Annotated in this window: 62 protein-coding genes (2 of these 62 only partly in view); 52 read left to right on the top strand and 10 right to left on the bottom strand. The window is 64.5% G+C overall.

Features of this window, described 5'->3' with window-relative positions; genetic code table 11:
* From rplB to CFK21_RS13090, 25 genes are all read left to right on the top strand, one after another.
* On the top strand, positions 1–753 hold the 3' portion of the coding sequence (gene rplB / locus CFK21_RS13210) for a 50S ribosomal protein L2 (protein ID WP_096367099.1). The gene continues 75 nt to the left of window position 1, outside the view; 753 of the gene's 828 nt are visible here — the last part of the coding sequence; its start codon lies off the left edge, out of view; the stop codon is at positions 751–753.
* Positions 754–771: 18 nt separating this feature from the next.
* A complete protein-coding gene (gene rpsS / locus CFK21_RS13205) occupies positions 772–1,044 on the top strand; it encodes a 30S ribosomal protein S19 (RefSeq protein ID WP_096367098.1) in 273 nt (90 codons plus the stop codon).
* A 13-nt stretch (positions 1,045–1,057) separates the two neighbouring features.
* Positions 1,058–1,387, top strand: coding sequence for a 50S ribosomal protein L22 (gene rplV / locus CFK21_RS13200; protein WP_096367097.1), 330 nt, complete (start codon positions 1,058–1,060; stop codon positions 1,385–1,387).
* 31 nt (positions 1,388–1,418) lie between these two features.
* Positions 1,419–2,099 (top strand): 30S ribosomal protein S3, encoded by a 681-nt coding sequence (rpsC, locus tag CFK21_RS13195; protein ID WP_096367096.1) that lies wholly within the window; start codon positions 1,419–1,421, stop codon positions 2,097–2,099.
* A 14-nt stretch (positions 2,100–2,113) separates the two neighbouring features.
* Positions 2,114–2,527, top strand: a complete 414-nt coding sequence (rplP, locus tag CFK21_RS13190) for a 50S ribosomal protein L16 (protein ID WP_096367095.1) — start codon at positions 2,114–2,116, stop codon at positions 2,525–2,527.
* Positions 2,527–2,730, top strand: a complete 204-nt coding sequence (gene rpmC / locus CFK21_RS13185) for a 50S ribosomal protein L29 (RefSeq protein ID WP_096367094.1) — start codon at positions 2,527–2,529, stop codon at positions 2,728–2,730. Before rplP ends, rpmC begins: the two co-directional genes overlap by 1 nt.
* Complete coding sequence (rpsQ, locus tag CFK21_RS13180; protein WP_096367093.1) at positions 2,727–2,993, top strand: 30S ribosomal protein S17; 267 nt, start codon at positions 2,727–2,729, stop codon at positions 2,991–2,993. Before rpmC ends, rpsQ begins: the two co-directional genes overlap by 4 nt.
* 39 nt (positions 2,994–3,032) lie before the next feature.
* On the top strand, positions 3,033–3,401 hold the full coding sequence (gene rplN / locus CFK21_RS13175; protein ID WP_096367092.1) for a 50S ribosomal protein L14: 369 nt from the start codon (positions 3,033–3,035) through the stop codon (positions 3,399–3,401).
* 18 nt (positions 3,402–3,419) lie between these two features.
* Positions 3,420–3,737, top strand: coding sequence for a 50S ribosomal protein L24 (gene rplX / locus CFK21_RS13170; protein ID WP_096367091.1), 318 nt, complete (start codon positions 3,420–3,422; stop codon positions 3,735–3,737).
* 23 nt (positions 3,738–3,760) lie between these two features.
* Positions 3,761–4,300: a 50S ribosomal protein L5 gene (gene rplE, locus CFK21_RS13165; protein ID WP_096367090.1), complete on the top strand. Its 540-nt coding sequence runs from the start codon at positions 3,761–3,763 to the stop codon at positions 4,298–4,300.
* Positions 4,301–4,312: 12 nt separating this feature from the next.
* Positions 4,313–4,618 (top strand): 30S ribosomal protein S14, encoded by a 306-nt coding sequence (rpsN, locus tag CFK21_RS13160; RefSeq protein ID WP_096367089.1) that lies wholly within the window; start codon positions 4,313–4,315, stop codon positions 4,616–4,618.
* A gap of 26 nt (positions 4,619–4,644) precedes the next feature.
* On the top strand, positions 4,645–5,040 hold the full coding sequence (gene rpsH / locus CFK21_RS13155; protein ID WP_096367088.1) for a 30S ribosomal protein S8: 396 nt from the start codon (positions 4,645–4,647) through the stop codon (positions 5,038–5,040).
* A 16-nt stretch (positions 5,041–5,056) separates the two neighbouring features.
* The gene (rplF, locus tag CFK21_RS13150; protein WP_096367087.1) at positions 5,057–5,590 is read left to right on the top strand and encodes a 50S ribosomal protein L6; all 534 of its coding nucleotides are present in this window, start codon (positions 5,057–5,059) and stop codon (positions 5,588–5,590) included.
* Between the two features lie 70 nt (positions 5,591–5,660).
* Positions 5,661–6,014, top strand: a complete 354-nt coding sequence (gene rplR / locus CFK21_RS13145; RefSeq protein ID WP_172844335.1) for a 50S ribosomal protein L18 — start codon at positions 5,661–5,663, stop codon at positions 6,012–6,014.
* Between the two features lie 9 nt (positions 6,015–6,023).
* Positions 6,024–6,530 (top strand): 30S ribosomal protein S5, encoded by a 507-nt coding sequence (rpsE, locus tag CFK21_RS13140; protein WP_096367085.1) that lies wholly within the window; start codon positions 6,024–6,026, stop codon positions 6,528–6,530.
* A gap of 3 nt (positions 6,531–6,533) precedes the next feature.
* The gene (gene rpmD / locus CFK21_RS13135) at positions 6,534–6,719 is read left to right on the top strand and encodes a 50S ribosomal protein L30 (protein WP_096367084.1); all 186 of its coding nucleotides are present in this window, start codon (positions 6,534–6,536) and stop codon (positions 6,717–6,719) included.
* Between the two features lies 1 nt (position 6,720).
* Positions 6,721–7,155, top strand: coding sequence for a 50S ribosomal protein L15 (gene rplO, locus CFK21_RS13130; protein WP_096367083.1), 435 nt, complete (start codon positions 6,721–6,723; stop codon positions 7,153–7,155).
* A gap of 37 nt (positions 7,156–7,192) precedes the next feature.
* Entirely contained in the window at positions 7,193–8,539 is a 1,347-nt protein-coding gene (gene secY / locus CFK21_RS13125) for a preprotein translocase subunit SecY (RefSeq protein ID WP_096367082.1), read from the top strand.
* Between the two features lie 48 nt (positions 8,540–8,587).
* Positions 8,588–8,701 carry a 50S ribosomal protein L36 gene (rpmJ, locus tag CFK21_RS13120; protein ID WP_096367081.1) on the top strand — a complete coding sequence of 38 codons (114 nt, stop codon included), beginning with the start codon at positions 8,588–8,590 and terminating at the stop codon, positions 8,699–8,701.
* 126 nt (positions 8,702–8,827) lie between these two features.
* Positions 8,828–9,184, top strand: coding sequence for a 30S ribosomal protein S13 (gene rpsM, locus CFK21_RS13115; RefSeq protein WP_096367080.1), 357 nt, complete (start codon positions 8,828–8,830; stop codon positions 9,182–9,184).
* Between the two features lie 38 nt (positions 9,185–9,222).
* Positions 9,223–9,612 (top strand): 30S ribosomal protein S11, encoded by a 390-nt coding sequence (gene rpsK / locus CFK21_RS13110; RefSeq protein ID WP_096367079.1) that lies wholly within the window; start codon positions 9,223–9,225, stop codon positions 9,610–9,612.
* Between the two features lie 13 nt (positions 9,613–9,625).
* Entirely contained in the window at positions 9,626–10,252 is a 627-nt protein-coding gene (gene rpsD / locus CFK21_RS13105; RefSeq protein ID WP_096367078.1) for a 30S ribosomal protein S4, read from the top strand.
* A 22-nt stretch (positions 10,253–10,274) separates the two neighbouring features.
* Positions 10,275–11,273 carry a DNA-directed RNA polymerase subunit alpha gene (locus CFK21_RS13100; RefSeq protein WP_096367077.1) on the top strand — a complete coding sequence of 333 codons (999 nt, stop codon included), beginning with the start codon at positions 10,275–10,277 and terminating at the stop codon, positions 11,271–11,273.
* Positions 11,274–11,346: 73 nt separating this feature from the next.
* Positions 11,347–11,742 (top strand): 50S ribosomal protein L17, encoded by a 396-nt coding sequence (rplQ, locus tag CFK21_RS13095; protein WP_096367076.1) that lies wholly within the window; start codon positions 11,347–11,349, stop codon positions 11,740–11,742.
* Between the two features lie 163 nt (positions 11,743–11,905).
* Complete coding sequence (locus tag CFK21_RS13090) at positions 11,906–12,640, top strand: SAM hydrolase/SAM-dependent halogenase family protein (protein WP_096367623.1); 735 nt, start codon at positions 11,906–11,908, stop codon at positions 12,638–12,640.
* Between the two features lie 244 nt (positions 12,641–12,884).
* On the opposite strand, the gene uvrA is transcribed toward CFK21_RS13090, so the two are convergent.
* Positions 12,885–15,728: an excinuclease ABC subunit UvrA gene (uvrA, locus tag CFK21_RS13085; RefSeq protein ID WP_096367075.1), complete on the bottom strand. Its 2,844-nt coding sequence runs from the start codon at positions 15,726–15,728 to the stop codon at positions 12,885–12,887.
* Between the two features lie 74 nt (positions 15,729–15,802).
* Between uvrA and CFK21_RS13080 the strand changes: the two genes are divergently transcribed.
* Together CFK21_RS13080 and ssb are read left to right on the top strand one after the other, a co-directional pair.
* The gene (locus CFK21_RS13080; protein ID WP_369801209.1) at positions 15,803–17,203 is read left to right on the top strand and encodes an MFS transporter; all 1,401 of its coding nucleotides are present in this window, start codon (positions 15,803–15,805) and stop codon (positions 17,201–17,203) included.
* Positions 17,204–17,306: 103 nt separating this feature from the next.
* Complete coding sequence (ssb, locus tag CFK21_RS13075; RefSeq protein ID WP_096367073.1) at positions 17,307–17,768, top strand: single-stranded DNA-binding protein; 462 nt, start codon at positions 17,307–17,309, stop codon at positions 17,766–17,768.
* A gap of 109 nt (positions 17,769–17,877) precedes the next feature.
* Here ssb and CFK21_RS13070 read toward each other — a convergent pair whose 3' ends face one another.
* Entirely contained in the window at positions 17,878–18,075 is a 198-nt protein-coding gene (locus CFK21_RS13070) for a hypothetical protein (protein WP_096367072.1), read from the bottom strand.
* Between the two features lie 381 nt (positions 18,076–18,456).
* On the opposite strand from CFK21_RS13070, the gene mraZ reads away from it, so the two are divergent.
* From mraZ to lpxC, 17 genes are all read left to right on the top strand, one after another.
* Entirely contained in the window at positions 18,457–18,909 is a 453-nt protein-coding gene (gene mraZ / locus CFK21_RS13065; protein WP_096367071.1) for a division/cell wall cluster transcriptional repressor MraZ, read from the top strand.
* On the top strand, positions 18,909–19,838 hold the full coding sequence (gene rsmH, locus CFK21_RS13060) for a 16S rRNA (cytosine(1402)-N(4))-methyltransferase RsmH (RefSeq protein WP_096367070.1): 930 nt from the start codon (positions 18,909–18,911) through the stop codon (positions 19,836–19,838). Before mraZ ends, rsmH begins: the two co-directional genes overlap by 1 nt.
* The gene (gene ftsL, locus CFK21_RS13055; RefSeq protein ID WP_096367069.1) at positions 19,835–20,095 is read left to right on the top strand and encodes a cell division protein FtsL; all 261 of its coding nucleotides are present in this window, start codon (positions 19,835–19,837) and stop codon (positions 20,093–20,095) included. Before rsmH ends, ftsL begins: the two co-directional genes overlap by 4 nt.
* A complete protein-coding gene (locus tag CFK21_RS13050) occupies positions 20,092–21,825 on the top strand; it encodes a peptidoglycan D,D-transpeptidase FtsI family protein (RefSeq protein WP_096367068.1) in 1,734 nt (577 codons plus the stop codon). Before ftsL ends, CFK21_RS13050 begins: the two co-directional genes overlap by 4 nt.
* Positions 21,822–23,357, top strand: coding sequence for a UDP-N-acetylmuramoyl-L-alanyl-D-glutamate--2,6-diaminopimelate ligase (locus tag CFK21_RS13045; RefSeq protein ID WP_096367067.1), 1,536 nt, complete (start codon positions 21,822–21,824; stop codon positions 23,355–23,357). The genes CFK21_RS13050 and CFK21_RS13045 overlap by 4 nt, the downstream gene beginning before the upstream one ends.
* Positions 23,354–24,721: a UDP-N-acetylmuramoyl-tripeptide--D-alanyl-D-alanine ligase gene (locus CFK21_RS13040; RefSeq protein WP_231971519.1), complete on the top strand. Its 1,368-nt coding sequence runs from the start codon at positions 23,354–23,356 to the stop codon at positions 24,719–24,721. The genes CFK21_RS13045 and CFK21_RS13040 overlap by 4 nt, the downstream gene beginning before the upstream one ends.
* Positions 24,721–25,803 carry a phospho-N-acetylmuramoyl-pentapeptide-transferase gene (gene mraY, locus CFK21_RS13035; protein WP_096367066.1) on the top strand — a complete coding sequence of 361 codons (1,083 nt, stop codon included), beginning with the start codon at positions 24,721–24,723 and terminating at the stop codon, positions 25,801–25,803. Before CFK21_RS13040 ends, mraY begins: the two co-directional genes overlap by 1 nt.
* A gap of 137 nt (positions 25,804–25,940) precedes the next feature.
* Positions 25,941–27,266 (top strand): UDP-N-acetylmuramoyl-L-alanine--D-glutamate ligase, encoded by a 1,326-nt coding sequence (gene murD, locus CFK21_RS13030; RefSeq protein WP_096367065.1) that lies wholly within the window; start codon positions 25,941–25,943, stop codon positions 27,264–27,266.
* Positions 27,263–28,483, top strand: a complete 1,221-nt coding sequence (gene ftsW, locus CFK21_RS13025) for a putative lipid II flippase FtsW (RefSeq protein ID WP_096367064.1) — start codon at positions 27,263–27,265, stop codon at positions 28,481–28,483. Before murD ends, ftsW begins: the two co-directional genes overlap by 4 nt.
* Entirely contained in the window at positions 28,480–29,586 is a 1,107-nt protein-coding gene (gene murG / locus CFK21_RS13020) for an undecaprenyldiphospho-muramoylpentapeptide beta-N-acetylglucosaminyltransferase (protein ID WP_096367063.1), read from the top strand. Before ftsW ends, murG begins: the two co-directional genes overlap by 4 nt.
* Entirely contained in the window at positions 29,583–31,037 is a 1,455-nt protein-coding gene (murC, locus tag CFK21_RS13015) for a UDP-N-acetylmuramate--L-alanine ligase (protein ID WP_231971518.1), read from the top strand. Before murG ends, murC begins: the two co-directional genes overlap by 4 nt.
* A 182-nt stretch (positions 31,038–31,219) precedes the next feature.
* Positions 31,220–32,134: a UDP-N-acetylmuramate dehydrogenase gene (murB, locus tag CFK21_RS13010; RefSeq protein WP_096367620.1), complete on the top strand. Its 915-nt coding sequence runs from the start codon at positions 31,220–31,222 to the stop codon at positions 32,132–32,134.
* Positions 32,131–33,078: a D-alanine--D-alanine ligase gene (locus tag CFK21_RS13005; protein ID WP_096367062.1), complete on the top strand. Its 948-nt coding sequence runs from the start codon at positions 32,131–32,133 to the stop codon at positions 33,076–33,078. Before murB ends, CFK21_RS13005 begins: the two co-directional genes overlap by 4 nt.
* A complete protein-coding gene (locus CFK21_RS13000; protein ID WP_096367061.1) occupies positions 33,075–33,860 on the top strand; it encodes a cell division protein FtsQ/DivIB in 786 nt (261 codons plus the stop codon). The genes CFK21_RS13005 and CFK21_RS13000 overlap by 4 nt, the downstream gene beginning before the upstream one ends.
* A 1-nt stretch (position 33,861) precedes the next feature.
* Positions 33,862–35,094: a cell division protein FtsA gene (gene ftsA, locus CFK21_RS12995; protein WP_096367060.1), complete on the top strand. Its 1,233-nt coding sequence runs from the start codon at positions 33,862–33,864 to the stop codon at positions 35,092–35,094.
* A 78-nt stretch (positions 35,095–35,172) separates the two neighbouring features.
* Positions 35,173–36,339: a cell division protein FtsZ gene (gene ftsZ, locus CFK21_RS12990; RefSeq protein WP_096367059.1), complete on the top strand. Its 1,167-nt coding sequence runs from the start codon at positions 35,173–35,175 to the stop codon at positions 36,337–36,339.
* A 322-nt stretch (positions 36,340–36,661) separates the two neighbouring features.
* Positions 36,662–37,576, top strand: coding sequence for a UDP-3-O-acyl-N-acetylglucosamine deacetylase (gene lpxC / locus CFK21_RS12985; RefSeq protein ID WP_096367058.1), 915 nt, complete (start codon positions 36,662–36,664; stop codon positions 37,574–37,576).
* A 63-nt stretch (positions 37,577–37,639) separates the two neighbouring features.
* Here lpxC and CFK21_RS12980 read toward each other — a convergent pair whose 3' ends face one another.
* Positions 37,640–38,107, bottom strand: a complete 468-nt coding sequence (locus CFK21_RS12980) for a DUF721 domain-containing protein (protein WP_157745684.1) — start codon at positions 38,105–38,107, stop codon at positions 37,640–37,642.
* Between the two features lie 60 nt (positions 38,108–38,167).
* Here CFK21_RS12980 and CFK21_RS12975 point away from each other — a divergent pair, with 60 nt between their 5' ends.
* The 5 genes from CFK21_RS12975 to CFK21_RS12955 all read left to right on the top strand — a co-directional run bounded on the left by CFK21_RS12975 (position 38,168) and on the right by CFK21_RS12955 (position 44,947).
* On the top strand, positions 38,168–39,091 hold the full coding sequence (locus tag CFK21_RS12975) for a M23 family metallopeptidase (RefSeq protein ID WP_096367056.1): 924 nt from the start codon (positions 38,168–38,170) through the stop codon (positions 39,089–39,091).
* 277 nt (positions 39,092–39,368) lie between these two features.
* The gene (gene secA / locus CFK21_RS12970; protein WP_096367055.1) at positions 39,369–42,101 is read left to right on the top strand and encodes a preprotein translocase subunit SecA; all 2,733 of its coding nucleotides are present in this window, start codon (positions 39,369–39,371) and stop codon (positions 42,099–42,101) included.
* A 206-nt stretch (positions 42,102–42,307) separates the two neighbouring features.
* A complete protein-coding gene (argJ, locus tag CFK21_RS12965) occupies positions 42,308–43,522 on the top strand; it encodes a bifunctional glutamate N-acetyltransferase/amino-acid acetyltransferase ArgJ (protein ID WP_096367054.1) in 1,215 nt (404 codons plus the stop codon).
* Entirely contained in the window at positions 43,491–44,459 is a 969-nt protein-coding gene (locus tag CFK21_RS12960) for a Nudix family hydrolase (RefSeq protein ID WP_096367053.1), read from the top strand. Before argJ ends, CFK21_RS12960 begins: the two co-directional genes overlap by 32 nt.
* Positions 44,456–44,947: a hypothetical protein gene (locus tag CFK21_RS12955; protein ID WP_096367052.1), complete on the top strand. Its 492-nt coding sequence runs from the start codon at positions 44,456–44,458 to the stop codon at positions 44,945–44,947. Before CFK21_RS12960 ends, CFK21_RS12955 begins: the two co-directional genes overlap by 4 nt.
* A gap of 161 nt (positions 44,948–45,108) precedes the next feature.
* Here the strand turns inward: CFK21_RS12955 and yacG are convergent, their stop codons facing one another.
* The 6 genes from yacG to pilB all read right to left on the bottom strand — a co-directional run bounded on the left by yacG (position 45,109) and on the right by pilB (position 51,216).
* Positions 45,109–45,309, bottom strand: coding sequence for a DNA gyrase inhibitor YacG (gene yacG / locus CFK21_RS12950; RefSeq protein WP_096367051.1), 201 nt, complete (start codon positions 45,307–45,309; stop codon positions 45,109–45,111).
* A gap of 56 nt (positions 45,310–45,365) precedes the next feature.
* Positions 45,366–46,136: a cell division protein ZapD gene (gene zapD / locus CFK21_RS12945; RefSeq protein WP_096367050.1), complete on the bottom strand. Its 771-nt coding sequence runs from the start codon at positions 46,134–46,136 to the stop codon at positions 45,366–45,368.
* Positions 46,137–46,455: 319 nt separating this feature from the next.
* Entirely contained in the window at positions 46,456–47,073 is a 618-nt protein-coding gene (coaE, locus tag CFK21_RS12940) for a dephospho-CoA kinase (protein ID WP_096367049.1), read from the bottom strand.
* 220 nt (positions 47,074–47,293) lie between these two features.
* A complete protein-coding gene (locus tag CFK21_RS12935; protein WP_096367048.1) occupies positions 47,294–48,169 on the bottom strand; it encodes a prepilin peptidase in 876 nt (291 codons plus the stop codon).
* 10 nt (positions 48,170–48,179) lie between these two features.
* Positions 48,180–49,400, bottom strand: coding sequence for a type II secretion system F family protein (locus CFK21_RS12930; RefSeq protein WP_096367047.1), 1,221 nt, complete (start codon positions 49,398–49,400; stop codon positions 48,180–48,182).
* A 94-nt stretch (positions 49,401–49,494) separates the two neighbouring features.
* Positions 49,495–51,216 (bottom strand): type IV-A pilus assembly ATPase PilB, encoded by a 1,722-nt coding sequence (gene pilB, locus CFK21_RS12925; protein ID WP_096367046.1) that lies wholly within the window; start codon positions 51,214–51,216, stop codon positions 49,495–49,497.
* Between the two features lie 261 nt (positions 51,217–51,477).
* On the opposite strand from pilB, the gene CFK21_RS12920 reads away from it, so the two are divergent.
* The 3 genes from CFK21_RS12920 to CFK21_RS12910 all read left to right on the top strand — a co-directional run bounded on the left by CFK21_RS12920 (position 51,478) and on the right by CFK21_RS12910 (position 54,390).
* A complete protein-coding gene (locus tag CFK21_RS12920; protein ID WP_096367045.1) occupies positions 51,478–52,386 on the top strand; it encodes a glycosyltransferase family 2 protein in 909 nt (302 codons plus the stop codon).
* 151 nt (positions 52,387–52,537) lie between these two features.
* Complete coding sequence (locus CFK21_RS12915) at positions 52,538–53,458, top strand: sulfotransferase family protein (protein ID WP_096367044.1); 921 nt, start codon at positions 52,538–52,540, stop codon at positions 53,456–53,458.
* Positions 53,459–53,508: 50 nt separating this feature from the next.
* Positions 53,509–54,390, top strand: a complete 882-nt coding sequence (locus tag CFK21_RS12910) for a lysylphosphatidylglycerol synthase domain-containing protein (RefSeq protein ID WP_096367043.1) — start codon at positions 53,509–53,511, stop codon at positions 54,388–54,390.
* Between the two features lie 164 nt (positions 54,391–54,554).
* Here CFK21_RS12910 and CFK21_RS12905 read toward each other — a convergent pair whose 3' ends face one another.
* Positions 54,555–54,716, bottom strand: the final stretch of a protein-coding gene (locus tag CFK21_RS12905) for a tetratricopeptide repeat protein (RefSeq protein WP_096367042.1). 1,875 nt of this gene lie beyond the right edge of the window; only the last 162 of its 2,037 coding nucleotides appear in the window; its start codon lies beyond the right edge, outside the window; it ends in the stop codon at positions 54,555–54,557.

Here is a 54,716-nt window from a genome sequence, read left to right as displayed (position 1 = left end):
AAGGGCGAGCCCTACGGGCCGCTGGTCGAGAAGAAGACCCGGAACGGCGGGCGCAACAACCTGGGTCGGATCACCACCCGGCATCGCGGCGGCGGGCACAAGCAGCGCTATCGTGTCATCGATTTCAAGCGCAACAAGGACGGCATTGTCGGCCGGGTCGAGCGCATTGAATACGATCCGAACCGCAGCGCCAATATCGCGCTGGTGCTGTATGCCGACGGCGAGCGCCGCTACATCCTGGCGCCCAAGGGTCTGGAAGTCGGCATGCCGGTGCAGTCCGGCAGTCATGCCCCGATCAAGCCGGGCAGTGCCATGCCGCTGCGCAACGTCCCGGTGGGCACCCTGGTGCACAACATCGAGATGAAGCCCGGCAAGGGCGGTCAGCTGGCGCGCAGCGCCGGCGCCGGTGTGCAGCTGGTGGCCCGCGAAGGCCAGTACGCCACCCTGCGCCTGCGCTCGGGCGAGATGCGCAAGGTTCACGCCGACTGCCGCGCCACCATCGGCGAGGTCGGCAATGCCGAGCACAGCCTGCGTTCGCTGGGCAAGGCCGGTGCCAAGCGCTGGCGCGGCGTGCGCCCGACGGTGCGCGGCGTGGCCATGAACCCGGTGGATCATCCGCATGGCGGCGGTGAGGGTCGTACCTCGGGCGGTCGTCATCCGGTCACTCCCTGGGGTGTTCCGACCAAGGGCTACAAGACGCGCAAGAACAAGCGCACCGATCATATGATCGTGCGCCGTCGCAAGAGCAGATAAGTTTAAGGGGATCTAAACGTGCCACGTTCAGTTCGTAAAGGGCCGTTTGTCGACGAGCACCTGAGCAAGAAGGTCGACGCCGCCGTTGCGGCCAACAGCCGCAAGCCGATCAAGACCTGGTCGCGCCGCTCCATGATCCTGCCGGACATGGTGGGGCTCACCATCGCCGTGCACAACGGGCGTCAGCACGTGCCCGTGCTGATCAACGAGAACATGATCGGCCATAAGCTCGGTGAGTTTGCCGCCACGCGTACCTTCAAGGGTCACGCGGCCGACAAGAAGTCCAGGTAAGGGAGTGAGTCAGATGCAGGTCAGTGCCAAATTGCGTTTTGCGCGAATCTCGCCCCAGAAGTGCCGTCTGGTGGCCGATCAGGTGCGCGGCATGCCGGTCGAGCGGGCGCTGCAGACCCTGATGTTCAGTCAGAAGAAGGCGGCTGGCATCGTGCGCAAGGTGCTGGAGTCCGCCATCGCCAACGCCGAGCACAATGAAGGCGCCGATATCGACGAGCTGAAGATCTCGACCATCATGGTCAACGAGGGTCCGACGCTGAAGCGCTTCCGTGCGCGCGCCAAGGGCCGCGCCAACCGTATTTTAAAGCAGACCAGCCACATCACCGTGACGGTCGCCGATTAACGCTGCGGATACAGCATAAAGAGAGTTCGGAATGGGTCAAAAAGTCAATCCAAACGGTATTCGCCTGGGGATAGTCAAGGACTGGACCTCCAAGTGGTATGCGGATTCCCGGCAGTTCGCCGAGTATCTGAACAACGACATCAAGGTGCGTGACTACCTCAAGCAGCGCCTGTCGCATGCCTCTGTGAGCCGGATCAAGATCGAACGCCCGGCCAAGAATGCCATGATCACGATCTACACCGCGCGTCCGGGTATCGTGATCGGCAAGAAGGGCGAGGATATCGAGGCCCTGCGCAAGGACGTCTCCCGCCTGATGGGCATCCCGGTGCACATCAACATCGAGGAGATCCGCAAGCCCGAACTCGATGCGCAGCTGGTGGCCGAGAGCGTGGCCCAGCAGCTCGAGCGCCGCATCATGTTCCGTCGCGCCATGAAGCGCGCCGTGGGCAACTCGATGCGTCTGGGTGCCCAGGGTATCCGCATCAACGTGGCCGGCCGACTCAACGGCGCCGAGATCGCGCGTACCGAATGGTACCGTGAGGGCCGGGTCCCGCTGCACACGCTGCGTGCCGATATCGACTATGGCTTCGCCGAGGCCCGTACCACTTACGGAATCATCGGCGTGAAGGTCTGGATATTCAAGGGCGAGGTGTTCGGCAAGGGCGAACAAAGCGCTGAAACCGATGCCGGCAAGAAGGCCGCGGCAGGCTAACGGAGTTCTGGATCATGCTGCAACCGAAACGCACCAAATTTCGCAAACAACAGAAGGGCCGTAACCGCGGGCTGTCCACTTCGGGCAACCGTGTCAGCTTCGGTGAGTATGCGATCAAGGCAACCACCCGTGGCCAGGTGACTGCGCGCCAGATCGAGGCCGCGCGCCGCGCCATCACCCGTCATGTCAAGCGTGGCGGCAAGCTGTGGATCCGCGTGTTCCCGGACGTGCCTGTGACCAAGAAGCCCATCGAGGTCCGCATGGGCAAGGGCAAGGGCAACGTCGAGTACTGGGTCGCCAAGATCCAGCCCGGCCGTGTGCTGTACGAAATCGAGGGTGTCTCCGAGGAGATGGCGCGGGAAGCCTTCCGTCTCGCCGCGGCCAAGCTTCCGGTCGGTATCACCTTTGTCAACCGGACGGTGATGTGATGAAAGCGAACGACATGCGAAACAAATCCACTGCCGAGCTGCGCGAGGAACTGACGGGCCTGCTGCGCGAGCAGTTCAATCTGCGTATGCAGAATGCCACGGGCCAGTTGTCGCGCCCGCACCAGTTCAAGCGTGTGCGCAAGGATATTGCACGTATCAAGACCGTGCTGAATGAAATGGCGAAGTCGGGTGATGCAGCATGAGTGAAGAACAGAAAGTCGAGCGCACCCTGACCGGGCGCGTGATCAGCAACAGGATGGACAAGACCGCGACCGTGATGATCGAGCGTCGTGTGCGTCACCCCCTGTACGGCAAGTATATCCGCCGGTCCACCAAATACCATGTGCACGACGAGAACAACGAGTGCCAGGAAGGGGATCTGGTTACGATCCAGGAGTGCCGCCCGCTGTCGAAGACCAAGACCTTTCGTCTGGTGTCCGTGGTCGAGCGTGCCGAGGCGGTCTGAAGACAGTCGCCGAGTTCATACAGTTTTTAGGAAGCCGTCATGATTCAGATGCAAACCATGCTGAATGTCGCCGACAACAGCGGCGCCCGCGAAGTCCAGTGCATCAAGGTGCTGGGCGGTTCGCATCGCCGCTATGCCGGGATCGGCGACGTGATCAAGGTCAGCGTGAAGGAAGCCATCCCGCGCGGCAAGGTCAAGAAAGGCGAGGTCTACAACGCCGTCGTCGTGCGCAGCCGTAAGGGTGTGCGCCGCCCCGATGGTTCCCTGATCCGCTTCGATACCAATGCGGCGGTACTCCTGAACAACAAGCTGGAGCCCATCGGTACCCGTATCTTCGGCCCTGTCACCCGCGAGCTGCGCGGCGACAAGTTCATGAAGATCGTGTCACTGGCTCCGGAAGTGCTCTAACACAGGCAGGGTTTCGACATGCGTAAGATCAAGAAAGGTGACGAAGTCGTCGTCACCGCTGGCAAGGACAAGGGCAAGCGCGGCAGCGTGCTGCGGGTGCTGGATGATGATCGGTTGATTGTTGAAAACGTCAACGTCGTCAAGAAGCACCAGAAGCCGAACCCGGGCGCCGGCGTGGCCGGGGGCATCATGCAGAAGGAGGCGCCGATTCAGGTGTCCAACGTGATGCTGTTCAACCCTCAGACCAGCAAGGGCGAGCGGGTTGGTTTCAAGACGCTGGAGGACGGCCGCAAGGTGCGCGTGTTCAAATCCACCGGTGAAGTGGTAGACGCTTAATTCATTACAGGTTGGTTGCAGCGATGGCAAGGTTACAGGATCACTATCGGGACACCGTGATCAAGCAGCTCCAGGAGCAGTTTGGTTACGCCAACGTCATGGAAGTCCCCAAGATTACCAAGATCACGCTCAATATGGGTGTGGGCGAGGCCGTGGCAGATCGAAAGGTCATGGAAAACGCCGTCGGCGATATGGAGAAGATCGCCGGGCAGAAGGCTATCGTGACCAAGGCGCGCAAGTCCGTTGCCGGCTTCAAGGTCCGCGAGGGCTGGCCCATCGGCTGCAAGGTGACGCTGCGCCGTGAGCGCATGTATGAATTCCTGGATCGGCTGATCAATATCGCCATTCCGCGCGTGCGTGACTTCCGCGGCGTGAGTGGCAAGTCCTTCGATGGCCGTGGCAACTACAGCATGGGCGTGAAGGAACAGATCATCTTCCCGGAAATCGATTACGACAAGGTTGATGCACTGCGTGGGATGGATATCACCATTACCACCACCGCCAAGACGGACGAGGAAGCCAAGGCCCTGCTGTCGGCCTTCAGCTTCCCCTTCCGCAATTAAGGAATAGGTACTATGGCCAAGAAATCCATGATTGCCCGCGAAGCCAAGCGCCTGAAGACGGTGAAGAAGTATGCCGCCAAGCGGGCCGAACTGAAGGCGGTTATCAAGAACCCGGAGACCAGCGTCGAAGAGCGCATGGACGCCGTGAACAAGCTGAACAAGCTGCCGCGCGATGCCAGTCCGGCCCGGATGCAGCGCCGTTGCCAGCTGACCGGTCGTCCGCATGCCGTGTACCGCAAGTTCGGCCTGTGCCGCAACAAGCTGCGTGAGCACGCCATGAAAGGCGAGGTTCCGGGCCTGGTCAAGGCCAGTTGGTAAGAATTGAGTCGCGAGGATAATTGCACATGAGTATGTCGGATCCCCTGGCGGACATGCTGACCCGCATCCGCAACGCCCAGACCGCCGAGATGGCGGAGGTGGTCATGCCTGCGTCCAAGCAGAAGGCGGCCATCGCCAAGGTGTTGAAGGACGAGGGCTATATCGGCGACTACAGCGTCGAGGACGAGGGCAAGAAGCCGCAGCTGCGTATCGGCCTGAAGTATTATCAGGGCCGGCCCGTGATCATGCACATCAAGCGTGTCAGTCGTCCGGGTCTGAGAATCTATAAGGGCAAGGATGAACTGCCCCAGGTCAACGGTGGTCTCGGTGTTGCCATCATATCCACCTCGCGTGGCGTGATGAGTGACCGCGAGGCGCGCGCCAGCGGCCAGGGCGGCGAAGTCCTCTGCACCGTCAGCTAAGTTAAGGCGCGCAGTTATGTCACGTATCGCAAATTATCCGATCCAGCTTCCGGCGGGCGTCGAGTTCGAGATGACCGGCCAGGCCGTGAAGATCAAGGGCCCCAAGGGCGAGATGCATTACAACGTCCACGAGGATGTGGAAGTCTCGCGCGACGAGAATGTGCTGAGCTTCAAGCCGCGCAAGGAATCCAAGCAGGCCTGGGCCCAGGCCGGGACCACGCGTGCCAACATCAACAACATGCTGGTCGGCGTGAAGGACGGTTTCGAGCGCAAGCTGGAACTGGTCGGCGTCGGTTATCGCGCCCAGGCGCAGGGCAAGGTCCTGAACCTCACCCTGGGCTTCTCGCACCCGATCAACTACGAGGTGCCCGAGGGGATCACCATCGAGACCCCGAGTCAGACCGAGGTTGTGGTCAAGGGCGTGGACAAGCAGGCCGTGGGTCAGGTCGCGGCAGAGATTCGCGGCTTCCGTCCGCCCGAGCCCTATAAGGGCAAGGGCGTGAAGTACGCGGACGAGACGATCGTCCGCAAGGAAGCCAAGAAGAAATAAGTTGTAACGACACAGGCAAGGCGGCGGTCGGAATCGTCGCTGGTGCAGAGAGGTTATCGAAATGGCAACACTGGACAAGAAGGCAGCGCGGCTGCGTCGTGCACGGCGTGCGCGCGCCAAGATACGCGAACTGGGCGATTACCGCCTGAGCGTTTACCGTACTCCGCGCCACATCTACGCACAGGTCTTTGCCCCCGACGGCGACAAGGTCGTCGCCGCCGCATCGACCCTGGACAAGGCCCTGCGTGCCGAGTTGGCCAAGACCGGCAATGCCACCGCGGCCACCGCCGTCGGCAAGGCCATCGCGGAGAAGGCCAGGGCAGCGGGCGTGACCCGGGTTGCTTTCGACCGTTCCGGTTACAAATATCACGGCCGAGTCAAGGCGCTGGCGGATGCCGCGCGGGAAGCCGGTCTCGAGTTTTAAGGGTGAATCATGGCGAGTGTAGACGCACAAGTACAGGGCGACGGGCTGCAGGAAAAGCTGATTGCGGTCAACCGCGTGGCCAAGGTGGTCAAGGGCGGCCGGATCTTCGGCTTCTCCGCATTGACCGTGGTCGGTGACGGCAACGGCAAGGTCGGCTTCGGCACCGGCAAGGCGCGCGAGGTTCCGGTGGCCATCCAGAAGGCCATGGAGAACGCCCGCAAGAACATGAAGTCCTATGCGCTCAACGAGGGCACCCTGTTCTATGCCGCCAAGGGCCGGCATGGCGCGGCCAAGGTGTACATGCAGCCGGCTTCCGACGGTACCGGTATCATCGCCGGCGGCGCCATGCGCGCCGTGCTGGAGGTGGTGGGCGTGCGCAACGTCCTGTCCAAGTGTGTCGGCAGCCGCAACCCGATCAATGTCGTGCGCGCGACGCTCAATGCCCTGGACAACATCAGTTCGCCGGACGAGATCGCAGCCAAGCGCGGCAAGAAACTCGAAGAGATCCGGGGGTAAGTCATGGCGGAGAAAAAGCTCAAAGTCACCCTGGTGCGCAGCGTCGCGGGTCGACTCAAGAAACACAAGGCCTGTGTGGCAGGTCTCGGCCTGCGCCGCATCCGGCATAGTGTCGAAGTGCTGGACACGCCGGAGAACCGCGGGATGATCAACAAGGTCTCGTACCTGCTGCAAGTCGAGGAAGCCTGACATGCGACTGAATACCATCAAGCCCGGCGCGGGCAGCAAGCCCTCTCCAAAGCGTGTCGGTCGCGGCATCGGTTCGGGTCTGGGCAAGACCTGCGGCCGTGGCCACAAGGGTCAGAAGTCCCGCTCCGGCGGCTACAACAAGGTCGGTTTCGAAGGCGGCCAGATGCCGCTGCAGCGCCGCCTGCCCAAGGTCGGTTTCAAGTCCCGCGTCGGCCGGACCCGTGCCGAGGTGCGCCTGGACGAACTGGCCAAAATCGATGCCGACGTCATCGACCTGGCCGTGCTCAAGGCAGCCAGCGTGGTTGGCCAGCAGATCGACAAGGCCAAGGTCATCCTGTCGGGTGAACTGAACAAGGCCGTGACGCTGAAGGGCGTGGCCGTGACCAAGGGGGCCCGTGCCGCCATCGAGGCTGCCGGCGGGAAGGTCGAAGACTAGTGCTGCCGGTCACGAATATTCGTAGCCGGAGGCACTGATGGCCGCACCGGGCGCTACATTAGCGGGATCGCTGGGAGATATCGGCAAACTCCGGGAGCTGCGCCAGCGCATCTTCTTCGTGCTCGGCGCGCTGATCGTCTATCGGCTGGGCGCCCATATCCCGGTGCCCGGCATCGATCCGGTCATCCTGAAGCAGCTGGCCGATCAGCAGAGCGGCACCATCCTGGACATGTTCAACATGTTCTCAGGCGGTGCCCTGATGCGCTTTACCATCTTCGCGCTCGGGATCATGCCCTACATCTCGGCATCGATCATCATCCAGCTGCTGAGCTACACGGTGCCGGCGCTGGAGAAGATCAAGAAGGAAGGTGAGGCCGGACGGCGCAGGATCACCCAGTACACGCGCTATGCGACCCTGGGGCTGGCGACGGTACAGGCCATCGGCATATCGGTCGGTCTGATGAACAGCCAGGAAGGGCTGGTCATCAATCCCGGGCCGGCCTTCGTGATGACCGCGGTGATTACCCTGGTCACGGGGACCATGTTCCTGATGTGGCTGGGTGAGCAGATCACCGAGCGCGGCATCGGCAACGGAATATCGATCATCATCTTCGCCGGTATCGTGGCCGGCCTGCCGGCGGCCATCGGCGGTACGCTGGAACTGGCCCGCACCGGTGAGATGAACGTGCTGACGATCCTGTTCCTGTTCGTCATGGCGCTGGCGGTCACCGCCTTTGTCGTGTTCGTGGAACGGGGCCAGCGTCGGATCACGGTGAACTATGCGCGTCGTCAGCAGGGCCGCAAGGTCTATGCGGCGCAGAGCACGCATCTGCCGCTGAAGCTGAACATGGCCGGTGTCATACCGCCCATCTTCGCCTCCAGCATCATCCTGTTCCCGGCCACGCTGGGCAGCTGGTTCGGACAGAGCGAAGGCATGCGCTGGCTGTCGGATATCGCCGCGACCCTGTCACCGGGGCAGCCGCTGTACGTCATGCTGTATGCGCTGGCGATCATTTTCTTCTGCTTCTTCTATACCGCGCTGGTGTTCAATGCGCGGGAGACGGCAGACAACCTGAAGAAGTCGGGCGCCTTCATTCCGGGCATCCGGCCGGGCGAGCAGACCGCGCGTTACATCGATAATGTCATGACTCGGTTGACGCTGGTGGGCGCGGGCTATATCACGCTGGTGTGTCTGTTGCCCGAGTTCCTGATCCTGTACTGGAACGTGCCTTTCTATTTCGGCGGCACGTCCCTGCTGATCATCGTGATCGTGGTGATGGACTTCATGGCGCAGGTCCAGGCGCACCTGATGTCGCACCAGTACGAGGGGCTGATGAAGAAGGCCAACCTCAAGGGGCACGGTCGCAGCGGACTGCTGCGCTAGTTTGGATATTCGGCGAACCGTATCGCCATCATTTGATTGGGTGATGTCATGAAAGTCAGAGCATCTGTGAAAAAGATCTGTCGTAACTGCAAGATCATCCGCCGCAACGGTGTGGTGCGCGTGATCTGCTCCGACGCCCGGCACAAGCAGCGCCAGGGCTGAGCCGGGACGGCGACCGGTACTGGAGCCGGGCGCAGACGCGTCCGGCGATTGATTTTTTGTTCATTGCAAGATAGTCTTACGCGTTTCCCGTGACCGGGGCGTAAGTACGTGTAGCAGGAGAGGCTGATGGCCCGTATTGCAGGCATAAACATTCCCGTGCAGAAACATGCGGTTATAGCGCTGACCTCGATCTATGGCGTGGGCCGGACGCGGGCCAGGCAGATCTGCGACGCCGCGGGCGTCGCCCACGACCGCAAGATCCGGGATCTGGACGACGGCGAGATCGAGGCCCTGCGCGCCGAGGTCGGAAAGTTCGCTGTCGAGGGTGATCTCCGCCGTGAAATTTCTATGAATATCAAACGTTTGATGGATCTTGGCTGCTATCGCGGCCTGCGCCATCGGCGCGGGTTGCCGCTGCGGGGTCAGCGCACCCGGACCAATGCCCGTACCCGCAAGGGTCCGCGCCGTCCGATTCGTCGTTAATATCAGTTAGTTACTGAATTCCAGGGTTAAATACAGCTATGGCTAAACCGGCAGCACGCCCCCGTAAGAAGGTGAAGAAGAATGTGGTCGACGGCGTCGCCCACATCCAGGCTTCGTTCAACAACACCATCGTGACCATCTCAGACCGCCAGGGCAACGCCCTGTGCTGGGCCACGGCCGGGGGTTCCGGCTTCCGCGGCTCGCGCAAGAGCACACCCTTCGCCGCCCAGGTGGCGGCCGAGCGTGCCGGCAAGGTGGCCCTGGAATACGGGATGAAGAATCTGGATGTCATGGTCAAGGGCCCGGGCCCGGGACGTGATTCCGCTGTGCGTGCCCTGCACGGGGTGGGATTCAAGATCACCAACATTCAGGACGTGACGCCGATTCCGCACAACGGCTGCCGTCCGCCCAAGAAACGTCGCGTCTGAGCGGGGAGTCGACATGGCCAAGTACGTAGGATCCAAATGCCGCCAGTGCCGCCGCGAGGGCACCAAGCTGTTCCTCAAGGGCGAGAAGTGCTACACCAGCAAGTGCCCGGTGGAGAACCGTCCGTTCCCGCCCGGCCAGCATGGCCAGCGCCGCACCCGCCTGTCGGATTATGCACTGCAGCTGCGCGAGAAGCAGAAGCTGCGTCGTATCTACGGTGTTCTGGAAAAGCAGTTCCGCAGCTATTACAAGGAAGCCGCCCGCCGCAAGGGCTCGACCGGTGACAACCTGTTGCAGCTGCTGGAATCGCGGCTCGACAACATCGTCTACCGTATGGGCTTTGCCGCCTCACGCAGCGAAGCGCGTCAGCTGGTGCGCCACAACGGCATCACCGTCAATGGCAGGAAGATGAACATCCCTTCCGCCCAGATCAGCCCCAATGACATCATCGGGCTGTCGGAGAAGGCGCGCGGACAGTCCCGGGTGCAGGCCGCAATCGAGCTGGCGCAGCAGCGTGGATTTGCCGACTGGATCGATGTCGATCCCAAGAAGATGGAAGGCGTGTTCAAGGCCGCACCGGAACGTGGCGAACTGCCGTCGGATATCCAGGAACAGCTGGTCGTCGAGCTGTACTCCAAGTAATCCATAGGAGAGAGGAAATTCCATGCAGGGCAGTGTTACTGAATTCCTGAAACCCCGCATCGTTGACATCCAGCAGGTCAACGATCTTCGCGCCAAGGTCACGATCGAGCCGCTCGAGCGTGGTTTTGGACATACACTGGGTAACGCCCTGCGTCGTATCCTGTTGTCCTCCATGCCGGGTGCTGCTGTCACCCAGGTCGAGATCGACGGCGTGCTGCATGAGTACTCCACCATGGAGGGCGTGCAGGAAGACGTGATCGATATCATGTTGAACCTGAAGAACCTGGCCATCCGTCTGCACAATCGCGACGAGGCCAGCCTGAGCCTGAAGAAGAAGGGTCCGGGCCCGGTGACGGCCGGCGACATCACGCTTGATCACGATGTCGAGATCGTCAACCCGGATTATGTCATCGCCCACCTGACCCAGTCCGGTGAGCTGAACATGATGCTCAAGGTCAGCAAGGGCCGCGGCTACGTGCCCGCCAATGCCCGCATCGGTGTGGACGAGGATCGTCCGATCGGCAATCTGCAGCTGGATGCCAGCTTCAGTCCGGTCAACAAGGTCAGCTATACCGTCGACAGCGCCCGCGTGGAGCAGCGCACCGACCTGGACAAGCTGATCATCGACATCGAGACCAACGGCACCATCGATCCGGAAGAGGCCATCCGCCGCGCCGCGACCATCCTCCAGGATCAGCTGTCGGTGTTCGTGGACCTGCAGGGCAAGGAAGAGGAGCAGAAGGAGTCGGTTGCCCCCGATATCGATCCGATCCTGCTGCGTCCGGTTGACGATCTGGAACTGACCGTGCGTTCGGCCAACTGCCTGAAGGCCGAGAGCATCTACTACATCGGCGATCTGATCCAGAAGACCGAGGTGGAACTGCTCAAGGCACCGAACCTGGGCAAGAAGTCACTCACCGAGATCAAGGATGTGCTGGCTTCCCACGGCCTGTCCCTGGGCATGCGCCTGGACAACTGGCCGCCGCCGGGGCTGCGGGACAAGGATCGCGCGACCGCCTGACGCGGTGCCGATTGTATTATTGACCGGGCGCGGACTGCCGCGCCCGTATTTTCGGGATCTGAGGTAACGACCAATGCGACATCGCAAGAGTGGACGCCAGTTAAACCGCAACAGTTCGCATCGCAAGGCCATGTTCCGCAACATGGCGGCGTCGCTGCTGCGCCATGAAGTCATCACCACCACCCTGCCCAAGGCCAAGGAACTGCGCCGGGTGGCCGAGCCGCTGATCACCATGGCCAAGAACGATTCGGTGCACCAGCGCCGGCTGGCCTTCTCCCGCCTGCGTGACCGCGAGGTGGTGACCAAGCTGTTCGACGAACTGGGCCCGCGTTACCAGGCCCGTCCCGGCGGTTACCTGCGCATCCTCAAGATGGGCTACCGGGCCGGCGACTCCGCGCCCATGGCGCTGGTCGAGTTGGTCGATCGTCCCGAGACCGCTGCCGAGGAAGGCACCGAGGCTGCCGAATAGCCTTGCCGTCTGCGTGCACAGAAAAGCCGGGCCTGCCCCGGCTTTTTTTGCGTCTGAAGGAAATGCATGAGCAACGAGACGGGATGCAGGCAAAGCATCGTCTCCCCGCATGCACTCCATGCAGACTTGTCTCCTGTATCCTGCCTCTTGTATCTTGACCCTGGTGATCATCCTCTTCACCGACTTCGGCCTGGAAGACCCCTACATCGGTCAGATGCAGGCCGTGCTCCATCGCGACGCACCCGGCGTCCCGCAGGTCAACCTGTTCGCCAAGGCGCCGAACTTCGACCCCCATGCCGGTGCCTATCTGCTGGCGGCCTACGCTGATGAATTCCCCGTCGACACAGTGTTTCTGGCCGTGGTGGATCCCGGCGTGGGCGGCGACCGCCGGCCCTGTGTGGTCCGGGCTGACGGACGCTGGTTCATCGGGCCGGACAATGGTCTGTTCAACGTGGTCGCCATGCGGGCGCAGGCCCTGGAATGGTGGGATATCGACTGGCACCCGGCGCGGCTGTCGGCCAGCTTTCACGGTCGTGACCTGTTCGCGCCGGTGGCGGCCCGGATCGCCACCGGGGCAGCGGTGCCCGGGGTGGCGGTTGCTCCCGAGGCGCGTATCCAGCCGGGATGGCCGCCGGAACTGGCGCAGGTGATCTATATCGATCATTACGGCAACGCCATGACCGGTATCCGTGCGGCCAGTCTGGAAGGGGATGTGGAACTGGAGGTGGGGGTCCACCGCCTGCGCCGGGCCGAGACCTTCAGTGCCGTCGCGGCGGGTGAGGCCTTCTGGTACGAGAACGCCAACGGCCTGGTCGAGATCGCGGTCAACCAGGGCCATGCCGCGACCCGGCTCGGCCTGAGCCTGGGCGAGCGGGTGCACTTCAGCGGGCGGCTGTAGCAAACGTAAGTGGCAGTAACGCAGAGGACGCAAAGCCGCAGAGGCGCAAAGTCGAATATCTTGTCGGGATTATGTAAATCTCAGGCAGGCCTTCCCGTCATCCCGGCGCAGGCCGGAATCCATAACCACGACGGTATCTGGATTCCGCCCTACCTGGGAATGGTCCCACCAAACGAAACAATCACAACGAACTAATCATTAATACACTCTGCGTCTCTGCGCCTTTGCGTCCTCTGCGTTTCCGTCACGCATGTTCAGAAGACCCCGCCTCCAGCAGCGGCCGCAGGAACCGCCCCGTATGTGAATCCGCATGGGCCGCCACCGTCTCCGGTGTACCCTCCACGATCAGTTCGCCGCCCTTGTCGCCGCCCTCCGGCCCCAGGTCGATGACCCAGTCGGCGGTCTTGATCACGTCCAGATTGTGCTCGATCACGATCACGGTATTGCCGTGATCGCGCAGTCGGTGCAGCACGACCAGCAGCTGTTCGATGTCATAGAAGTGCAGGCCGGTGGTGGGCTCGTCCAGGATGTAGAGGGTCTTGCCGGTGTCCCGCTTGGACAGCTCACGCGCCAGCTTCACCCGCTGCGCCTCGCCGCCGGACAGGGTGGTGGCGTTCTGGCCCAGCCTGATGTACGACAGTCCGACATCCATCAGGGTCTGCAGCTTGCGCTTGAGCGCCGGTACCGCGCTGAAGAAGGACAGGGCATCCTCCACCGTCAACTCCAGTACCTCGTGGATGGTCCTGCCCTTGTAGCGGATCTCCAGGGTCTCGCGGTTGTAGCGCTTGCCGTGACAGACGTCGCAGGGCACATAAATGTCGGGCAGGAAGTGCATTTCCACCTTGATCACGCCGTCGCCCTGGCAGGCCTCGCAGCGCCCGCCCTTGACGTTGAAGCTGAAGCGGCCGCTCTTGTAGCCGCGCGAGCGTGCCTCCTGGGTGCCGGCGAACAGTTCGCGGATGGGCGTGAACAGGCCGGTGTAGGTGGCCGGGTTGGAGCGGGGCGTGCGGCCGATCGGACTCTGGTCGATGTCGACCACCTTGTCGAAGTGCTCCAGGCCCTCGATGGCGCGGTGCGGTGCCGGACTGGTGGCGGCCTTGTTCAGCTCGCGCGCGGCGAAGGGATAGAGGGTATCGTTGATGAGCGTCGACTTGCCGGAGCCGGACACGCCGGTGATGCAGGTCATCAGCCCCACCGGGATGTCGATGTCCACGCCCTTGAGGTTGTTGCCGGTCGCACCCAGCACCCGCAGCATGCGCAGTTCGTTCACCGGGGTGCGCTGCTTGGGGACTGCGATCCGACGCGTGCCCGAGAGATACTGACCGGTGAGCGAGTCGGGGTTGGCCATGATATCGGCCGGTGTGCCCTGGGCGACGATATGGCCGCCGTGGATGCCGGCGCCCGGGCCCATGTCGAGCACATGATCGGCGCTCATGATGGCCTCCTCGTCGTGCTCGACCACGATGACGGTATTGCCCAGATCACGCAGGTAGTCGAGCGTGTTGAGCAGCCGCTGGTTGTCGCGCTGGTGCAGGCCGATGGAGGGTTCATCCAGGATGTACATCACCCCCACCAGGCCGGCGCCGATCTGACTGGCCAGGCGGATGCGCTGGGCTTCGCCGCCGGAGAGGGTGTCGGCGCTGCGTTCCAGCGACAGGTAGTCCAGGCCGACATTGACCAGGAAACTCAGGCGTTGGTTGATCTCCTTGAGGATCTTGACCGCGATCCTGCCGCGACGACCTTCAAGCGTGAGCGTGCCGAAGAATTCCAGCGCCCGTACGACCGGAAGCGCGGTCAGTTCGGGCAGGGTGCGGCCTTCGATGAACACGTGCCGGGCCGCGCGGTTCAGGCGAGTGCCGCCGCACTCGGGGCAGGCGCGGGTGCTCAGATACCGGGCCAGTTCCTCGCGCACGATGTTGGATTCGGTCTCGCGGTAGCGCCGGTCCATGTTGGGGATGATGCCCTCGAAGGTGTGCCGGCGGACGGTGAAGCCCTTGCGCTCGGACAGGTACTCGAAGTCGATCTCTTCATCCCCCGAGCCGTGAAGGATCACCGCGCGCGTCGCCTCCGGCAGTTCCTCGAACGGGGTGTCGATGTCGAAGCCGTAGTGATCGGCCAGCGAACTGATGAGCTGGAAGTAATAGGCATTGCGCCGGTCCCAGCCGCGCACCGCGCCGCCGGCCAGACTCAGATGCGGATGGGCCACGATGCGTTCGGGATCGAAGAACTGCTTCACACCCAGGCCGTCGCAGGCCGGGCAGGCGCCGGCCGGGTTGTTGAAGGAGAACAGCCGCGGTTCCAGCTCGGTGATGGAGTAGCCGCACAGCGGACAGGCGAAGCGGGCCGAGAACAGCAGCGGTTCGCGCTGCGGGTCGTCCATGAAGGCGACCCGCACCTGGCCGTCGGACAGCCGCAGCGCGGTTTCGAAGGATTCGGCCAGGCGTATCTGGATGTCCGCGCGCACCTTGAGCCGGTCGACCACGGCTTCGATGGTGTGCTGGCGCTTGAGGTCGAGCGTCGGGAGCTGGTCCAGTTCGACGATTTCACCGTCGATGCGGGCGCGGATGAAACCCTGGGCGCGCAGGCCTTCCAGTATATGCACATGCTCGCCCTTGCGCGCCTGCACCACCGGCGCGAGCAGCATCAGCCGGGTGCCCTCGGGCAGGGCCATGACCTGGTCCACCATCTGGCTCACGGTCTGGGCATCCAGTGCGATGCGGTGCTCGGGGCACTCGGGCACGCCCACGCGTGCGTACAGCAGCCGCAGGTAGTCATAGATCTCGGTAATGGTGCCCACGGTGGAGCGCGGATTGTGCGAGGTGGTCTTCTGCTCGATGGAGATGGCCGGCGACAGTCCCTCGATGTGGTCGATGTCGGGCTTTTCCATCATCGACAGGAACTGGCGGGCGTAGGCCGACAGCGATTCCACATAGCGGCGCTGGCCCTCGGCGTAGATGGTGTCGAAGGCCAGTGAGGACTTGCCCGAGCCGGACAGGCCGGTGATGACGATCAGGCGGTCGCGGGGCAACTCCAGGTCGATGTTGGCCAGGTTGTGGGTGCGGGCGCCGCGTATCCGAATGGTGTCCATGCCGTTTTCCGCCGTAAATCGAACCTGTTACTATACGTCGCTTCCCCGGTCCTCGGCAAAAGGTGATTCGGCGCGTGGCAGACGGCCCCGAGCAGCATGCGAACATGACCCGCGGCGAGCGTCGCGCGGCGGTCTCGCTGGCGGGCATCTTCGCCATGCGCATGCTGGGGCTGTTCATGATCCTGCCGGTGTTCGCCCTCTATGCCGACGACTACACCGGCGCCACCCCGGGGCTGATCGGCCTGGCCATCGGCGCCTACGGCTTCACCCAGGCCCTGCTGCAGATCCCCTTCGGGCTGCTGTCCGACCGCTTCGGGCGCAAGCGCATCATCGCCATCGGACTGCTGCTGTTCGCCCTGGGCAGCCTGGTGGCCGCGCTGGCCGACAGCATCTGGGGTGTGATCCTGGGCCGCGCCCTGCAGGGCGCGGGGGCGATCGCCGCGGCGGTCATGGCCCTGGCGGCGGACCTGACCCGGGAGGAGCACCGCACCAAGGCCATGGCCGTGATCGGCATGAGCATCGGCCTGTCCTTCGCCCTGGCCCTGGTGCTGGGCCCCTGGCTGGGCCACTGGATCGGCCTGTCCGGCATCTTCTGGCTGACCGCGGTCCTGGCGCTGTCCGGCCTGGTCATCCTGCGCTGGTCCGTGCCCAGCCCCGCACTGAGCCGGCCGCACCGCGACGCCCAGCCGGTACCGGCCCAGTTCCTGGCCGTGCTGCGCGACGCCCGCCTGCTGCGGCTGGATTTCGGCATTCTGGCCCTGCATCTGATCCTGACCGCCAGCTTCGTCAGCCTGCCGCTGGTGCTGCGCGACGGCCTGGGGCTGGCCCCGGACCGCCACGCCTGGCTCTACCTGCCGGTGCTGGTGCTGTCGGTGGCGGTGATGATTCCCTTCATCATCCAGGCCGAGAAGCAGCAGCGCATGAAACCGGTGTTCCTCGCCGCCATCGTGATGGTGCTGGCGGGCGAACTGGCGCTGGTCCAGTGGCAGGGGCAGCTGGCCGGGGTGGTGCTGGCGCTGTTCGTGTTCTACGTGGGCTTCAATATCCTGGAGGCGACCCTGCCGTCGCTGATCTCCAAGACCGCCCCGGCCGACAGCAAGGGGACGGCCATGGGCTTCTATTCCAGTTCCCAGTTTCTCGGCGCCTTCCTGGGCGGGGCGCTGGGCGGGGTCCTGCACGGCCGCTTCGGCGCAACCGGGGTCTTCCTGGGCTGCGCCCTGATCGCACTGGTGTGGCTGGCCGTGGCGGCGGGGATGGAGCGTCCGCGCTATCTGGCCAGCCGGCTGGTCGGCGTCGGCCGACTCACACCGCCCCAGGCCGGGATGCTGGCCCGGGAACTCGGACGGGTCCCGGGCGTGGTCGAGGCGGTGGTTGTCGCCGAGGACGAGACGGCCTATCTGAAGGTGGATCCGCGCGCCCTGGACGAGGCCGCGCTGGAGACGCTGGTCGGTCGCCCGGCTCCAGCCGGGCAGTGAGACGGACGCCGCCGGGGGGATTTGCCGGCGCCGGCGAATCCCCCTATGATGGGCAGCTTGCAGTACCCCTCAGGGCAACTCAGCACAGTCAGGAGAAATCGGCATGGCGCGCGGCATAAACAAGGTGATTCTGGTCGGCAACCTGGGCAAGGATCCCGAGGTCCGGTACATGCCCAGCGGCGGGGCCGTGGCCAATGTCACCCTTGCCACCTCGGATCAGTGGAAGGACAAGCAGACCGGCGAGCAGCGCGAGCGCACCGAATGGCACAATGTGGTCTTCTACCAGCGCCTGGCCGAGATCGTCGGCGAGTATCTGAAGAAGGGCTCCCAGGTCTATGTCGAGGGCAGCCTGCGCACCCGCAAGTGGCAGGACAAGAACGGCAATGATCGCTACACCACCGAGATCATCGCCTCCGAGATGCAGATGCTGGGCGGTCGCGGCGGCGGCGGTGGTGGCGGCAGCGCCAACTACAACAGCAATCGGGCGCCTGCGGCGGCCGAGAGCCAGGGCGGTGGCAGCAGCGGCGGCTTCGACGAGGGCTTCGACGACGATATCCCGTTCTGAGCAGACGGGATGGGTGGCGCCAAACGCAGCCCATCACTGCCTGCTATGACGATGATCTTTGGCCTGGGTTGGTTGCGGCGTCAGCACCTCCACCCATGCCGCCTCGGTCTCAGAATCCCGACTCCCGTATCGCCGCCAGTTCGCGGCGCTTTTGCAGCAGCAGGGCATCGTAGGCCTGACTGAGCGCCCGTTCATAGGCGCAGTCTCCGTCCAGTCCCACGGTCCTCAGGCGCCGCTCCAGCTGGGCGATCTCCAGGCGCAGTTCCTGCGGGCAGGGCCGGTGGAGCGGTGCAGCAGTCGCTTTCATATCTCATTTCTCCAGTCGCGTTTTTTGCAGCCTAGCCCGCCCATGTGACCGCAGGATGACAGCCTCGCGCAGCTGCGGGGTGGGATTTTCCTCGCCCGGAACACCGATCCCGATTTATCGAATCCCAAGGTTTTCTCAGGCTGAACCTGGCTCAACCTCAATGGTTTTATAAGGTTATATATATAACCAGCTGATTGTTATGAGGAACGTCCGATCGTATCGTTGTCTTCCCCGATGAGCCCATAAATAATTGAAATATATTGAGGAATTTCTCGCGTTTTTTCCTGAATTCGCTTGACGCCTTCAGCTTCCCTACCTATAGTGTCGAAAAGTGGGAAGAAGTGGTAGAAAGTGGAAAAAAAGGGATAACAGGGGGAATTCTTGGCCAAGTCGGGGGGCAACACCGTCAACCTGGATGCCAAGGGCCGTTTGGCTCTGCCAACGCGCTATCGCCAGGAACTGACGGACAGCTGTGAAGGCCGGATGGTGCTGACCATCCACGGCGACGGCTGCCTGCTGCTTTACCCTGCCCCGGAATGGGAAGAGATCGAGCGCAAGCTGATCCGGCTCCCCAACCAGAACCCCGCTATCCGCCGTCTCCAGCGCATGCTGCTCGGTCATGCCACCGAGGTCGAGATGGACAGTCATGGCCGTATCCTCCTGCCGCCGCGCTTGCGCGAGTTCGCCAACCTGGACAAGAAGGTAGTGCTTGCCTCGCTGGTCAACAAGTTTGAGATCTGGAACGAAGAGGCCTGGGAAGAGAATCTGCGGCACTGGATCGACGACGGCGGAGCGGAGTCGGTTCCGGAAGCACTCGACAATCTGAGTCTCTAGTGGCTGCGGGTGCCGCTCATCATCCGGTGCTGCTGCAGGAAGTGCTGGAGGCGCTGGCCGTACGCGCGGATGGCATCTATGTCGATGCCACCTTCGGCCGGGGCGGACACGCCGCGGCCATTCTCGCACGGTTGGGGCCCGAAGGCAGGCTCTATGCCATGGACCGGGACCCGGAGGCGATCGCCGCGGCGCAGCGCTTCGAGCAGGATCGGCGGTTTCATATCACCAGAGGATCATTCGCCATGCTGGGCGCGATGGCACAGGCAGCGGGGATCGAAGGCAGGGTCAGCGGTGTGCTGCTCGACCTCGGGGTCTCCTCGCCGCAACTCGACGATGCCCGGCGCGGCTTCAGTTTCCTCGGTGACGGTCCCCTGGACATGCGCATGGATCCGGAACAGGGCCTGAGTGCAGCCGACTGGCTCAATCAGGCCTCCGAGCAGGAGATCGTGCGGGTGTTGAAGGTGTATGGCGAGGAGCGCTTCGCCCGGCGCATTGCCCGCGCGGTGCTGGCCGCACGCCAGGAGGCGCCCATCACCCGCACCGGCCGCCTGGCCGAAATCATTGCCGCCGCGGTGCCCAAGCGCGAGCCCGGCCGGCATCCGGCCACCCGCAGTTTTCAGGCCATCCGCATCCATGTGAACCGCGAACTGGAAGAGTTGGAGACGGTGCTGCCGCAGGCGGTGGACCTGCTCGCCCCGGGCGGGCGTTTGGCGGTGATCAGTTTTCACTCCCTGGAGGACCGCCTGGTCAAACGCTTCATGCGCAGGGAGTGCAAGGGCGAGGAGCTGCCGCTGGACCTGCCGGTCACCGGCACGAGCCAGGGCCGCCTGCGCCTGGTCGGCAAGGCGCGCCATGCCGGTGAGGCAGAGGTGCAGGCCAATCCCCGGGCGCGCAGTGCCGTACTGCGGGTCGCGGAGCGGTTGCAGTGAAGCTGCTGCTCGCATTGCTGCTGGCTGGCGTGATCGCTTCCGGTATCGGCGTGGTCTATGCGCGCCACCAGAGCCGGGCCCTGTTCGTGCAGCTGCAGTCACTGCTGAGCGAACGGGATGCGTTGAACATCGAATGGGGGCAGCTGCAGCTTGAACAGAGCACCCTGGCCACCCATGGCCGGATCGAGCGACTGGCAACCGAGCGGCTGGAGATGCATGTGCCGGCCCACGACGAAATCATCCTGGTGAAGCCATGACGACGCCAAGCATTGCAGACAGGCAGCAGTACCGCCATTACCTGGTGCTGGCGGCGTTCGGTTTCGGCCTGCTGGCCCTGCTGTGGCGGGTGGTGGACCTGCAGTGGTTCGATCGCGGCTTCCTGCAGGGGCAGGCCGATGCCCGGCACCTGCGCACGGTCTCGCTGCCGGCGCACCGGGGCATGATCACCGACCGCAACGGCGAGCCGCTGGCGGTCAGCACCCCGGTGGACTCGGTCTGGGCCAATCCCCAGGAGCTGGTGCCGGCGCGGGAATACCTGCAGGCACTGGCCAAGATCCTGGAACTGGACATCGACTATCTGCAGCGACTGCTGGGACGGCGCGCCGACCGTGAATTCGTCTACCTGCGCCGGCACGTGCCGCCGGCCACGGCCGCCCAGGTCAGGGCGCTGGATGCTCCCGGTGTCTATCTGCAGCGCGAGTACCGTCGCTACTACCCGGACGGGGAGGTGGTGGCGCATCTCATCGGCTTTACCGATATCGACGACCGCGGCCAGGAAGGGCTGGAGCTGGCCTATGACGATTGGCTCAGCGGCGCCGACGGCGCCAAGCGGGTGCTCAAGGACGGCCGTCACCACGTGATTGCCGACGTGGAGTTGATTCGCCCGGCCAGTCCCGGTCGGGATCTGCGTCTGAGTATCGATCGGCGCATTCAATATCAGGCCTATCGTGAATTGAAGAGCGCGGTGCAGCGTCACCGTGCCAGTTCGGGCTCGGTGGTGGTGCTGGATGCCGTCACCGGCGAGGTGCTGGCGATGGTCAACCAGCCTTCGTTCAACCCCAACAACCGTCATGCCATCCAGCCCGGCGCGGTGCGCAACCGGGCCGTGACCGACGTGCTCGAGCCGGGCTCGACCATGAAGCCCTTCACCATCGCCGCCGCCCTGCAGAGCGGACAGTATGATATCGGCAGTACGGTGAATACCGCGCCCGGCTATTACCGGGTCGGCAGCAATACGGTGCGTGATGAGCACGACAACGGCCGGCTCGACCTGGCCGGCATCATCCGCAAGTCCAGTAATGTCGGTGCCAGCAAGATTGCCCTGTCGCTCGATCCCGAGCAGCTGTGGCGGGTCTACAGCGGCGCCGGCTTCGGTACCAGCGTCGGCACCGGCTTTCCCGGCGAGGTCTCCGGCGTGCTGGCCAGCCATCACCGTTGGCAGAAGATCGAGCAGGCCACGCTCGCCTTCGGTTACGGTATCTCGGTCACGCCGCTGCAGCTGGCGCGCGCCTACGGCCTGCTGGCCAACGAAGGCAGGCTGCTGCCGGTCAGTTTCCTGCATCAGGACGAGTTGCCGCGCGGGCGTTCGGTGCTGGATCCGGCCGTGGTGCGCTCGGTGCGGCGCATGATGGAGGCGGTCGTCAGCAACCAGGGCACCGCGCCGCTGGCCCGGGTGCCCGGCTACCGGGTCGCCGGCAAGACCGGCACGGTGCACAAGGCCACGGCCGGCGGCTATGCCGAGGACCGTTACAACGCCCTGTTCGTCGGCATGGCCCCGGCCTCGGATCCGCGCCTGGTGGTGGCGGTCGTGATCAACGACCCGCGCGGCGAGGACTATTTCGGCGGCAAGGTGGCCGGACCGGTGTTCTCGCGGGTCATGTCCGGCGCCCTGCGCTTGCTGAATCTGCCGCCGGATGCCGAACCGGCGCCGCGGCAGCAGACGCCGGCGCCGCTGCTGCGCCAGGCCGCGGCGGGAGGTCCGGCATGATGGCCGCCGAGGCGCTGCATCCGGGGATGTCGCTGTCCGGGCTGCTGGCCGGTCTGGCGCCGGTCGCGCCGGCCCAGGATGTGACCGTGACCGGGCTGGCGCTGGACAGCCGCCGGGTCCGGCCCGGGGATCTGTTCTTCGCCCTGGCCGGTGTACATCAGCACGGGGTGCGGCATGTGGCCGAGGCCAGCCGCCGCGGGGCCGTGGCCGTGTGCTGGGAGCCCGACGAGGAGATCGACGAGACTGCCCCCGAACTGCAGGGTCTGAACCTGCCGGTGGTGGCCGTGCCCGGTCTGGGGACGCAGGTCTCGGCCATTGCCGGCCGTTTCCATAACCACCCCTCGCGCGACCTCTACACCGTGGGCGTGACCGGCACCGACGGCAAGACCTCCTGCACCCATTTCATCGCCCAGGCCCTGCATGGCCCGGGGCGCGCCTGCGGCCTGATCGGCACCCTCGGCGCCGGCCTGTTCGATGCCCTGGATCCGGCCACCCATACCACGCCCGATCCGGTCAGCCTGCAGGCGATCCTGGCCGGGATGCGTGATCAGGGCGCGCGCGCCGTGGTGATGGAGGTCTCCTCGCATGCCCTGGACCAGGCCCGTGCCGGCGGGGTGCATTTCGACGTAGCCGTGCTGACCCATGTCAGTCGCGATCACCTGGATTATCACGGCAGCGAGGGCGCCTACCGTGACGCCAAGCGGCGGCTGTTCCGCTTCCCCTCGCTGCGTCTGGCCGTACTCAATGCTGACGACGACCTGGGCCGGGAACTGCTGGCCGCCGATGCGCTGGACTGCCCGGTCTGCGCCTACGCGCTGGAGGCGACCGAACTGGCGCGCCGCAGCGAGCGCTTCGTGGTCGCCGAACGGGTCGAGACGGCGCGCACCGGTCTGCAACTGCAGATCCTCACCCACCAGGGCGCGGTCGAACTGCGCTCCGGTCTGCTCGGCCGTTTCAACGCGGCCAACCTGCTGGCCGCTCTGGCCGTGCTGCTGGACCACGGCCTGTCTCCGGCAGAGGCCGCGCAGCGGCTGGCGGGCGTGACCACCGTCCCCGGTCGCATGGAAGCGCTGGGCGGCAGCGGCGGCCTGCCGCTGGTGGTGATCGACTATGCCCATACCCCGCGTGCGCTGGAACAGGTACTGCTGGCGCTGCGCGAACACTGTGCCGGGCACCTCTGGTGCATCTTCGGTGCCGGCGGCGAGCGCGACCCGGGCAAGCGGCCGCTGATGGGTGCGGCGGTCGAGCGACTGGCCGACTACGTCATGCTGACCACCGACAACCCGCGCCACGAGGACCCGACCCAGATCATCGTGGATATCCTCGGCGGTACCGCCGATCCGGATGCCTGCTACATCCAGCCCGACCGGGCGCGTGCCATTGCGCATGTGCTGGAACTGGCGCGGCCTGACGACGTGGTACTGATCGCCGGCAAGGGACACGAGGACTATCAACTCATTGGCGAGCGGAGACTGCATTTCAGTGACCGCGAAGTCGTGCAGAGGTGGTTCGAGTCCGGGAGGCAGTCATGATTGCCATGGCGCTGTCCGAAGCGGCGCAGGTCGTGCGGGGACGGCTGCAGGGCGCGGATACGCGTTTCGCCGGCCTGAGCACCGACAGCCGCGGCCTGGAGCGCGGCAACCTGTTCGTGGCGCTGGCGGGTGAGCGTTTCGACGGCCACGACTATCTCGATCAGGCCGCGGCCGGCGGTGCTGCGGGCGCGCTGGTCAGCACGGCGGTGACGGAACTGCTGCCCTGCATCCGGGTGACCGATACCCGGCTGGCGCTGGGTGGACTGGCCGCGGCCTGGCGCGCGCGTTTCGATATCCCGCTGGTGGCGGTCACCGGCAGCAACGGCAAGACCACGGTCAAGGAGATGCTGGCCGCCATCCTGGGCATGGAACATCAGGTGCTGGCCACCCGCGGCAACCTCAACAACGATATCGGCGTGCCCCTGACCCTGGGTCGGCTGGACGCCGCGCATACGGCCGCCGTGATCGAAATGGGCGCCAACCATCCGGGCGAGATCGCTTACCTCACCGGCCTGGCCCGGCCGACGGTCGCGCTGATCACCAATGCCGGACCCGCCCATCTGGAGGGGTTCGGCAGCCTGGAAGGCGTGGCGCGGGCCAAGGCCGAGATCTATGACAGGCTGGGTCCCGAGGGCCTGGCCGTGGTCAACCGCGACGATGCCTTCGCCGACTACTGGCTGATGCGACTGCAGGGCCGGCGGATCATGACCTTCGGGCTGGAGATGCAAGCCGATGTCAGCGCCGAAGTGTCGCCGCATGAATCGGGCCAGCGGCTGGTTCTGCGCACCCCGGCCGGCAGCATCGAGGTCGAACTGGCGCTGCCGGGGCGGCACAACGCCATGAACGCCCTGGCCGCCGTCGCTGCCGCCCTGGGGGCGGGCGCCTCGCTGGCGGCGGTGCAGTCCGGGCTGCAGAGTCTGCGTCCGGTCGGCGGCCGGTTGCAGATCCACCGCTGCGCCGATGACATCGGCGTGATCGACGACACCTACAATGCCAACCCCGGCTCGGTGCAAGCCGCTCTGGCGGTGCTCGGGCAGCTGTCCGGGGAGCGCTGGCTGGTACTGGGCGACATGGGTGAACTGGGCGGCGAGAGCCGCCAGCTGCACCGGGATATCGGTGCCCGGGCGGCGGCGGCCGGCTGCGATCGGCTGTTCACCCTGGGGGGTGACGCCGTCGCCGCCGCCGAGGCCTTCACCGGACCGGCGGCGCATTTCGATGATTTCGAGTCCCTGCAGTCCGCACTCGAGGCGCAGCTGCATCCCGGGGTGCAGGTGCTGGTCAAGGGTTCGCGCAGCATGCGCATGGAGCGGGTGGTCCAGGCCCTGCTGGTGCGGTTGCAGCCACGGCCGGGAGGGCGTCACTGATGCTGCTCTGGCTGGCCGAATTCCTGACCCGGTATCACACCGGGTTCAATGTATTCCAGTACCTGACGCTGCGCGCCATCCTGGGCGTGCTGACCGCGCTGCTGTTCTGCTTCGTCACCGGTCCCTGGATGATCCGGCGCCTGGGCCAGTATCAGATCGGTCAGCAGGTGCGCGACGACGGCCCGCAGTCGCACCTGAGCAAGGCCGGTACGCCGACCATGGGCGGTGCCCTGATCCTGTTCGCCATCAGCTTCGCTACTTTGCTGTGGGCCGATCTCGGCAACCGCTATGTCTGGGTGGTGCTGCTGGGTACGCTTGCCTTCGGCGCCATCGGCTGGGTGGATGACTACAAGAAGCTGGTGCTGAAGAATTCCCGCGGTCTGCCGGCGCGCTGGAAGTACTTCTGGCAGTCGCTGTTCGCACTGATCATCGCCGGCGTGCTGTTCTATACCGCCCAGGCCCCGGTCGAGACCCAGCTGATCGTGCCCTTCTTCAAGGGGGTGGCCATTGAACTGGGGGCGCTGTACTTCGTGCTGGTCTATTTCGTCGTGGTCGGATCCAGCAATGCCGTGAATCTCACCGACGGGCTGGACGGCCTGGCCATCCTGCCGACGGTGATGATCGCCGGGGCGCTCGCGGTGTTCGCCTACGCGACCGGCAATGTGCGCTTCGCCGAATACCTCGGCATCCCCTACGTGCGTGACGTGGGCGAGATCATCATCTTCGCCGGCGCCATCGTCGGCGCCGGGCTGGGCTTTCTCTGGTACAACGCCTATCCCGCCCAGGTCTTCATGGGCGACGTGGGCGCCCTGGCGCTCGGAGCCGCGCTGGGGCTGATGGCGGTGCTGGTGCGTCAGGAACTGGTGTATCTGGTCATGGCGGGCGTGTTCGTGATGGAGACCCTCTCCGTCATCCTGCAGGTGGCCTCGTTCAAGCTCACCGGACGGCGCATCTTCCGCATGGCGCCGCTGCATCATCATTTCGAACTGAAGGGCTGGCCGGAGCCGCGCGTGATCGTGCGCTTCTGGATCGTGACCGTGATCCTGGTCCTGATCGGGCTGGCTACGCTGAAGATCCGTTGAGGGGGAAAGGGATGGATTTGCGCATACAGATGAAGATCGTGGGCCTGACCTTTCTGTTGATGTCCCTGTTATGGCTGGTTCTGTGACGCGAACGGGTGATGACACTGGCGCTGATGACAATGGATGCTGAACGGGCAATGGCAGGTAAGGTGCTGGTAGTCGGCTGCGGCCGCACCGGATTGTCCTGTGCGCGTTACCTGGCGCGCCAGGGCCGCCAGGTGGCGGTGACCGATTCCCGGTCCGAACCGCCCTGCCTGCAGGCCATGCACGATGAGTTGCCGGATGTGGCCCTGTTCCTCGGCGGCTTTGATGCCGACGCCTTCGCCCATGCCGAGCAGATCGTGGTCAGCCCCGGCGTGCCGCTGTCGCATCCACTGATCGCGGAAGCGCGCAGCCGCGGCGTGGAAGTCATCGGTGACATCGAGTTGTTCGCCCGGGCGGCACGGGCGCCGGTGATCGCCATCACCGGTTCCAATGGCAAGAGTACGGTGACCACCCTGGTGCATGAGATGGCGCGCGCCGCCGGTCGCCGGGTGCGGGCCGGCGCCAACCTGGGCACCCCGGCGCTGGACCTGATCGAGGATCCGGAGCCGGAGTTGTACGTGCTCGAATTATCCAGCTTCCAGCTCGAATCGGTCGACAGCCTGGCACCCGCGGCCGCAGCGGTGCTCAACATCAGCCCCGATCACCTGGACCGTTATTCCGGCCTGGATGCCTATGCCGCCGCCAAGGCCCGCATCTATCGCAACGCCGCTATGCAGGTGGTGAACCTGGACGACCCGGTGGCCTGTTCCCTGGCCGACGTCAACCGGCCGCGGTTGGGGTTCACGCTGGATGCCCCGGGGCCGGAGGACTTCGGCCTGCGCGAGCGCGACGGCCGGTTATGGCTGTGTCGGGACGGGGAGGACTGGCTGGCGGCCGACGAGTTGAAGCTGGTCGGCCGCCACAATCTGGCCAACGCCCTGGCCGCGTTGGCGCTGGGCGCGGCCATCGATCTGCCGCGGGCTGCCATGCTGGAAGCGCTGCGCGGCTTCGGCGGTCTGGCGCACCGCACCCAGTGGGTGGGTGGGCGCGACGGCGTGGACTGGTACAACGATTCCAAGGCCACCAATATCGGCGCCACCCTGGCGGCCATTGCCGGCTTCGACCGGCCGCTGGTGCTGATCGCCGGTGGTCAGGGCAAGGGGGCGGACTTCAGCCTGCTGCATCCGGTGTTGTGCCAGCGCGCCCGCGCCGTGGTGCTGCTGGGCGAGGCCGCCGGCGAGATCGAGGCCGCGCTGGACGGTTGCGTGCCGGTGCGCCGGGTCGAATCGATGGAGGCCGCCGTGGCCGCCGCCGCCGGCATTGCCCGTCCCGGCGATGCCGTACTGCTGTCGCCGGCCTGCGCCAGCCAGGATATGTTCGTCGATTACCAGGACCGGGGCGAGCGCTTCAGCGCCGCGGTGCGGGAGCGGCTGCAATGACCGCGCTGCTCGCACGCCTGGGCTGGGTCCGCAACGGCCAGGGACTGCGTTGTCCGCGCCTGGATCCCGGCCTGCTGCTGGTCACCGCTGCGCTGATGGGGCTGGGACTGGTGATGGTGGCTTCGGCCTCCGTCACCCCCGCGGACCGGGAACTGCAGCAGCCCTTCTATTATGTGCTGCGCCAGGCCGCCTACATGGGGGTGGGTCTGCTCGCCGCCGCGGCCGCCTTCGGCATCCGCCTGAGTCTGTGGTCGCGCTTCGGGATGGTTGCCCTGTTCCTGGCCCTGGGGCTGCTGGTGCTGGTGCTCATCCCCGGTGTGGGCAAGACGGTCAACGGCAGCACCCGCTGGATCGGGGTCGGGCCGGTCAATCTGCAGGTGTCCGAACCGGCCAAACTCCTGGTACTGATCTACCTGGCCAGCTATCTGGTGCGTCGGGCCGAGGAGGTGCGCGAGCAGTTCAGCGGCTTCTTCAAGCCCATGTTGATGCTGGGCCTGGTGGCCACGCTGCTGCTGGCCCAGCCGGACTTCGGCGCCATGGTGGTGCTGGTGGTCACGGCCCTGACCATGATGTTCCTGGCCGGGGTGCGGTTGTGGCAGTTCGGTGCCCTGGTGGCCCTGGCCGGCGGGGCGTTCGCCCTGCTGGCGGTGTCCTCGCCCTATCGCATGGCGCGCCTGACCGCCTTCCTCGACCCCTTCGCCGATCCCTTCAACAGCGGTTACCAGCTGACCCAGTCGCTGATCGCCATCGGCCGCGGTGAGTGGTTCGGGGTCGGCCTGGGCGCGAGCGTGCAGAAACTGTTCTATCTGCCCGAAGCCCACACCGACTTCCTGTTCGCCATCCTGGCCGAGGAACTGGGTATGTTCGGTGTGCTGCTGGTGCTGGCCGGTTTCGCCTTCCTGGTCTGGCGCGCCTTTGCCATCGCCGCCGTGGCGCAGCAGGCCGACGAACCGTTTGCCGCCTATCTCGCCTATGGCATCGGCACCCTGATCGGACTGCAGGCCCTGATCAACATGGGCGTCAACATGGGGCTGCTGCCGACCAAGGGCCTGACCCTGCCCTTGATGAGCTACGGCGGCAGCAGTCTGCTGGTGATGTGCGTGGCCATCGGTCTGCTGCTGCGTATCGACTACGAGACCCGCTGTTCGGTGCACAACATCAACAATGACCGCCGCCGGCCGCGCCGGCGCGGCACGGGCCGGGAGCGACGCGCATGAACGCGGTGACGGCACAGGCGCCCGTGCTGGTGATGGCCGGCGGTACCGGTGGACACGTCTACCCGGCACTGGCCGTGGCCGACGAACTGAGCCGCCGCGAGGTGCCGGTGGTGTGGTTGGGCACGCGCAAGGGGCTGGAGGCCCGGGTGGTGCCGGCGGCCGGCTATCCGGTCGAGTGGATCGAGGTCAGCGGGCTGCGCGGCAAGGGCGTGACCAGACTGCTGCTTGCGCCGCTGATGCTGGCGCATGCCCTGTACCAGGCCTGGCGGGTGATGCGCCGGGTGCGGCCGCGGGCCGTGCTGGGCATGGGCGGTTTTGTCACCGGGCCGGGCGGGGTGATGGCCTGGCTCAATCGCCGGCCTCTGGTCATCCATGAACAGAATTCCGTGGCCGGGCTGACCAACCGCCTGCTGGCACCGCTGGCGGCACGGGTACTGGTGGCCTTCCCCGACAGCTTCGGTGCGAAGCGGTCGGTGCGGCAGGTGGGCAATCCGGTGCGCGAGACGATCGCGAATCTGCCGCTGCCGGAGACGCGCTTTGCCGCGCGCAGCGACGAACCTGTCCATCTGCTGGTGCTCGGCGGCAGTCTGGGCGCGGCCGCGCTCAACCGCACCGTGCCTGCCGCAATCGCAGAAATGGCCGCGGAGGCGCGGCCGGTGATCCGGCATCAGGCGGGCAGCCGCGATATCGAAGGGGCGCGCCGGGCCTATGTCGAGGCCGGCGTCGAGGCCGAGGTGCAGCCCTTCATCGAGGATATGGCGCGGGCCTATGCCTGGGCCGATCTGGTGATCTGCCGGGCCGGGGCGCTGACCGTGGCCGAACTGGCCGCCGCCGGCGTGGGCGCGATCCTGGTGCCCTATCCGCACGCGGTCGACGATCACCAGACCGGCAATGCGCGCTACCTCAGCGAGGCCGGTGCCGGCGTGCTGGTGCAGCAGACGGAACTGAGCGCTGAGCGCCTGCAGACCCTGCTGAAGGAACTGCTGAACGACCGTCAACGACTGCTGGGCATGGCGCGCGCCGCGCGCGGCCTGGCCCTGCCGGACGCCGCGCGCGCGGTGGCCGACAGCTGCCTGGAACCGGCGGCGGGGAGGGCGGCATGATCGATACGCGCAGCCTGAGCGCAGGGCAACCCCAGGGCATGGGCCGGGTGCGCCGGGTGCATTTCGTCGGCATCGGCGGCGCCGGCATGAGCGGTATCGCCGAGGTGATGCTCAACCTGGGCTACGAGGTGCAGGGCTCGGACCTGCGCAGCAATCCGGTGACCCAGCGGCTGCAGGCGCTGGGAGCGACCGTCTTCGCCGGCCATGACCCGGCGCAGGTGGCCGGGGTGGATGTGCTGGTGGTCTCCAGCGCCGTGACCGAGGCCAACCCCGAGGTCGGTGCCGCGCGCGAGCAGCATATCCCGGTGGTGCCGCGTGCGGAGATGCTGGCCGAACTGATGCGTTTCCGCTACGGCATCGCCGTGGCCGGCACCCACGGCAAGACCACCACCACCAGTCTGGTGGCCAGCCTGCTGGCCGAGGGGGACCTGGATCCCACTTATGTGATAGGCGGCAAGCTCAACAGCGCCGACGGCCACGCCCGCCTCGGTACCGGCCGCTATCTGGTGGCCGAGGCGGACGAGTCCGATGCCTCCTTCCTCTATCTGCAGCCGATGATCGGTATCGTGACCAATATCGACGCCGATCACCTGGAGACCTATGGCGGCGATTTCAGCCGGCTGCGTCAGACCTTCGTCGAATTCCTGCATCACCTGCCCTTCTATGGCCTGGCGGTGCTGTGTCTGGACGATGCCGGGGTGCGCGCCATCCTGCCCGAGGTCACCCGGCCGTTCCGCACCTACTCGATCGATTCCGCCGAGGCGGATCTGTATACCCGCGGCCTGGAACAGCGTGGCCTGCAGATGCATTTCAGTCTGCACCGCAAGGGCCGGGACGATGGCCTGCCGGTGGTGCTGAACCTGCCGGGGCGGCATAACGTGCTCAACGCGCTGGCAGCGGTCATGGTGGCCGACGAGCTGGGGCTGCCGGATGCGGCCATTCAGGCCGGTCTGCGCAATTTCACCGGCATCGCCCGGCGCAGCCAGTACCACGGCGAACTGCGCAGCCCCGCCGGGCCGGTGCTGCTGGTCGACGACTACGGCCATCATCCCAGCGAGATCAGCGCCACCCTGACCGCGATCAAGGCCGGTTGGCCCGAGCGGCGGCTGGTGGTGGTGTTCCAGCCGCACCGCTACACCCGCACCCGCGACCTGTTCGAGGACTTCACCCAGGCCCTGTCCCAGGCCGATGTGCTGCTGCTGTGCGAGGTCTATGCCGCTGGCGAGGCACCCATTGCCGGCGCCGACGGCCGGGCCCTGTGTCGTGCGGTGCGTGCCCGCGGCAAGGTCGATCCGGTGTTTGTCGAGCAGGTGGAGCTGGTGCCCGAGGTGCTGGCCGGTGTTCTGGCGGCGGGCGATGTGGTGCTCACCCTGGGGGCGGGGGATATCGGCACGGTGCCGGCGCGTCTGGAAGCGCTGTGGCCGGTCGCAGACGCGGAGACGGGGAGGTAGGCGGCAATGGGTTACAGGACACATCTGCGGTTGCACATGGGGTGCGGCGAGGCGCTCAGGAGTCGCCTGGAGGTACTGTGTGAACGCCGCCGGGAAGACGGGCAGACCGGAGCGGGGCGCGGCACCAGGAGCCTGACCTCGCGTTATGCACAGCGCAGCCGGAGCGGCAACAAACATTCATGATGGCGGCCAGTACACATAAACCGGAACCGCGCGGCGTGCTGCGCCTGGACGAGCCGATGGCGCGCCATACCACCTGGCGTGTCGGCGGTCCGGCGCGGGTCTGGTACCAGCCGGCCGATCTCGAGGATCTGGCGGCCTTCCTGGCCGCGCTGGCGGAGGGCGAGGAGATTGTCTGGGTCGGGCTCGGCAGTAACCTGCTGGTTCGCGACGGCGGCATTCCGGGCGTGGTGATCGCACCCTTCAGCGGCCTGAACCGGATGGAGTTGCAGGGCGACGGGCAGGTGCGGGCCGAGGCCGGTGTGAGCTGCGCCAAGCTGGCCCGCTTCTGCGGCCGCAACGGCCTGGCGGGCGGCGAGTTCCTGGCCGGGATCCCCGGCACTGTGGGCGGGGCGCTGGCAATGAATGCCGGGGCCTTCGGCGGCGAGACCTGGGAGCGGGTGGTGGCGGTGGAGACCATCGACCGTCACGGCCGGATCCGGCGACGCGAAGCCGGCGAATACAGGGTGGGCTATCGCACGGTGCAGGGTCCGGCGGGTGAGTGGTTCGTTGCCGCCCATATGCGTTTTCCGCCGGGCGAGACCGCCGCCGCACAGGAGAATGTCAGGCAGCTGCTGGCCCGGCGCGGCGAGACCCAGCCGACCAGCCAGCCCAGCTGCGGCTCGGTATTCCGCAATCCGCCGAACGATCACGCGGCACGCCTGATCGAGGCCTGCGGCCTGAAGGGATACTGCATCGGCGGTGCCTGCGTGTCGGACAAGCACGCCAATTTCATCATCAATGCCGGCGCTGCCACAGCGGCCGAGATCGAGCGGCTGATCGGCCATGTGCAGCGTCGGGTGGCGGAACAGACGGGGGTCGAACTGCAGACCGAGGTGCGCATCATCGGCATCGCAGCGACGGAGGATGGTGCATGAATGCCACGCAGACCACAGTCGACCCGGTCGCCTTCGGCAAGGTGGCGGTGTTGCTGGGCGGCAGTTCGGCCGAGCGCGAGATATCGCTCAGGAGCGGCCGCGCCGTACATGCCGCCCTGATCGGGGCGGGGGTCGATGCCCACCCACTCGATCCGGCCGAACCGGGTGTGCTGCGGCGACTGGAAACGGAAGGCTTCGATCGCGCCTTCATCGCCCTGCACGGGCGCGGCGGCGAGGACGGCGTGATGCAGGGCGCGCTGCAGACCCTCGGGCTGCCCTATACCGGCAGTGGCGTGTTGGGTTCGGCCCTGGGCATGGACAAGATCCGCACCAAGCGGATCTGGCAGTCGGCCGGCATCCCGACGCCGGAGTTCGCGGTGGTCAATGACGAATCCGGCCTGCAGCAGGCGCAGGAACAGTTGAGGTTTCCGGTCATCGTCAAGCCGGCGCACGAAGGCTCCAGTCTGGGCATGAGCCGGGTCGAGACACCGGCGGATCTGCCCGCGGCCTGGCGTGAGGCCGCGCAGTTCGATTGCGATGTGCTGGTCGAGCGCTGGATCGAGGGCGACGAATACACGGCCGCGCTGCTGGGCAGGGAAGCGCTGCCCCTGATCAGACTGGAGACGCCGCACAGCTTCTATGACTATGCCGCCAAGTACAGCGCCAATGACACCCGCTACCTGTGCCCCTGCGGTCTGCCCGCAGCGCAGGAGGCCGAACTTCAGGCGCAGTCCCGCGCCGCCTTCGCCGCAGTTGCGGCCAGTGGCTGGGGCCGGGTGGACCTGATGCTGGATGAGCAGAGGCGGCCCTGGTTCATCGAGGTCAACACCGTGCCCGGCATGACGGATCACAGCCTGGTACCGATGGCGGCGCGAGAGGCCGGTATCGATTTCACCCGGTTGGTGCTGCGGATACTGCAGACCAGCGAGGACGCGAAGTCATGAGCAGGAAGAGGCCTGGACAGGCGGTCAGGCGCGAAACCGAACAGCCGGCGTCCCGGCGCTGGGTGACGCTGCTCGGCAACGGTCTGGCCGCGCTGGCGCTGGTGCTGGCGCTGACCGGGGTTCATCAGTTGCTCGACTGGCTGCGTGATCCGCATGCCTGGCCGGTGCGTGAGGTGCAGATCGAAGGCGAATTCCGGCATCTGCGTCATGAACAGATTGCCGCGGCCACCCGGGACATGCTGCGGCATGGCTTTTTCGGGGTCGAGGTCGGCGCCGTGCAGCAGCGCCTGGCCGAGTTGCCCTGGGTGGAGGAGGCCGCGGTGCGGCGTATCTGGCCGGACGGGATGCAGCTGCGCATCCGGGAACAGATACCGGTGGCGCGCTGGGGCGAGGATGGACTGCTCAACGCGCGCGGCGAACTGTTCCAGCCGGACAACGTGGCCGAGTTCGCCGCACTGCCGCGACTGGCCGGGCCGATCAGCCTGCGCGAGCGGGTGATCCGGCGTTACATCGAATTCCGACAGGCGCTGCAGCAGATCGAGCGCCACCCGGTCAGCATCGACTTGGATGCGCGCCGCGCCTGGCGGGTGGAACTGGACAATGGAATGAGTATCCGGCTCGGTCGGCAGGACGAGGCCCGGCGCATGGCGCTGTTCATCGACGCCTATCCGCGGGTCTTCGCCGCCGCGCCGCAGCCGGCGCGCACTGTGGACATGCGCTACAGCAATGGTTTTGCCGTGCACTGGATGACAGCCGCGACACCGCAACGGCAAGAGGGTTGATATGACGAAAAGGTCGGAAAAGAACATGATCGTGGGACTGGATATCGGCACCTCCAAGGTGGTCGCCATTGTCGGCGAGGTGCTGCCCGAGGGCGGCATCGAGATCATCGGCATCGGCTCGCATCCCTCGCGCGGGATGAAGAAGGGCGTGGTGGTGAACATCGAGTCAACGGTGCATTCCATCCAGCGCGCTATCGAGGAGGCCGAGTTGATGGCCGGCTGCCAGATCCATTCGGTCTATGCCGGCATCGCCGGCAGCCATATCCGCAGCCTGAATTCGCACGGCATCGTGGCCATCCGCGACAAGGAGGTCACGCCGGGTGATGTGGAGCGGGTGATCGACGCCGCGCGCGCAGTGGCGATTCCCGCCGATCAGAAGATCCTGCATATCCTGCCCCAGGAATTCATCATCGATAACCAGGAGGGCATCAAGGAGCCGGTGGGCATGTCCGGCGTGCGCCTGGAGGCCAAGGTGCATCTGGTCACCGGCGCGGTGAGCGCGGCGCAGAACATCATCAAGTGCGTGCGCCGCTGCGGGCTGGAGGTCGACGACATCATCCTCGAGCAGCTGGCCTCGAGCTACTCGGTGCTGACCGAGGACGAGAAGGAGCTGGGCGTGTGTCTGGTCGACGTCGGCGGCGGCACCACCGACATGGCCGTGTTCACGGAAGGCTCCATCCGGCATACCTCGGTGATCCCCATCGCCGGCGATCAGGTGACGAACGATATCGCCGTGGCCCTGCGCACGCCGACTCAGCATGCCGAGGAGATCAAGATCAAATACGCCTGCGCCCTGACCCAGCTGGCCAGTTCCGACGACACCATCGAGGTGCCCAGCGTCGGTGACCGGCCGGCGCGGCGGCTGGCGCGCCATACCCTGGCCGAGGTGGTCGAGCCGCGCTACGAGGAACTGCTCACCCTGGTGCAGTCGGAGCTGCGCCGCAGCGGGTTCGAGGATCTGGTCGCCGCCGGCATCGTGCTGACCGGCGGCAGTTCCAAGATGGAAGGCCTGGTGGACCTGGCCGAGGAGGTGTTCCACATGCCGGTGCGCCTGGGTATGCCCCAGTACGTCGCCGGCCTGGCGGATGTCGTGCGCAATCCGATCTACGCCACCGGCGTGGGTCTGCTGCTGTTCGGCAATCAGAATCAGTCCCATCTCAACCTGGACATCCAGGGGCGGGGATTTCGCGGGGTCTGGGACCGGATGAAGAGCTGGTTCCAGGGAAATTTCTAGTTACGCAGTCACGGGGTTCCCGGTCGGTCCGGGAGCGAAGTGTCACTTAACCATCAAGTGTAATCGAGGAGACGAGCAATGTTTGAACTGATGGATGCATACAGCCAGAACGCTGTAATCAAGGTAATGGGCGTCGGCGGCGGCGGCGGCAATGCGCTGCAGCACATGGTCGAGGCCTGCATCGAAGGTGTGGATTTCATCTGCGCCAACACCGACGCCCAGGCGCTGCAGAACGTCTCGGCGCCGGTCACCCTGCAGCTGGGTTCCAGCATCACCAAGGGGCTGGGCGCCGGCGCCAATCCGGAAGTCGGCCGCCAGGCCGCGATGGAGGACCGCGATCGCATCGCCGAGGCCATCGAAGGCTCGGATATGCTGTTCATCACCGCCGGCATGGGCGGCGGCACCGGCACCGGGGCCGCCCCCATCGTGGCTCAGGTGGCGCGCGACATGGGCATCCTGACCGTGGCCGTGGTGACCAAGCCGTTCCCGTTCGAGGGCCGCAAGCGCATGGATGTCGCGCACAAGGGCATGGAGGAACTGGGCCAGTACGTGGACTCGCTCATCACCATCCCCAACGAGAAGCTGCTCTCCGTGCTGGGCAAGAACATGAGCCTGCTGGATGCCTTCAAGGCCGCCAATGACGTGCTGTTGGGCGCGGTGCAGGGCATCGCCGAGCTGATTACCCGGCCGGGTCTGATCAACGTCGATTTCGCCGACGTGCGCACCGTGATGTCCGAGATGGGCATGGCCATGATGGGGACCGGCGTCGGCCGCGGCGAGGACCGCGCCCGCGAGGCCGCCGAAGCGGCGGTCAACAGTCCGTTGCTGGAGGACATCAATCTGCTGGGCGCGGCCGGTATCCTGGTCAATGTCACCGCCGGCATGGATCTGTCCATCGGCGAGTTCGAGGAGGTCGGCAATACGGTCAAGGAGTTCGCTTCCGAGAATGCCACCGTGGTGGTGGGGACCGTGATCGACCCCGAGATGAACGATGAACTGCGGGTGACCGTGGTGGCCACCGGCCTGGGCCGGCCGAGCCAGGCCGCGCAGCCGGATGAGGAGCCGGCGACGGTCAAGCTGGTGGAAAAGAAGACCAACGGCGAACTCGACTACCAGCAGCTGGATCGGCCCACCGTGATCCGCAAGCGGGCCGCCGGCAGCGACTACGGTTCAGCCGCGCAGAACTATGACAACGATCTGGAATATCTCGATATTCCGGCGTTTCTGCGGCGTCAGGCCGACTGAGGCGAACGCGGGGGTCGAAAGACCCCGGAGGGTTGGGCCGCGGCGGATGGCGCCGGCCTTGGCTTCGTCTCCTCGAGCCGGGGGTGTCCGTTGCGGCCGTTTATTTAATGATGTCCGGGGGAGCTGGCCTGCCCCGGGTGAAAGGCGCCGAACCGGCCCGATTCCCTGGTGAAGCGGGAATGCCGGCGGCGGTTCGGTCCGGCGCGGCACCGGCCGACTTGACCAAAGTCAGATCCGGCCAGGGACGGGCTGTGTTAGCATCGCCCGATCCATTCGCACCGCAGGTGCCGTGATACAGCATTATTTAAGGTAACAACAGCCCATGATTCGACAGCGTACCCTCAAGAACGTCATCCGGGCCACAGGCGTGGGCCTGCATACGGGCGACAAGGTGTTCCTCACCCTGCGTCCGGCCGCGCCCGACACCGGCATCGTGTTCCGCCGTACCGATCTGGAGCCGCCGGTCGAGATCAGGGCCAGCACCGAGAACGTCGGCGATACCCGCCTGTCGACCTCCCTGGTCAGCGCCGGGGTACGCATCTCCACGGTCGAACATCTGCTGTCGGCCTTCGCCGGGCTGGGGATCGACAATGCCTGGGTGGATCTGAGCGCGCCCGAGGTGCCGATCATGGACGGCAGCGCGGGTCCCTTCGTGTTCCTGGTGCAGTCGGCCGGCATCGAGGAGCAGAACGCGCCCAAGCGCTTTGTGCGCATCAAGCGGCCGGTGCGGATCGAGGAGGGCGACAAGTGGGCCAGCCTCGAGCCCTTCGACGGCTTCAAGGTGGGGTTCACCATCGAGTTCGATCATCCGGTCTTCCACGGCCATGCCCAGTGCGTGGAGATCGATTTCTCCACCACCTCATTCGTGCGCGAGGTCAGCCGCGCCCGCACCTTCGGTTTCATGCGCGAGATCGAGCAGCTGCGCGAGCGCCGGCTGGCGCTGGGCGGCAGTCTGGACAACGCCATTGTGGTGGACGACTACCGGGTGCTGAACGAGGACGGGCTGCGCTACGAGGACGAGTTCGTCAAGCACAAGATCCTGGACGCGGTCGGTGACCTCTACCTGCTCGGCCACGGCCTGATCGGCGCCTTCCACGGCCACAAGTCAGGACACGCCCTGAACAACCGCCTGCTGCGGGCCCTGCTGGCCGATGCCGAGGCCTGGGAGACGGTCAGCTTCGAGGATGAGGCGGCGGCCGCCCCGGCCGCCTATCTGCGGCCGGTGCCTTCGGCCTGACTTCTCTGCGTTCTCCCTCACGCCAGCAGGCCCGCGTATGCGGGCCTGCTGCGTTTCCGGGGCTCAGCTTCGATCGCTCCGGCGACCGCGGCCGGCCAGACGCTGCAGGGCGCGAGACAGTTTTTCGTCGCCTACGGTGCGGGCCAGGGATGTGATCAGGGCCGCATTTTCGGCAGACAGCCGGGCCACCGGGCGCGCCGGCGGGGGGTTGGCGACGGGCTGATTCTGTGGCTGGATTCGCACTTCCAGCTTGGTCACCGTCACGGAATCGTCATCCGCGAACTGCTTGACTAACTGGGCCGACAGGAACCTCAGGCGGGTCGCCCAGGCGGCAGAATCTACGATTACTATCAGTGTGTTATCTCTTATCCGGCCGAGTCGGCAATGGGGTCGCAGAGGGGCGGGGAGGCGTGCCAGCAGCCGTTGTTCCAGGGTGGAATGGGCGGCCAGCGCCTGGCGCAGGGAGGCGCCGCCGGTGGTCTCAATACCACGCAGGTAACGGCCGATAGACTGGATGTTGGCGGCTTTCACAGGCGAACTGGCATCGAATTTGTAAACAGGTCTCAAAAACCGTTAGAGTAGCGCACGCGCATGAACATCATTCTCTTCACCAATCTACACGGACGTCCCGGCAGTCTCAATCTGAGTCGACCCCGGATCTACGTCCCGCTGCTCAGCCTGGGGCTGTTTCTGGCGGCGAGCCTGTTCTATCTGGGGTTTCAGCTGGGACAGGTCCAGGACGGGCCCGGACTGGCCGCCGGGCCGCAGTGGCGGCTGGAAGTGGCCGAGCAGCAGCGCGCCGTGGCCCAGGCCCGGCAGGAATCGCAGGCGCATCTGGACGCCCTGGCGATGCGTCTGGGCCAGCTGCAGGGCCAGGTGCTGCGTCTGGAGGGCCTGGGCCAGCGCCTGGTGGAGATGGCCGATATCGACCAGGGCGAGTTCGACTTCGAACAGATTCCCCCCCAGGGCGGTCCCGCCGCCGAGGCCACCGCCGGCTACGCCGTGCCCGACTTCATCGAGGAACTGGACACGCTGTCCCGGGTGCTGGATGACCGCGAGCAGCAGCTGCTGGCACTGGAATCCGTGGTGCGCACCCGGACCCTGAAGCAGCAGGGCGTGCCCACCGGCCGTCCCGTGACCAGCGGCTGGATGTCGTCCGCCTACGGCAAGCGCACCGACCCCTTCACCGGCAAGCAGGCCTGGCACGACGGCGTGGATTTCGCCGGCAAGGCCGGGACCGAGGTGGTGGCGGTGGCCGCCGGGGTCGTGACCTGGTCCGGCAGCCGCTACGGCTACGGCAACCTGGTCGAAATCAATCACGGCAACGGCTACGTGACCCGCTATGGCCACAACCGTGACCTGGTGGTCGAAGTGGGGCAGCACGTCAAGCCCGGCCAGGCGATCGCCAGGATGGGCTCCAGCGGCCGCTCCACCGGCCCGCATGTCCACTTCGAAGTGCTCAAGCACGGCAAGTCGGTCGATCCGGCCCGGTTCGTCTGGGCCAAGCGCTCGTGATTCCCGGCAAGGCGTGAGGAGGCTGGCCGGATCCTTCCGCGTCATCCCGGCGCAGGCCGAAATCCAGTGGATTACCCGCTGCGCTCGCCCTGCCAGCCTGAAGGGCATAAAGGACCGCCGTACCGGCGTTCAACACGCTCCGCGCTTCTGTCCGGCCTGCGCCGGGATGACGGTCGGTTCCTGCGCTCCCGCCCTTCCCACGCCCCCCTGACCTTTACCACTACATGCGGTATCATGGCCCATTCTGCCCGGAACCGGACCCATTGAAAGTACCTACATGGCCAGCAATCTGATCAAGAAGATTTTCGGCAGCCGCAACGACCGCATGGTCAAACGCATGTCCAAGGTGGTTGCCCGCATCAATGCCCTCGAGGATGACATTCAGGCCCTGTCCGATGAGCAGCTCGGCGCCAAAACCGGCGAGTTCCGGCAGCGGCTGGAGGCGGGAGAGAAGCTCGACGATCTGCTGCCCGAGGCCTTCGCCGTGGTGCGCGAGGCCGGCCGGCGGGTGCTGGAGATGCGTCACTTCGACGTCCAGCTGATCGGCGGCATGGTGCTGCACCAGGGCAAGATCGCCGAAATGCGCACCGGCGAGGGCAAGACCCTGGTCGCCACCCTGGCCGCCTATCTCAATGCCCTGCCGGGCAAGGGCGTGCACGTGGTTACGGTCAATGACTATCTGGCCCGGCGCGATGCCCAGTGGATGGGCCGGCTCTACGCCTTCCTCGGCATGAGCACCGGCGTGGTGGTGCCGGGTCTGTCGCAGGAGGACAAGCGCGCCGCCTATGCCAGCGACATCGTCTACGGCACCAACAACGAGTTCGGCTTCGACTACCTGCGCGACAACATGGCCTTCCGCCAGGAAGACCGCATGCAGCGCGAACTCAACTTCGCCATCGTCGACGAGGTCGACTCCATCCTCATCGACGAGGCGCGCACGCCGCTGATCATCTCCGGGCCGACCAACGACAACACCGACCTGTATGTGACGATCAACAAGCTGATCCCGAAACTGGTCCGGCAGGAGGACGAGGAAGGCGAGGGCGATTACAGCGTCGACGAAAAGAACAAGCAGGTGCACCTCAGCGAGACCGGGCACCAGCAGGTCGAGGAACTGCTCATCGCAGAGGGGCTGCTCAAGGAGGGCGACAGTCTCTACGACGCCGCGAACCTCACCCTGATGCACCACCTCAATGCCGGCCTGCGCGCCCACGCCCTGTACCAGCGCGACGTGGACTACATCGTGCGCGACAACGAGATCATCATCGTCGATGAGTTCACCGGCCGCACCATGCCGGGCCGGCGCTGGTCCGAGGGTCTGCACCAGGCGGTCGAGGCCAAGGAAGGGGTGCCGATCCAGAACGAGAGCCAGACCTACGCCTCCATCACCTTCCAGAACTATTTCCGCCTCTACGACAAGCTCTCCGGCATGACCGGCACCGCCGATACCGAGGCCTTCGAGTTTCAGCAGATCTACGGCCTGGAAGTGGTGGTCATCCCCACCCACCGCCCGATGGTGCGCAAGGATATGGGCGATCTGGTGTTCCTGACCACGAAGGAGAAGTTCGACGCCATCATCGAGGATATCCGCGACTGCCAACAGCGCGGCCAGCCGGTCCTGGTCGGCACCGCCTCGGTCGAGGCCTCGGAGTATCTCAGCAAGCTGCTGAAACAGCAGAAGGTCGAGCACGAGGTGCTCAACGCCAAGCAGCATGAGCGCGAGGCGCACATCATCACCCAGGCCGGTCGCCCGGGCATGGTGACCATCGCCACCAACATGGCCGGCCGCGGCACCGATATCGTGCTCGGCGGCAGCCTGGACGCCGATCTGGAGGCGCTGGGCGAGAACTCCGACGAGACCGCCGTGGCACGGGCGAAGAAGGAATGGGAGTTCCGCCACCAGCAGGTCCTGGATGCCGGCGGCCTGCATATCGTCGGCACTGAGCGCCACGAGTCGCGGCGCATCGACAACCAGCTGCGCGGACGTTCCGGCCGCCAGGGGGATCCCGGCTCCAGCCGTTTCTACCTGTCGCTGGAAGACAACCTGATGCGCATCTTCGCCTCCGAGCGCGTCTCCGGCCTGATGCAGAAGCTGGGCATGAAGGAAGGCGAGGCCATCGAGCACCCCTGGGTGAGCAAGGCCATCGAGAACGCCCAGCGCAAGGTCGAGGCGCACAACTTCAATATCCGTAAGCAGCTGCTGGAATACGACGACGTGGCGAACGACCAGCGCAAGGTCGTCTACGAGCAGCGCAGCGAGTTGATGGGCTCGGAGGATATCAGCGAGACCATCGAGCAGGTCCGCAGCGATGTGGTCAATCAGTTCATCGACAACTATATCCCGCCTGACAGCCTCGATGAGCAGTGGGACATTCCCGGGCTGGAACGGGCACTGGAGGACGAGTTCGGCCAGAAGCTGCCGGTGCAGCAGTGGCTGGACGAGGACCACGACCTGCACGAGGAGAGCCTGCGGCAGAAGATCCTGGACGAGTTGGTCGCGGCCTACCGGCACAAGGAACAACTCGCCGGCGAGCAGGTCATGCGCCACTTCGAGAAGTCCGTCATGCTGCAGGTGCTGGATCAGGCCTGGAAGGAGCACCTGGCGGCGATGGACTACCTGCGCCAGGGTATCGGCCTGCGCGGCTATGCGCAGAAGAACCCGAAGCAGGAGTACAAGCGCGAGGCCTTCGAGATGTTCACCGCCATGCTCGAGCGCATCAAGCACGAGGTGGTGGCAATCCTGAGCAAGGTCCAGGTGCGCGAGGAAAGTGACGTCCAGGCCGTCGAGGAGCAGCGCAAGCAGACCGCGCCCATGCAGTTCCAGCATGCCGAGGCCGACGCCCTGCAGGGCCAGGAACCGGAGCCCGCTGCTGCACCGGCCGAGGCCGGCGGCGAGGGCGAGCGGGAACAGGCACCCTTCGTCCGCGACGGCCGCAAGGTCGGGCGCAACGAGCCCTGCCCCTGCGGTTCAGGCAAGAAGTACAAGCAGTGCCACGGCAAGCTGTCCTGATAATTAACCCCGCTTAGCCACGGAATACACGGAAAGCACGGACCAAAGCAAGGTACTGATTCCCGTCATTCCCGCGAAGGCGGGAATCCAGATACCGCTGTGGTTACTGGATCCCCGCCTTCGCGGGGATGACAAAGTTCAATGATCAGATATTTGTCCGTGCTTTCCGTGTATTCCGTGGCGCTCTTGATCTTGAGTAATCGACCATGGCTGTTGGATTGACCCCTCCCGAATCCCTGCTCCCGGTGCCCGGTATCCGCCTGGGCACGACCGCGGCCGGCATCAGGAAGCCGGGCCGCCGCGACCTGGTGGTGATCGAACTGGCCCCGGGCAGCCACACCGCCGGCCTGTTCACCCGCAACGCCTTCTGCGCCGCGCCGGTGGTGGTGGCGCGCCACCACCTGCTGGAAGCCGCGCCGCGCTTCCTGGTCATCAACACCGGCAATGCCAACGCCGGCACCGGCCAGCGCGGTCTGGATGCCGCCGCCGATACCTGTCGCGCGCTGGCCGCGCAGGTCGGCCTCAGGCCCGACGAGGTGCTGCCCTTCTCCACCGGCGTGATCGGCGAGCCGCTGCCGCTGGACCGCCTCCTGGCCGGTCTGCCGGGGGCCCTGGCCGAATTGGACGAGGACGGCTGGCTTGCGGCCGCCGCCGGCATCATGACCACCGACACCGTGCCCAAGGGCATTTCGCGCCGGCTCGAACTGAACGGGCGTGAAGTCACCCTCACCGGCATCGCCAAGGGCGCGGGCATGATCCGGCCCGACATGGCTACCATGCTGGCCTTCATCGGCACCGACGCCGGCATCGAGGCCCCCGACCTGCATGGTCTGCTGGTGCAGGCCGCCGAGCGTTCCTTCAACCGCATCACCATCGACGGCGACACCTCCACCAACGATGCCCTCATGCTCATGGCCAGCGGTGCCAGCGGCGTGCAGGTCGAACGCGGCACGCCGGAATGGGACGCCTTTGCCGGCGCGTTGACTGAGGTGTGCCAGTTCCTGGCCCAGGCCATCGTGCGCGACGGCGAGGGGGCGACCAAGTTCGTGCGGGTGCAGGTCAGCGGCGGCGCGAGCAGCGCCGAGTGCCTGCAGGTGGGCTATACCGTGGCCCATTCACCGCTGGTCAAGACGGCCCTGTTCGCCAGCGATCCCAACTGGGGCCGCATCCTGGCCGCGGTCGGTCGCGCCGGCCTGGAGGCGCTGGTGCTCGAGCGGGTGAGCATCCATCTGGACGATGTCTGCATCGTGCGCGACGGCGGCCGCGCCGAGGACTACACCGAGGCTGCCGGGCAGCAGGTGCTGGCCCGGGAGGAGCTTGCGATCCGCATCGACCTGGGGCGCGGCGAGGCGAGCGAGAACGTCTGGACCACGGATTTGTCCTACGACTATGTGCGCATCAACGCCGAATACCGTACCTGAACCGATCGTCCTGGCCGCGATCCGCGATCAGCGGGATCGCATCCTCGTCAGCCGCCGCCACGATCATGCCCACCAGGGGGGGCTGTGGGAACTGCCCGGGGGCAAATGCGAACCGGGCGAAGCCGCCCTCGCCGCCCTGCAGCGGGAACTTCAGGAGGAAGTCGGCATCCGGGCCGGTAGCGTCACCCCCCTGATCCGTATCCCCTACCGTTATCCCGACCGCGAGGTGCGGCTGGATGTGTATGAAGTGCGGGACTGGGCCGGTGAGCCGTATGGCCGCGAGGGTCAGCCGCTGCGCTGGGTGAGTACGACTGAACTGGAGGGCCTGGCGTTTCCGCCGGCCAACGTCCCCATTCTGCGCGCGCTGCAACTGCCCGAGCGTTATCTGATCACGCCCGAGCCGGAGCAGCCCGACACCTTTCTCGCCGCCCTGGACCAGGCACTGGAGCAGGGTATCAAGCTGGTGCAGCTGCGCATCAAGCGCACGCCGCCAGCGGGGCTGGTCGAGGCCGCAATCGAACGGGTCCACCGCCACGGAGCGCGCATCCTCATGAACACGGGCAGCCTGACACCGCCGCCGGGCGCCGACGGCATCCACCTGACCGCCGATCAGCTGCAGGGGCTGAAACAGCGGCCGCTGCCGGCGCAGATGTGGGTGGGCGCATCCTGCCACGATCAGGATGAACTCGAGCGGGCCGCCGCCCTGGAACTGGACTTTGCCGTGTATGGGCCGGTGCAGCCCACATCCACCCATCCGGATGCGGTCCCGGCGGGATGGGCGGGGTTTGCCGCTGCCTGCGCGGCAGCGCGGCTGCCGGTGTATGCCCTGGGGGGGATGCACCGCGACGAGGCCGAAACCGCGCGCCAGCATGGCGGTCAGGGAATTGCCGCCATCCGGGGGTTGTGGCCGGCGGCGGTGCAGAAGGAGGAGCGATGAAATCCGCGCGTCTGAAGATCATGGCCTGGACCGGCTGGCTGCTGGTACTGCTGGCCGGAGGCTTGCTCGCCTATCATTATCTGGGCCGCCCGGCCCAGCCCGTTCTGCAGCTGCAGCCGGTGGAACTGCAGCTGCAGCAGGCCGACTGCCGGGCGGATCGCGGTTCCTGTACCGCCGGCGCCGAGGGGGCCCGCATCAACTTCGAACTGGGACCGGGGGTGCCGGTCATGCGTCCCTTCGCCATCCGTGCCACGGCCAGCCTGCCTGCGGGTGAGCAGCCGCAGCAGATCGAGGTGGACTTCAGGATGGTCGATATGGACATGGGCCGCAACCGTTACCGCCTGATGCGGGACGCGGATCACGTCTGGCAGGGCGTGGCCACGCTGCCGGTCTGCACCATGGGGCGCAGCGACTGGCAGGCGGTGGTGGAAGTCGAATCCGACAGCGGCCGGCGCTACCGGGCGGTGTTTCCGTTCGAGACTGAGTGATACAAAAGCGCCACGGAATACACGGAAGGCACGGACAACAATAATATAACCGTAGGTCGGGTCAGCCCGAAGGGCGTAACCCGACGTCTGTCCGCACAACTGTCGGGCTACGCTGCGCTAACCCGACCTACTTATATTTCGGTGTATTCCGTGACGCTGTTTCAATCCTGCCCGTCATCGCTGCTGGGGATATCCTCCAGCGGCGGGCCGGGGATGCGTTTCTCCTCGGCCACCCATTCCCCCAGGTCGATCAGCTTGCAGCGTTCGCAGCAGAAGGGCCGCCAGGGATTGTCTTCGGCCCAGCGGCTGGGTTTGCCGCAGATGGGGCAGGGCACGGTGGTCTGTTGCTTTGCTTTCGACATAAAGCCTTAATGTAGGATGGGTGAAGCGCAGCGCAACCCATCGATTTGTTGTCGTTTCAGATTGTGCAGCAGGCGATTTCGAATTCGATGTCCCGGCCGGTCTGCGTTGCCCTGTCGTTGATCGAGGGCTGTTCCATGAAACGCACGGTGAATCGGTGCTTGCCGCCGCTGATCTCGGCATAGAAGGTCGAGCCGGCCGGCACGGCGACGCGCACCATCTGGCAGGGCTGGTGCGGATCCAGGGATTTCTGGTAGAAGCCGGCCTCAGCGGTGGCGGGCTGGAACAGGTGGCTGCTGCGGATCAGCCGCAGGATCAGACGGATCGCCCGGCCGATCACGTCGAAGGCTTCCAGCCAGCCGGCCAGGTCGTGCAGCCGGTCCTCGGCCGGCAGCTGCAGCCAGAAATGGTAGACCGGCAGGTCGAAGTCGCAGGTGCCGCCGGGGATGGCGCTGCGCTGCTGGATGCTGGCGATCAGTTCGTTGCCCTTGAGATGGGCCCCGACCTGGCCCTTGATGGCATGCAGTTCGTCGATCAGGGTGTCGATCTCGTCGAGCAGGCTGGCCAGCTGGCCGCGGTCCACGTCCGGGCTCTGCTCCAGCCGTGCCAGGTTGGCCGTGTGCCGTTCCAACTCCTTCATGACTTCGGTCTTGAGGTCGCTGCGACCGAATATACTCAGGATCTCGAGCAGGGTGCTGACGGCTGCACGGCTGTCCCAGGGCGAGGTCCCGCCCAGCTGATGGCGCATCTGCTGGAACAGGAACTCGAGCCGCAGGAAAGAGCGAATACGCTCATTAAGCGGTTGTTCGTAAATGACTTTATGGTCCACTGGAGAGGGCTTGCGTCGGGCTGCCGGTGATTATCGTTGCCCTATTGTCACTCACTGATCCGGTTGCCGCAAATGGGAGAATGGGTAGGTCGGGATAAGCGCAGCGCTCGCGGCATTTGCGCATGCGGGAGGTTGTCCCGCGCGGCGTGATGCAGGAAACGGGCCTTAGGGCCGAATGACGCTTACTGAGTCGTCATTGCGAGGAACGAAGTGACGCGGCAATCTCCATCCGGTTGGTTCTGCAGTACGAGATTGCCACGCTTTGCTCGCAATGACGGGCGGCACTCGGCTTGAGTAAGTGCCATTCGCCTCAGGGCCCTTATTCCGGCCTGCGGCTTCCTGCTTGTTCCGCCAGTGTCAGATACCGGGCATGCAGCCCGTCGATGCGGTCCCGCAGTTGTTCCGGCGTGCCGTCATTGCAGAGGATATCGTCGGCTGCGGCCAGCCGGCGCTCGCGTTCGAGTTGACTGGCGAGGATGGCGGAGATCTGTTCGGGGTCGGCGTCATCGCGTTCAGCCAGCCGCGCGCGCTGAAGTACCTCCGGGCAGTCGACGACGAGGATGCGGTCGACCAGCGACTGCTGGCCGGCCTCGAGCAGCAGCGGAATCACCAGCAGACAATAGGGAGTGTCGAGCCGATCGGCGCGGGCCTGCATTTCGGCCGCGATGCGCGGGTGCAGAATGGCCTCCAGCCGCTTGCGCGCCATGGGGTCACGGAAGACATGGTCGCGCAGCCGGACGCGATCCAGTCGGCCGTCAGCGGCGATGAACGCCTGGCCCAGTTCCCGGGCGATCTCGGCCAGCGCCGGCTCACCCGGTTCCACCAGTTCCCGGGCAATCACGTCGGCGTCGATCACCGGCACGCCGAGTTCGGCAAAGCCCGCCGCCACGGTCGACTTGCCGCAGGCAATGCCGCCTGTGAGTCCGATCTTGAGCATGGAGATATCACCAAAAAATCAAAAGCGCCACGGACTACACGCAAAGCACGGACGATTATCTGGTCGGTTGGACTGAGTAAAGCGCGTAGGTCGGGTTAGCGCAGCGTAACTCGACAAGCATCCACGGGTCATGTCGGGTTACGCCCTTCGGGCTAACCCGACCTACATCTACATCTCATGTCCGTGCTTTCCGTGTCTTCCGTGGCTATCGATTGATCGATTATAACCCGGCGAAGCGCAGATAACCCTGGATGAGGTCCTCGCCCCACAGCAGCGCGATCCAGCCGGCGGCAGCGATGTAGGGGCCGAACGGGATGGGCAGCTGGCGGTCGCGGCCGAGAATCAGGATCATCGCCACACCGACCACGGCGCCGACGAGCGAGGAGAGCAGGATGATCAGCGGCAGCAGCTTCCAGCCCATCCAGGCGCCGCAGGCGGCGAGCAGTTTGAAGTCGCCGAAGCCCATGCCCTCCTTGCCGGTGAGCAGCCGGAACAGCTGGTACACCGTCCACAGTGCGAGATAGCCGGCAGCGGCGCCGATGATGGCCTGTTCCGGACCGACGAAGACCTCGCCCAGACTCAGCAGCAGGCCCAGCCAGAGCAGGGCCAGGGTGAGCGAGTCGGGCAGCAGCTGGTGCTCGATGTCGATCACGCTCAGGGCGATCAGCATCCAGGTGAAGACCAGGGCGGCGGCCAGCGGCCAGCCGAAGCCGAAATGCCAGGCCAGCAGCCCCGCGGTCAGGCCGGTGAAGGCCTCGACCAGCGGGTATTTGACGGAGATGGGTGTCCGGCACTCGCCGCAGCGGCCGCGCAGGAACAGCCAACTCAGGACCGGGATGTTTTCGATGGCGCGGATGCGGTGGCCGCAGTGGGGACAGCGCGAGGCCGGGGTGAGCAGGTTGAACCGTTCCGGAGTGGTATCGTCCGCAGTCGGCGCTGCGAGCAGTTCCCGGCACTGCGACTCCCACTCGCGCTGCATCATCAGCGGCAGGCGGTGGGCGACCACGTTGAGAAAGCTGCCGACCACCAGGCCCAGCAGCGCACAGACGCCGATCAGCCAGCCCGGACTGGTCCGGATGAGTTCCAGCAGTTCCATGGGTACAGGTTTATACGACCTGGCCCATCTTGAAGATCGGCAGATACATGGCGATGACCAGGCCGCCCACCAGCACGCCCAGGATCGCCATGATCAACGGCTCCAGCAGGCTGCTCAGGCCGTCGACGGCGTCGTCGACCTCCTGCTCGTAGAAGTCGGCGACCTTGCTCAACATGGCGTCCAGCGAGCCGGCCTCCTCGCCGATGGCGACCATCTGCACCACCATATTGGGGAACAGGCCGGTCTGGTTCATTGCCAGCTGCAGCTGCAGACCGGTGGAGACCTGGTCGCGCATGCGCAGCACGGCATTGGAATAGACGCTGTTGCCGGTCGCACCCGCCACCGAGTCCAGCGCCTCGACCAGAGGCACGCCGGCGGCGAACATGGTGGACAGGGTGCGTGCATAACGGGCGATGGCGGCCTTGGTCAGGATGTCGCCGACAATGGGCAGCTTGAGTACGATCTTGTCCAGTGTGTGGTTGAAGGCGGGCGAGCGTCGCTTGGCCTGCATGAAACCATAGATCAGGCCGCCGATGATGCCGAATACCGCCCACCAGTAGGACTGCATGAACTCGGACAGGTCGATCACCATGCGGGTGAAGGCCGGCAGATCGGCGCCGAAGCCGGCGAACAGTTCCTCGAACTGGGGGACCACGAAGATCAGCAGGATGGCGGTGACGATGAAGGCCACCACCACCACGGCGGTGGGATAGAACAGGGCCTTCTTGATCTTGCTCTTCAGCGCCTCGGTCTTTTCCTTGTAGGTGGCGATCTTGTCCAGCAGGGTATCCAGCACACCTGCGGCCTCGCCGGCCTCGACCAGGTTGCACACCAGCTCGTCGAAATACAGCGGGTGCTTGGCCAGGGCGTCGCGCAGGTTGCTGCCGCCCTCGACGTCGGTCTTGATGGTCATGACCAGCTCCTGCATGGAGGGGTTCTCATGACCGCGGCCGATGATGTCGAAGGCCTGCACCAGGGGTACGCCGGCCGACATCATGGTGGCCAGCTGGCGGGTGAAGATGGCGATGTCCTTGGGCTCGATCTTTTTCTTTCTGCGGCCCGAGGCCAGGGCGGATTTCTTCTTCACCTTGAGCGGCGTGATGCCCTGACGGCGCAGGTCGGCCTTGATCAGGTTCTGGTTATTGGCGCGGGTCTGGCCCTTGACCTTGTTGCCACGCCGGTCCGTGCCTTCCCAGACGAACATATCCTGTTTGAGCGCTTTCTCTGCCATCGTCCTTCTGTCCCTTGAGCTAATTCGTCGTCACAGGGTTGATTTCGTCGTCCCTGTAGGTCGGGTCAGCGAACAGCGTAACCCGACATTCCCCCTAGTCCTTGGTCACGCGGTTGACCTCTTCCAGGCCGGTGATGCCCTGCCTGACCTTCTCCAGCCCGCACTCGCGCAGGTCCATGATGCCCTCTTTCTTCGCCTGATCGGCGAGCTGGAGGGCGTTGCCGCCGTCCATGATGATGCGGGACATCTCCTCGGAGATCTCCATGACCTGATATATACCAACCCGGCCCTTGTAGCCGCCCGTGCACTGGTCACAACCTTCGGGATTGGCCTTGTAGAGCTTCAGCCCCGAGACGTCCTCCTGCTTGAAGCCCTCTTCCAGCAGGGCGGCCTCGGGTACATCATCGATCTGCTTGCAGTTGCTGCACAGGCGCCGGGCCAGGCGCTGCGCGATGATCAGGTTCACGGCCGAGGCGATATTGTAGGGCGGCACCCCCATGTTCATCAGGCGGGCCAGGGTCTGGGGCGCATCGTTGGTGTGTAGGGTGGACATGACCATGTGACCGGTCTGGGCCGCCTTGATGGCGATCTCGGCGGTTTCCAGGTCACGGATCTCACCCACCATGATGATGTCCGGGTCCTGGCGCAGGAAGGCGCGCAGGGCCTCGGCGAAGGTGAACCCGGTCTTGGGGTTCATGTTGCACTGGTTGATGCCCGGCAGATTGATTTCCACCGGGTCCTCGCAGGTGGAGATGTTGCGATCCGGTGTGTTGAGGATATTCAGGCCGGTGTAGAGCGAGACCGTCTTACCCGAACCGGTCGGTCCGGTGACCAGGATCATACCGTAGGGCTTGTTCAGGTTCTTCATGTAGAGTTGTTTCTGGTGTTCCTCGTAGCCCAGGGCGTCGATGCCCAGTTTGGCGCTGCTGGGGTCGAGGATACGCAGTACGATCTTCTCGCCGAACAGGGTCGGACAGGTATTCACACGAAAGTCGATGGCGCGGTTCTTGGAGAGCTGCATCTTGATGCGCCCGTCCTGGGGGACGCGGCGCTCGGCGATGTCCATGCGGCTCATGACCTTGACGCGGGCGGCGATCTTGTTGGCCAGGTTTACCGGGGGATTGGCCACTTCGTGCAGCACACCGTCCTGGCGGATGCGCACCCGGAAGGTCTTCTCGTAGGGCTCGATGTGGATGTCCGAGGCCCCCTTGTTGATGGCGTCGAGCAGGATCTTGTTGACGAAGCGCACCACCGGGGTGTCGTCGATTTCGGAGGAATCGACGTCCTGGCCGGCGTCATCTTCGTCGCCTGACTGGATATCCAGATTGTCCAGATCGTCGTCCATGAGATCGGACATAGTGCTGTCCATCGCATCCATGGCCGAGTCCAGGACCTTGGTGAGTTTGTCCTCCTCGACCAGGATGGGTTCGGTGGTGATGCCGGTATGGAACTTGATCTCGTCCAGGGCGGCCAGGTTGGTGGGGTCGGAGACAGCCACGAACAGCCGGTTGCCGCGCTTGAACAGGGGCAGGGCGTTGTGCTGACGGACCAGTTTCTCGTCCACCAGCTTGAGCGGGGCCGTCTCCATGTCCATGACCGACAGGTCGAACAGCGGCACGCCGAACTCGGTGCAGGCGGCATTGGCCACCTGCCGGCTGGTGCAGATCTTGTTGCCGACCAGATACTTGACCAGTGGCTGCTTGTCGCGGTTGGCCGTCTCCAGGGCCTGGAGCATGTCGGGTTCGGAGATGATTTCGTCCAGTACCAGACGGCGCGCCAGGCCGCTGAGCTGGATTTTGGGGTTCGGTGATACCATGAGTTCCGTCTACACTCCCTGAAACTGTGCAACTCAATGAAACTTTTTGGAAAAGCGGCTCAGCCGATACTGGCCAAAATACCATTAGTTTGTCGGCAGCTGGTAGGGTTTACTTAAAGATAAATAATTCTTATCCTGGTTAAATCAATTTTATGTTGCTGGCATCCTCGGGGCGCAGATGCCTCGGTATATTACCTGAAGTTTTTGTCCATGGCGGCGGTGCTTGGGGAAATAAATCAACTATAGATTCGAGTAGGTAGCATGGAAGAACTAAATAATACAGAAGTTTGCGAACTTTCGATCATCCTTCCGGCAAAAAACGAGGCGGCTGGCCTGCAGTCTCTGCTGCCCAGGTTGAGGGACCGGTATCCCGATGCGGACATCATGGTGGTGGATGATGGTTCAACCGATAGAACGCCCGACCTGGCAAGGGAGAACTCGGTGCGGGTCATCTCGCATCCCTATTCGATGGGTAATGGCGCCGCAGTCAAAACCGGGACGCGTGAAGCCAGGGGCGATATTCTCGTTTTCATGGATGCCGACGGGCAGCATGACCCGGAAGATATCGACAGGCTCCTGGCGAAAATGGGGGAGGGCTACGAGATGGTGGTGGGTGCGCGGCAACTTGATACCCATGCTTCGCAGGGTCGCCGCCTTGCCAACCTGTTCTATAACCGACTGGCCTCCATTATGACGGGGTACAGAATCGAGGATCTGACTTCTGGGTTTCGTGCTGTCCGTGGCAGGCATTTCCGGAAGTTTCTGTATCTGCTGCCAAACGGTTTCTCTTATCCAACGACAAGTACTATGGCCTTCTTCCGTTCCGGACTGCCGGTGGCGTATGTGCCTATCCGTGCTGGACGCCGTGAAGGCAAAAGCAATATCAAGGTGCTGCGGGATGGTTTGCGTTTCTTTATTATCATTATCAAGATTGGTGCGCTGTTTTCTCCGATGCGGTTGTTCCTGCCGATCAGTGCCCTGCTGTTCGTGACCGGGCTGGCATACTATGGATATACCTATATCCAGTGGCAGAGGTTCACCAATATGAGCGCCCTGCTGTTCAATTCTGCCTTGCTGACGTTTCTGATCGGCATTGTGTCCGAACAGGTCTCGGCACTGCATTATAAAGGGGCGGATGAGGATCGGCGTAGAAGCCGCAGGAGCGATTGATGCCTCAGGAATGATGCCTTGGCCGTCGATGGCAGCGGGGATTGTTCATTGTGCGACAATCAAGCAGACTCCATTTCCATATTATGGAAACCGAGCTTCATGATTTTGTGCCTGCTTCAGGGGCTTGAATGAGTATCCTGGTTCCGGGTCTATGACCAATTCCAAGGCATGCGGACCTATTTTTATTGCCGGCTGCGGTCGCTCCGGTACCTCTTTGTTGCGCACGATTGTCGATGCGCATCCTGATGTTTATATTCCATCGGAATCACTCTTTCTGGTCGACTATCTGCGCCTGGGCGACTGCAGGCCGGGATTGTTTATCCGTTGGCTGCTCCATCACGAGCCGCAACTGCTTTGTTGGTACAAAGGCCCCGAGGTGATTGGGGATACGGTTGTGCGAACTGTCGCCGGGCTGCATGAGAATATGTCAAAAACTGTTGGCGCGCGGATATGGGGGCAGAAGACGCCACGGTTCGTGCGATATCGATCCCTGTTTGAGTATGCGTTTCCGGATGCCAGGTGGGTCCTTGTATACCGGGATCCGCGTGCGGTTGTGGCCTCGATGAAGCGTTCGGGGCAGCACACCAATTCCGTTATCCGCGGCTGCAGACGTTGGAGGCGTGACAACCAGGAGATCGTCTCGTTCATCGAGTACCCGGAGTCGTGTCCGGAGAATGTTTTGCTAGTGAAATATGAAGAGTTGATTTGCCGGTTTGAGGAAACTATGAATGAGATACTCCGGTTTCTTCAGTTGCCCGCTGTCCCGGTTGAAAATCTTCTTGGTCAGGCAAAGCCGGTCTTTTTCTCCCGTTCAGGCTTTGAGATTAATACAGTCAGAAATGGTGTTAGACCAAACCCTAAGCGAATCAACGACTGGCAGAAAATTCTGCGCGATGATGAGATTGCTGCCATTGAGGGGCTATGCGCCAGAGAGATGTCGGCTCTGGGGTATGACCCGATGGCCAGTCGATCGCGCGGGTTTGGGTTTTTCTGGAGGGATCTGGCGGATCGGATCAGCGATGTGCGTATTATATATCGCTACATACGGTACTGGCCAAGCTATCTCTTGTAAACGCTGATGCGCAAGGTGCTACTGCTTCCCGCCAAGTTACTGATGCGGCCATGATTGCGGTCCTGCGCTATCTCCCGATTATTGCCATAGCTGCGGCTGCTGGCGCATTTATGGCGCTTGAGCCGGAGCGATTTCTCTCCGTCAGCGTCGATTGGGGCTTGATGGCGGGTTCAACTGTGCTGCTCTATGCATTTTTCTGGTATCGAGCATGGACCTGGCATGGTTATCTGCGCTCATCGGGGATATCGATGCCATTCAGACGGGCGGCGGCCAGCGTACTTCTTCCTGTGTTGACGAAGTATATTCCTGGTAAGGTATGGCCGATTCTGTCGATGGCTTCCCTGCTTGAGTCGCAAGACTTTCGATTTCGCGATTCCGTTGCGCGTGTCGGCTGGTATCAGGTAGCGATAATCCTTGCGGGTTTGGGAGTGGGGTCAATAGGCCTGCTTGCGATTGCGGGACAGGCCCCGGTGCTCTACCCCGTGCCACTTTTAATGGTTATTCTTGTCGTTTATGCAAGTGAGCGTAGTCGCGGTGTCCATCGAATATTGGCGCGATTTTCGTCGCGTGCGGGTTTGTCAATGCCGCGTGAGGGTGCGAACAGTATTCCTCTGCTGTTGTCATGTGCGATGCATTGGTTTTTGATGGTTGCGGCCTACTGGCTGATGTTCCGGTCAATTTCTGTTCATATCGATCCCGTCGTCATGCTCAGTCAGGCGGTCGCAAATGTTGCCGGAATACTCGTCCCATTTGCGCCCGCAGGTCTGGGTGTGCGCGAGGCCGCCGGGGCGGGCTACCTGATGACACAGATACCGGATGCGGGGGCTGCGCTCGTCTATGCTTCCATGGCAAGAGCCTGGTCGTTCTGTGTCGAAGTTATCGTCTTCTTGACGGGGCTTCTGATCCGGTCGCGGTTGTATAGTAAGGATTGATCTTCCGGGGTGCGGGGTGCCTCACAGTTGTATTATTAAGTTAACGCGAGGATGTGCTGTTTTATTTTCCGAGCGCTTGGGTGCAAGGTGCGTAGGATTTGTGGCGCGCTTATTGTCTGGCGACGTTGTTGTATGAGTGTTATGGGGTTAGTGGTGAAGCGTCATTATGAGTTTGGATGATGGGTCGTTTTGTTGTGGCTTATAGGCGCCATCTTTATAGCTTTTAGTTTCAGCGCTTCATCGTCTATTTCCTCGAGATTTTCAATGGTTCCCTCGATATTGAATATGGATTTTAGTCTGGGGTCGCTGGCGAGCGCATTGATCTC

It is taken from the genome of Thiohalobacter thiocyanaticus (genome assembly GCF_002356355.1).
Taxonomy (GTDB): Bacteria; Pseudomonadota; Gammaproteobacteria; order Thiohalobacterales; family Thiohalobacteraceae; genus Thiohalobacter; species Thiohalobacter thiocyanaticus_A.
Note: the sequence above shows the minus strand (reverse complement) of the source record. Positions and strands in the feature narration are given on the sequence as shown.

What these genes read in the sequence shown, in the direction of transcription:
- CFK21_RS12955 (WP_096367052.1), top strand. Translation starts at nt 44,456, where the DNA reads ATGAAATCCGCGCGTCTGAAGATCATGGCCTGGACCGGCTGGCTGCTG.
- rplF (WP_096367087.1), top strand. Translation starts at nt 5,057, where the DNA reads ATGTCACGTATCGCAAATTATCCGATCCAGCTTCCGGCGGGCGTCGAG.
- CFK21_RS13040 (WP_231971519.1), top strand. Translation starts at nt 23,354, where the DNA reads ATGATTGCCATGGCGCTGTCCGAAGCGGCGCAGGTCGTGCGGGGACGG.
- CFK21_RS13070 (WP_096367072.1), bottom strand. Translation starts at nt 18,075, where the DNA reads ATGAAAGCGACTGCTGCACCGCTCCACCGGCCCTGCCCGCAGGAACTG.
- pilB (WP_096367046.1), bottom strand. Translation starts at nt 51,216, where the DNA reads ATGGTATCACCGAACCCCAAAATCCAGCTCAGCGGCCTGGCGCGCCGT.
- argJ (WP_096367054.1), top strand. Translation starts at nt 42,308, where the DNA reads ATGGCTGTTGGATTGACCCCTCCCGAATCCCTGCTCCCGGTGCCCGGT.
- ssb (WP_096367073.1), top strand. Translation starts at nt 17,307, where the DNA reads ATGGCGCGCGGCATAAACAAGGTGATTCTGGTCGGCAACCTGGGCAAG.
- yacG (WP_096367051.1), bottom strand. Translation starts at nt 45,309, where the DNA reads ATGTCGAAAGCAAAGCAACAGACCACCGTGCCCTGCCCCATCTGCGGC.
- secY (WP_096367082.1), top strand. Translation starts at nt 7,193, where the DNA reads ATGGCCGCACCGGGCGCTACATTAGCGGGATCGCTGGGAGATATCGGC.
- rplO (WP_096367083.1), top strand. Translation starts at nt 6,721, where the DNA reads ATGCGACTGAATACCATCAAGCCCGGCGCGGGCAGCAAGCCCTCTCCA.
- CFK21_RS12910 (WP_096367043.1), top strand. Translation starts at nt 53,509, where the DNA reads ATGATTGCGGTCCTGCGCTATCTCCCGATTATTGCCATAGCTGCGGCT.
- CFK21_RS12935 (WP_096367048.1), bottom strand. Translation starts at nt 48,169, where the DNA reads ATGGAACTGCTGGAACTCATCCGGACCAGTCCGGGCTGGCTGATCGGC.
- rpsD (WP_096367078.1), top strand. Translation starts at nt 9,626, where the DNA reads ATGGCCAAGTACGTAGGATCCAAATGCCGCCAGTGCCGCCGCGAGGGC.
- CFK21_RS13005 (WP_096367062.1), top strand. Translation starts at nt 32,131, where the DNA reads ATGAATGCCACGCAGACCACAGTCGACCCGGTCGCCTTCGGCAAGGTG.
- rpmJ (WP_096367081.1), top strand. Translation starts at nt 8,588, where the DNA reads ATGAAAGTCAGAGCATCTGTGAAAAAGATCTGTCGTAACTGCAAGATC.
- rpsM (WP_096367080.1), top strand. Translation starts at nt 8,828, where the DNA reads ATGGCCCGTATTGCAGGCATAAACATTCCCGTGCAGAAACATGCGGTT.
- rplP (WP_096367095.1), top strand. Translation starts at nt 2,114, where the DNA reads ATGCTGCAACCGAAACGCACCAAATTTCGCAAACAACAGAAGGGCCGT.
- rplE (WP_096367090.1), top strand. Translation starts at nt 3,761, where the DNA reads ATGGCAAGGTTACAGGATCACTATCGGGACACCGTGATCAAGCAGCTC.
- ftsW (WP_096367064.1), top strand. Translation starts at nt 27,263, where the DNA reads ATGACCGCGCTGCTCGCACGCCTGGGCTGGGTCCGCAACGGCCAGGGA.
- rpsN (WP_096367089.1), top strand. Translation starts at nt 4,313, where the DNA reads ATGGCCAAGAAATCCATGATTGCCCGCGAAGCCAAGCGCCTGAAGACG.
- ftsA (WP_096367060.1), top strand. Translation starts at nt 33,862, where the DNA reads ATGACGAAAAGGTCGGAAAAGAACATGATCGTGGGACTGGATATCGGC.
- CFK21_RS12920 (WP_096367045.1), top strand. Translation starts at nt 51,478, where the DNA reads ATGGAAGAACTAAATAATACAGAAGTTTGCGAACTTTCGATCATCCTT.
- CFK21_RS12915 (WP_096367044.1), top strand. Translation starts at nt 52,538, where the DNA reads ATGACCAATTCCAAGGCATGCGGACCTATTTTTATTGCCGGCTGCGGT.
- uvrA (WP_096367075.1), bottom strand. Translation starts at nt 15,728, where the DNA reads ATGGACACCATTCGGATACGCGGCGCCCGCACCCACAACCTGGCCAAC.
- murD (WP_096367065.1), top strand. Translation starts at nt 25,941, where the DNA reads ATGGCAGGTAAGGTGCTGGTAGTCGGCTGCGGCCGCACCGGATTGTCC.
- ftsZ (WP_096367059.1), top strand. Translation starts at nt 35,173, where the DNA reads ATGTTTGAACTGATGGATGCATACAGCCAGAACGCTGTAATCAAGGTA.
- rpsK (WP_096367079.1), top strand. Translation starts at nt 9,223, where the DNA reads ATGGCTAAACCGGCAGCACGCCCCCGTAAGAAGGTGAAGAAGAATGTG.
- CFK21_RS12975 (WP_096367056.1), top strand. Translation starts at nt 38,168, where the DNA reads ATGAACATCATTCTCTTCACCAATCTACACGGACGTCCCGGCAGTCTC.
- rpsC (WP_096367096.1), top strand. Translation starts at nt 1,419, where the DNA reads ATGGGTCAAAAAGTCAATCCAAACGGTATTCGCCTGGGGATAGTCAAG.
- rpsQ (WP_096367093.1), top strand. Translation starts at nt 2,727, where the DNA reads ATGAGTGAAGAACAGAAAGTCGAGCGCACCCTGACCGGGCGCGTGATC.
- rpsE (WP_096367085.1), top strand. Translation starts at nt 6,024, where the DNA reads ATGGCGAGTGTAGACGCACAAGTACAGGGCGACGGGCTGCAGGAAAAG.
- CFK21_RS12930 (WP_096367047.1), bottom strand. Translation starts at nt 49,400, where the DNA reads ATGGCAGAGAAAGCGCTCAAACAGGATATGTTCGTCTGGGAAGGCACG.
- secA (WP_096367055.1), top strand. Translation starts at nt 39,369, where the DNA reads ATGGCCAGCAATCTGATCAAGAAGATTTTCGGCAGCCGCAACGACCGC.
- CFK21_RS13045 (WP_096367067.1), top strand. Translation starts at nt 21,822, where the DNA reads ATGATGGCCGCCGAGGCGCTGCATCCGGGGATGTCGCTGTCCGGGCTG.
- CFK21_RS13100 (WP_096367077.1), top strand. Translation starts at nt 10,275, where the DNA reads ATGCAGGGCAGTGTTACTGAATTCCTGAAACCCCGCATCGTTGACATC.
- murB (WP_096367620.1), top strand. Translation starts at nt 31,220, where the DNA reads ATGGCGGCCAGTACACATAAACCGGAACCGCGCGGCGTGCTGCGCCTG.
- rpmC (WP_096367094.1), top strand. Translation starts at nt 2,527, where the DNA reads ATGAAAGCGAACGACATGCGAAACAAATCCACTGCCGAGCTGCGCGAG.
- CFK21_RS12960 (WP_096367053.1), top strand. Translation starts at nt 43,491, where the DNA reads ATGTGCGCATCAACGCCGAATACCGTACCTGAACCGATCGTCCTGGCC.
- rplX (WP_096367091.1), top strand. Translation starts at nt 3,420, where the DNA reads ATGCGTAAGATCAAGAAAGGTGACGAAGTCGTCGTCACCGCTGGCAAG.
- rplN (WP_096367092.1), top strand. Translation starts at nt 3,033, where the DNA reads ATGATTCAGATGCAAACCATGCTGAATGTCGCCGACAACAGCGGCGCC.
- coaE (WP_096367049.1), bottom strand. Translation starts at nt 47,073, where the DNA reads ATGCTCAAGATCGGACTCACAGGCGGCATTGCCTGCGGCAAGTCGACC.
- lpxC (WP_096367058.1), top strand. Translation starts at nt 36,662, where the DNA reads ATGATTCGACAGCGTACCCTCAAGAACGTCATCCGGGCCACAGGCGTG.
- CFK21_RS13000 (WP_096367061.1), top strand. Translation starts at nt 33,075, where the DNA reads ATGAGCAGGAAGAGGCCTGGACAGGCGGTCAGGCGCGAAACCGAACAG.
- rpmD (WP_096367084.1), top strand. Translation starts at nt 6,534, where the DNA reads ATGGCGGAGAAAAAGCTCAAAGTCACCCTGGTGCGCAGCGTCGCGGGT.
- rplV (WP_096367097.1), top strand. Translation starts at nt 1,058, where the DNA reads ATGCAGGTCAGTGCCAAATTGCGTTTTGCGCGAATCTCGCCCCAGAAG.
- murC (WP_231971518.1), top strand. Translation starts at nt 29,583, where the DNA reads ATGATCGATACGCGCAGCCTGAGCGCAGGGCAACCCCAGGGCATGGGC.
- rpsH (WP_096367088.1), top strand. Translation starts at nt 4,645, where the DNA reads ATGAGTATGTCGGATCCCCTGGCGGACATGCTGACCCGCATCCGCAAC.
- mraY (WP_096367066.1), top strand. Translation starts at nt 24,721, where the DNA reads ATGCTGCTCTGGCTGGCCGAATTCCTGACCCGGTATCACACCGGGTTC.
- CFK21_RS13050 (WP_096367068.1), top strand. Translation starts at nt 20,092, where the DNA reads ATGACGACGCCAAGCATTGCAGACAGGCAGCAGTACCGCCATTACCTG.
- murG (WP_096367063.1), top strand. Translation starts at nt 28,480, where the DNA reads ATGAACGCGGTGACGGCACAGGCGCCCGTGCTGGTGATGGCCGGCGGT.
- rplQ (WP_096367076.1), top strand. Translation starts at nt 11,347, where the DNA reads ATGCGACATCGCAAGAGTGGACGCCAGTTAAACCGCAACAGTTCGCAT.